This is a genomic window from Kineococcus rubinsiae, from assembly GCF_011839805.1.
GTDB lineage: Bacteria > Actinomycetota > Actinomycetes > Actinomycetales > Kineococcaceae > Kineococcus > Kineococcus rubinsiae.
The window spans coordinates 1-57242 of the sequence record NZ_VWPY01000029.1 but is presented as its reverse complement, the minus strand read 5'-3'; the positions used below and the strand labels follow the sequence as shown (position 1 = coordinate 57242).

The following is a 57242-nucleotide window of genomic DNA, read 5'->3' as shown; positions in this document are numbered from 1 at the left end:
CGCGGCTGGCGGTCGACCTCGCCCGCCACGGCACGCCCGCGGCGGCCGGCGCGGGGGACCAGGACGTCCCGGCGGCCGCGGCCGTCGACCCGACGGCGGCCGCGCTCGCGGTCGCCGCGTGGACGTGGTGGTCGGCGGGGGACGGCGTGCGGGCCGGGGCGTGCGCCGTCGAGGCGCTGCGCCGCGACCCGGGCCAGGGGCTCGCCTCCCTCGTGGGTCGGGCCCTGCAGCACGGCCTGCCGCCGGCCTGGCAGCAGGCCGCGGCACCGGCGCCCGCCGGGTCCGGCCCGGACCGGCCGGGGACGCGTGCGGGCGGGACACCGGGGTGAGGTGCCCGGTGAGGTGTCCGGGTGAGGTGCGGTCCCGCGTCTAGTACGGTCGCCGCGGCTGGCGCCGTCCTCGTGCGAGCGACGACGGCCTCGTCGGTGGCAGGTCGTCGCCGAGTGCCGCTCCGGGGAGGACGTGGAATGGGAATCGTCGTCGGGTACGTGGCCAATCCCGAGGGTCGCTCGGCCCTGCAGTCGGCGGGAGCCGCGGCCGTCCGCCTGGGCGTGAAGCTCGTCGTGGTGCACAGCCGCCGCTTCGGCAAGGAGGTCGACGCCGACGAGGGCAAGCTCCTCGAGGCGGTCCACGACTCCGTGCGCGAGCAGCTCTCCGCCGCCGGCCTGGGGCACGAGCTCCGCGAGGTCCCCGACTCCGAGGACCCGGCCGAGGACCTGATCACGGCGGCCGAGGAGACGCAGGCGTCCCTCATCGTCATCGGGCTCCGCCGCCGCACGCCCGTGGGCAAGCTCATCCTCGGCGCGAGCGCCCAGCGGATCCTGCTCGACGCACCCTGCCCGGTGCTCGCGGTCAAGCCCGAGGACTGAGCGGGCGGGCCCGGGCCGGCGGGTCGCCCGGCCCGGTCCGGGCGGTCGGGACTGACCGGCGGTCCCGGAGCGTTGCCGGGAGGGTCCAGGGCTCCCGCGCGCACGCTGCGCGGAGGCTCCGGAGCGCCGCCCCGGGGTCCTTCCGGGGCGGTGGCGGCACCGAAGACGGCTCCGGCGTGCCAGAATGGTCGTTCGTCGTCCTCAGCGGGCATGCACTCGAGTCCGCCGGTGTTGACCTTGTCGGCTGCTGCCCTCGCAGCCTCGTTCCGCCCCTCGACGAAAGGCAGTCCGTGTCGTCGGTACCGACCTCCCGGCCGCTCCCCGCAGAGTTCGCTCAGCCCTCCTTCCAGCAGCTCTTGCAGCACGGCACCACCCACGGCTTCGTCGACGCCCACGCCGTGCGCACCGCCTGCGAAGACGCCCAGCTCCCCGTGCAGCGCATGAAGGCCGTGCTGCGGGCCCTCGACGACGCCGGCGTCAGCGTCAAGGTGGAGGAGGCCGCGCCCAAGCGCGCCGTCGCCGCCGCCTCGACCCGCCGCGCGACCTCGACCGCCACGGCCACCAAGACGGCCCGCCCGGCCGCCAAGCGCGCCGCTGCCGCCGCGCCCGCGACGGACGCCGACGGTGCCCCCGCCCCCGTGAAGGCCGCCAAGGCCCCCGCGAAGAAGGCCGCCGCCAAGACCGCAGCCGCCAAGGCCGCCAAGCCCACCGGTGACGAGCCGGCCGAGGACGAGGTCAAGGACGACGCCGACGTCGCCGACGACGCCTCGGGCGACGACGCGGCCACGGAGGAGAACGGCACACAGACCAAGCGCACGGGCGGTTACGTCCTGCGCGACGACGACGACGACGCCCCCGCGCAGCAGGTCGCGACCGCCGGCGCCACCGCCGACCCGGTCAAGGACTACCTCAAGCAGATCGGCAAGGTCGCCCTCCTCAACGCCGAGCAGGAGGTCGAGCTCGCCAAGCGCATCGAGGCCGGTCTGTTCGCCGAGGAGAAGCTGCACTCCGGCGACAAGATCGACCCGAAGTTCAAGCGCGAGCTGTGGTGGATCAGCGAGGACGGCCGCCGCGCCAAGAACCACCTGCTCGAGGCCAACCTCCGGCTCGTGGTCTCCCTGGCCAAGCGCTACACCGGTCGCGGCATGCTCTTCCTGGACCTCATTCAGGAGGGCAACCTCGGTCTGATCCGCGCGGTCGAGAAGTTCGACTACACCAAGGGCTACAAGTTCTCGACGTACGCCACCTGGTGGATCCGCCAGGCCATCACCCGCGCCATGGCCGACCAGGCCCGCACCATCCGCATCCCGGTGCACATGGTCGAGGTCATCAACAAGCTGGCGCGCGTGCAGCGGCAGATGCTCCAGGACCTGGGCCGCGAGCCCACGCCCGAGGAGCTCGCCAAGGAGCTCGACATGACCCCTGAGAAGGTCGTCGAGGTGCAGAAGTACGGGCGCGAGCCCATCTCCCTGCACACCCCCCTGGGTGAGGACGGCGACTCCGAGTTCGGCGACCTCATCGAGGACTCCGAAGCGGTCGTCCCGGCCGACGCCGTGAGCTTCACGCTCCTGCAGGAGCAGCTGCACTCCGTCCTGGACACGCTGTCCGAGCGGGAGGCCGGCGTGGTCTCCATGCGCTTCGGCCTCACCGACGGCCAGCCCAAGACGCTCGACGAGATCGGCAAGGTCTACGGGGTCACGCGCGAGCGGATCCGGCAGATCGAGTCCAAGACGATGTCGAAGCTGCGGCACCCGTCGCGCTCGCAGGTCCTGCGCGACTACCTGGACTGACCCTCCGCGACGACGCGGACACCACGACGGCCCGGCTGGGACTCCAGCCGGGCCGTCGTGCGTCCGGGCGCCTAGCCCTGCCGGCGGTGACCACACCCGTCGGCCCCGTCCCGTCCCACGTGCCGGTCGCCGCGTCTTCGCCTGCACGGCAACGGGGTCCTCCGGGTCGCAGCGGCCTCCGCGCGGTGGTAGACCACCGGAGCAGAGCCGGGGGAGCCGGACGCACCGTCGACGGAGCACCGATGCCACGCACGAGGTCTGAGACCGCCCAGCAGTCCCGCACGTCCCGGGCGGAGGTGGGCTCGTGAGCACGACGTCGGGTCCGCCCGCACCGGTGAGCGTGCGCAGCACCGTCCCCTCCCGCATCGACCGCCTGCCGTGGACGCAGTTCCACTGGCTGGTCGTCGTCGGCCTGGGGGTCTCCTGGATCCTCGACGGCCTGGAGATCCAGATCGTCTCCCTCAACGGCCCCGCCCTGCAGCACGAGGGCGGGCTGGGCCTGAGCACGGGGGAGGTCGGCGCCCTGGCCTCGTTCTACCTCGCGGGCCAGGTCGTGGGAGCCCTGTTCTTCGGGCGCATGACGGACAAGGTGGGCCGCAAGAAGCTGTTCATCCTCACCCTGCTCATCTACCTGATCGGCAGCGGCCTGGGCGGGCTCGCCTGGGACTTCTGGTCGCTGGCGATCTTCCGCTTCATCGCCGGCACGGGCATCGGCGGGGAGTACACCGCCATCAACTCCGCGATCGACGAGCTCATCCCCTCCCACTACCGGGGGCGCGTGGACATCGCCGTCAACGGCACCTACTGGGGTGGCGCGCTCATCGGCAACCTCGCGGGGCTCTACCTGTACTCGGAGTCGGTGCCGGTCGAGTGGGGCTGGCGGATCGGTTTCTTCATCGGGCCGCTGCTGGGCCTCGTCGTCATCTTCCTGCGCCGCCACATCCCCGAGAGCCCGCGGTGGCTCGTCACCCACGGCCACGCCGAGGAGGCGGAACGGACGATCGACGAGATCGAGGAGCGGGTCCGGCACTCCGGCGCCCACCTCGAGCCGGTGCCGGACAGCAAGGCGCTGGAGATCAAGGAGGTGCCGCCGCTGGGGTTCCGCCAGCTGACGAAGGTCTTCTTCGGCACCTACCCGAAGCGGTCCTTCCTGGGCTTCACGATGATGGTGACCCAGTCGTTCCTCTACAACGCCATCTTCTTCACGTACGCCCTCGTGCTGTCGACGTTCTACGGCATCGACCAGGGCAGCATCCCCTGGTACTTCATCCCCTTCGCCTTCGGCAACCTGCTGGGGCCGCTGGTCCTGGGCCCGCTGTTCGACGCGGTCGGGCGGCGCAAGATGATCTTCGCGACCTACGGCGGTTCGGGCTTCCTGCTGCTGATCACGGCGTTCCTCTTCAACGCCCAGGTCCTCAGCGCGGTCACGCAGACGATCCTCTGGTGCGTCATCTTCTTCTTCGCCTCCGCGGGGGCCTCGGCGGCCTACCTCACGGTCAGCGAGATCTTCCCGCTGGAGCTGCGCGGGCAGGCGATCTCGTACTTCTTCGCCATCTCGCAGGGGGTCGGCGGTGTCCTCGCGCCGTTCATCTTCGGCAAGCTCATCGGGGACCCGGACGAGCTCGCGAAGCTCGCGACCCCGCCGCCGACGGGCCCGCTGATGTGGGGCTACATCTTCGGCGCGGTCATGATGATGGCCGGGGGGATCATCGCCCGGGTCATCGGCGTGGACGCCGAGCGCAAGTCGCTGGAGGACATCGCGACCCCCCTGTCGGCGGCGAAGGTGCCCGCCGGCGGCATCACGCCCGGGGAGTCGTCGTGAGCGTCGAGCCCGGCGCGGGCGACGAGGCGGACGCGGTGGCGGCCCGGCCGCTGGTGGTCGTCGGGGTCAGCGCCCGGACGGGTTCGCCCACCGCGCTGCGGTGGGCGGTGGAGGAGGCCGCGCACCGCGGGGGCCACGTGCGCGCGGTCCTCGCGTGGCGCCCGCCGCGCGCGCCCGGCGTGTCCAGCGGCCGCCCGCCCGCGGTCCCGACGACGGCGCCGGAGGACCCGCAGCGCGTGGCGGAGGAGCGGGTGCGCAGCGTGGTCGAGGAAGCGCTGGGGCCCGAGCACGCGGTCGAGTGCGTGGCGGTGCAGGGAGCGCCGCGCGCGGTGCTGCTGCGGCAGTCGCAGGGGGCCACGGTCCTCGTCCTGGACTCCCCGCGGTCCTCGAAGCTGTCCACGCCGGGCGCCAAGCTGCTCGCGCCGCAGCTGGTCTTCGCCTCGGCCTGTCCGGTCGTCGTCATGCCGCCGCCCGTGGAGGAGGGCCTGTCGAAGGCCCGCCGCGCGACCCAGCGCCTCGGGCGGGCGGCCGCCGCGGCCGCCGCGAGCGCGGGCCGCCCCGGGCTCCCGCCGCGGTTGCGCCCCGACGGCGACTGACCGCACGACCCGGTCTGCCGTTCCTCGTCCCGTCCGCCCACCGGCGATCTATGGTTGAGCGCTGAACTGGCGACGGACAACACGACGAGGTGACGATCCGCATGACGGGAACTCTGAGCACGACCGCCCCGGTGACGACGGGGCTCTACATCGGCGGGCAGGCGCGCACCACCGACGACGTGCTCGACGTCGTCGACCCGGCGCGCCCGGGCGTCGTCGTGGGCCACGCGGCGGCGGCCTCGCAGGCGGACGTCGCGGACGCCGTCGCGGCGGCGCGCGCGGCGTTCCCCGCGTGGTCGGCGCTGTCGGCGGCCGAGCGCGCGCAGCAGATGGCGGCCGCGGTCGAGGGCCTGGCCGACGAGCGGGACGAGGACGCCCGCGTCCTGTCGCTGGAGAACGGCAAGGTGCGCCACGAGTCGTGGGTCGACGCGCTGGTCTTCGAGATCCGCTGGCACCTCGCCCTCTCCCTCGCGGACGAGGTCGAGGCGACGACGGTGCTGCCGCCGGCGCCGGGCATCCCGGTCCGCACCACGGTGGCCCACCAGCCCATCGGCGTGGTGACGGTGATCGTGCCGTTCAACTGGCCCATCGCGATCCTCGCCGCCTCGCTGCCGCACGCGCTGCTGGCCGGCAACACCGCGATCGTGAAGCCGCCGCCCTCGACGCCCCTGGCGACCACCCGGCTGGTGCAGCGGGTCGCGGAGAAGCTGCCGCCGGGCGTGCTCAACGTGGTCACCGGCCGCGACGCCGAGATGGCCGGTCTCATCGACAACGCCGACGTCGCCAAGGTGTGCTTCACGGGCAGCGTGAACGGCGGCAAGAAGATCATGGAGATGGCCTCGCGCAGCCTCACGCGCGTCACCCTCGAGCTGGGGGGCAACGACCCGGCGATCATCCGCGCGGACGCCGTGCTGGACGACGAGCACCTGGACCGGCTGTACGCCGCGGTCTACGACACCACCGGCCAGATCTGCATGAACGCCAAGCGGCTGTACGTGCACCGCTCGCGCCTGGACGAGGTCGTCGCGGGGCTGAGCGCCCGGCTGGAGGGGGTGGTCCTCGGCCACGGCCTGGACGAGGGCACGACCATGGGCCCGCTGCACCAGCCCGCCCAGAAGGCCTTCGTCGCCGAGCTGGTGGCCGAGGCCAAGGCCTCCGGCGCGACGGTGCTGGAGTTCGGGGAGCTCCCCGGCGGCGAGCTCGCCGACGGCAACTTCCTGCGCCCGGCCGTCGTGGTCGACCCGGACCACTCGCTGCGCCTGGTCACCGAGGAGCAGTTCGGCCCCGTGATCCCCGTCATCCCCTACGACGAGGACGCCGAGGCGGTGCGGCTGTCCAACGACACGTGGGCGGGGCTGTGCGCCTCGGTCTGGACCGCGGACGCCGACGAGGCCACCCGGCTCGGGTCGCAGCTGCAGTGCGGCTACGTCTGGGTCAACGACCACGGTGCGACGCGCCTGGACCTGCGGGCGCCCTTCGGCGGGATGAAGAGCTCGGGCATGGGCCGGGAGCAGGGCATCGAGGGTGTCCGGGCCTTCCAGGACACCCGCTCGATCGCCCACGCGGCGGACGAGACCGAGCAGGAGGGCGCCGCCGGCTGAGGGTGAGGTCGGGACCGGGACCAGGGTCGACCCCGGTCCCGGCCCGCCCGGTCGGGAGGACCCGGCCCGGGAACAGGGTCAGCGCAGCAGGGTCAGCGCTGCGCGTCAGCGCAGCGGGGTCAGCGCAGCGCGAGCGCGGCGACGACCCAGGTCCCCGAGGCGAGGACGGCGGCGCCGCCCTCGATGAGCACCCCGAGGCCGACGGACGTGAGGGCGACGACGGTCGAGGACCAGGCGCGCCGGGCGGGAGTGCGGGGGGCGGTGGACCCGTCGGCGGGAGCGGCGGCGACGCTGGGCGGGGTCCGGCCGGCCTGCACGAGCTCCGCGAGGAAGACGCCGAGCACGAAGCCGAGCGGGGCGCCGACGACCGGGACGACGAAGAAGCCGACGACGCCGAGGACGGCGCCGAGCAGCAGGGTCGTGCGGCGGATGCCGGCGCGGGTCATGCGGCGGCCGGGGACGAGGTACATGGTCACCTGACCCGCCGCGAGGACGACGGTGATGGCGGCGAAGACCGCCCAGGCGACGCCGCCCGTGGAGAAGGCCCAGGCCGCGGTGGCGACGGCGATGAGGACGGTGCCCGGCAGGACCGGGACGACGATCCCCACGAGGCCGACGGCGACGGCCAGGGCGACGACGAAGAGCCCGGCGTCACCCAAGGGGTGTCACCGGGCTCTCGCAGGACGTGCGCGTGCGGTGGACGACGTCAGCGCGCGTCGGAGGACGACGTGGTGGCTGCGGCTTCCAGCTTGCGGGTCTCGTCGTGGATGTCGCGGGCGACCTCACGCAGGGCGTTCTTGTGCTCGCGGCCGTGGTGGCCGCAGAACAAGAGCTCGCCGCCCGAGGGGAGCGTCACCCGCAGGTAGGCCTGGGCTCCGCAGCGGTCGCAGCGGTCCTCGGCAGTCATGGGGTCGTTGGCGAGTGCTGTGGTCACTCCGAGACTCCTTCCGGTACTGCTCCGAGCTCGTGGGAGCTTCTGCTCCCGCTCTCACTCTCTCCCAACCGACGCCGGGGCGCGCGCGTTCCCACGCCGTCGGCGCAGTGCGTTCGCTCACGGCGGACCCCCTCCTCATCGGCAGGAGCAGGCCGGAGCCGAGCCCGGGAGGCGCCCGGTGTGCGTCGGCGCGGGTCCCGGGACCCGGCGCGGTTAGCCTTCCAGGCGTGACACCGCCTGACTCCACCCCGACGCCCCGCCTCGCCGCGGAGGGGTCCGAGGGGTACACCGCCGCCCACCTGCTCGTCCTGGAGGGCCTCGAGGCCGTCCGCAAGCGGCCCGGCATGTACATCGGCTCCACCGACTCCCGCGGCCTCATGCACTGCCTCTGGGAGATCATCGACAACGCCGTCGACGAGGCCCTGGGCGGGCACTGCACCCGCATCGACGTCCTGCTGCGCGCGGACGGCTCGGTCGAGGTCCGCGACGACGGCCGCGGCATCCCCGTCGACCAGGAGCGGCGCACGGGCCTCTCGGGCGTGGAGGTGGTCTTCACGCACCTGCACGCGGGCGGCAAGTTCGGCGGCGGCTCCTACTCCGCCTCCGGCGGCCTGCACGGCGTCGGCGCGAGCGTCGTCAACGCGCTGTCCTCGCGCCTGGACGTCGAGGTCGACCGCGGCGGCAAGACGTGGGCCACGAGCTTCCGCCGCGGCACGCCGGGCCGCTTCGCGGGCGAGGGCGAGGACGCCGGCTTCGCCCCGACGGTGGGCCTGGAGGTCGTCGGGCGCGCCAAGCGCGGCGTCACGGGCACCCGCGTCCGCTACTGGGCGGACCGGCAGATCTTCCTCAAGGAGGCGACGTTCTCCTACGCCGACCTCGTCGACCGGGCGCGGCAGACGTCCTTCCTCGTCCCCGGGCTGCGCATCGCCCTGCGCGACGAGCGGGGCGTGCCCGGAACCCCGGGCGCGGACGGGCCGCACGAGGAGGTCTTCCACCACGACGGCGGCATCGGCGAGTACGCCGAGTTCCTGGCCCCGGACCCGGCCGTGACGGGGGTGTGGCGGCTGCAGGGCAGCGACACCTTCCGCGAGACCGTGCCGGTGCTCGACGAGGCCGGGCACATGTCCCCGACGGAGGTCGAGCGCGAGGTCCTCGTGGACATCGCCGTGCGCTGGGGCACGGGCTACGACACCGTCGTGCGCTCCTTCGTCAACATCATCGCCACGCCCAAGGGCGGCACCCACCTCGCGGGCTTCGACGCCGCGCTGCTGAAGGTCTTCAAGAAGCAGGTCGAGCTGAACGCCCGGCGCCTGAAGGCCGGGGGCAAGGACGACAAGCTCGAGCGCGACGACGTGCAGGCCGGCCTGACCGCGGTCGTCACGGTCCGCCTCGCCGAGCCGCAGTTCGAGGGCCAGACCAAGGAGGTCCTCGGCACGGCGGCCGTGCGGGCGATCGTGGCCCGCGTCGTGGAGCGCGAGCTCACCGAGCTGCTGACCTCGACGAAGCGCGACGAGAAGCAGCAGGCGGCCCTGCTGCTGGAGAAGGTCGTCTCGGAGATGAAGAACCGCGTCTCCGCGCGCCAGCACAAGGAGACGCAGCGCCGCAAGAACGCGCTCGAGACGTCCTCGCTGCCGGCCAAGCTCAAGGACTGCCGCTCCGACGACGTGTCGCGCTCGGAGCTGTTCCTCGTCGAGGGCGACTCGGCGCTGGGCACGGCCATGCGGGCCCGCAACTCCGAGCACCAGGCGCTGCTGCCGCTGCGCGGGAAGATCCTCAACGTCCAGAAGGCGTCCGTGGCGGACATGCTGAAGAACGCCGAGTGCGCCTCGATCATCCAGGTCGTCGGCGCCGGGTCCGGGCGCAGCTTCGACCTCTCGGCCGCGCGCTACGGCAAGATCATCCTGATGACCGACGCCGACGTCGACGGCGCGCACATCCGCACGCTGCTGCTGACGCTGTTCTTCCGGTACATGCGCCCGCTGGTCGACGCCGGCCGCGTCTTCGCGGCCGTGCCGCCGCTGCACCGCGTCGAGGTCGTCGGCGCCGGGCGCGCGAAGAACGAGGTCGTCTACACCTACTCCGATCCCGAGCTGCGCCGCCTGCTGGGCGACCTGAGCAAGCGCAACCGCCGCTACAAGGAGCCCATCCAGCGCTACAAGGGGCTGGGGGAGATGGACGAGGACCAGCTCGCGCTGACGACCATGGACCCCGCGCACCGCACGCTGCGCCGCGTCACGGTGGCCGACGCCGAGGTGGCCGAGCGCGTCTTCGAGCTGCTCATGGGCAACGACGTCGCACCGCGCAAGGACTTCATCATCGCCGGCGCGGCGGGGCTGGACGCGAACCGGATCGACGCCTGAGGCACGCGTTCCCGGCGGGTCGCGGCGCGGCGCGCGGCGCGGGTGCGGAGCGCACAGCCGGGCGTTGTACGGTTCGCGACGAGCGGGCCGACGCGCCCCCGGACGGACCCCTCGGTGGGACGTTCCCCCCGGCCCCGCCGGGGGGTCTCTCCGGGGGCGTGCGCGGCCGCTCGCCCGACGAGCGCGGAAGCGGAGTCCATGAGCAGGGTCGTCGTCACCGCCGCCGGCGGCGTGCGGGGGCGTGAGCCCGTCGACGGGGTCGTCGCCTTCCGCGGGATCCCCTACGCCGCACCGCCCGTGGGGCCGCTGCGCCTGCAGCCGCCCGCCCCGGTGACCCCGTGGTCCGGCGTGCGCGACGCGCGGCAGCCCTCACCCGTGGCCCCGCAGGAGCGCTCGAGCTCCACCGGCTGGACCCCCGCCTCGGGTGACGACTACCTGACCCTCGACGTCTTCGCGCCGGCCGACTTCCCCCGCGCCGCACCGGTGCTGGTGTGGATCCACGGCGGCTCCTGGACCTCCGGGGCCGGCTCCCTGCCGATGTACGAGCCGCGGGCCTGGGTGCGGCGCGGCCTGGTCGTCGTCAGCATCAACTACCGCCTGGGCTTCGAGGGCTTCGGCGCCGTCGAGGGAGCCGTGGACAACCGCGGCCTGCGCGACCAGGTCGCCGCGCTGCGGTGGGTCGCGGAGAACGTCGCGGCCTTCGGGGGCGACCCGGCCCGCGTCACGGTCGCGGGGGAGTCCGCGGGCGCCGGGTCCGTCGCGGCCCTGCTGTGCGCGCCGTCCGCGCGCGGGCTGTTCTCCCGGGCGATCGCCCAGAGCATCCCGGGCGAGACCTTCACCGTCGGGCACGCCCGCGCGATCGGCGCCCGGGTGGCCCGCGCCGCCCGGGTGCCCGCCACGCTCGCCGGGTTCGCGGGCCTGGCGCCCGTGCGGCTGCTGGAGGCCACGCGCTCGGTCGTCGCGGAGTTCCACGCCGACCCCTCCAGCGGCATGCGCTCGATCGTCGACACGCTCTTCAACCCCGTGGTGGACGGCGACTTCCTGCCCGTCGTGCCGTTCGAGGGCCCGGGCGCCGGCGGGGACCCGTCGGTCGCCCTGCTCGTCAACCACAACAGCGACGAGTGGAACCTGTTCTCGGGGGGCCGCCTGGCCGAGCGGCCGCGCGGCACGGCGGACCTGCCGCGCTGGGCGCGGGCCGGCCGCCTGGACGACGCGCAGTTCGCCCGCTTCGCCGCGACCCTGCCCGGGGCCGGGCCGCTGCGGCTCACCGACGCGCTGCTCACCGACAGCGTGTTCGCGGAACCCTCGCGCCGCTTCGCCCGCGCGCACGCCGACGCCGGCGGGAGCACGCACCGGTCGCTGTTCACGTGGCGCAGCCCGGCGCTCGCGGGCCGCCTCGGCGCCGCGCACGCCGTGGACCTGCCGTTCGTGTTCGGCAACCCGCAGGGCCTGGAGCTGCTGCTGCACGCCGTCCCCGTGCTCCCGCTGCTGCGCCGCGTCCCCGGCCTGGGCCCGCGGGTCCCGGGCGTCTGGCCCACCCCGGCGTCGGCCGCCCTGTCGCGGCGGATGGTCGACGCGTGGGTCGCCTTCGCGACGACGGGCGAGCCCGGGTGGCCGGCGCTCGCGCCGGACGCGACACCGGTGAAGGTGTGGGGTTCGGCCGACGACCTCGTCGAGGAGGGCCCGGACCCGCGCCGCGACCTGTGGCGCGAGGTCCGGTTCGCAGCGACCGGCGGCTGAGCCCGCCTCAGAGGCGTGCGTGCTGGCCCGGCCCGAACGGCAGGTCGAGGAAGAACCACAGCGACAGCATGAGGACCCACGCGATCCAGAAGCAGATCGTGAAGGGCAGGAACCGCGAGATGAGCGTCCCCAGCCCCGCCTGCGGCTCGTAGCGGCGCAGCATGGCCAGGACGATGACGATGTAGGGGTTCAGCGGCGTGAGGATCTGCGTCGCGGAGTCGCCGACGCGGAACGCGGCCTGGGTGAAGGCGGGTTCGTAGCCCAGCAGCGCGAACAGCGGGACGAAGACGGCGCCCATGATGGTCCACATCGAGGACCCGGACGTGATGAACAGGTTCAGCAGCGACGCCAGCAGGATGAACCCGACGACGGCCTCGAACCCCGTGAGGTGCAGCGACTGCAGCCCGTCGGCGCCCGCGACCGCCATCCAGGTGCCGACGCGGCTCCACGTGAACAGGGCGATGAACTGCCCCAGCACGAAGGCCAGCACGATGAACGGCGCCATGTCCCGCACCGCCTCGCCCATCGCGGCGGGGACGTCGACGACCCGCCGCAGCGACCCCGTCGAGCGGCCGTAGGCCAGCGCCGGGACGGTGAGCAGCGCGACGACGAGGAAGACGACGGAGTCGAGCAGCGGTGACTCGGGCAGGTAGCCGCCGCTCTCGTTGCGCATCGGCGACCCGGGCACGAGCGTCAGAACCAGCAGGACGGCGGCGGTGACCGCGGCGGCCAGCCCGGCCTGCCGCAGGCCGCGGCGCGCGGTGGCGTCCACGGTCAGGTCGTCGACGTCCTCGACCGTGCCGATCCCGCCGGAGTCCTCGACCTGGGTGTCGGGGACCCCGAGGCGGCGCAGCCGCGGTTCCAGCACGCGCGTGATGAGCAGCCCGCAGACCACGGTCAGCACGGCCGAGCAGGCGATGTTGTAGTACCAGTTCGACACGGGCGTCACGGGGGTTCCCGCGTCCGGCAGCGACGCCGCGACGGAGCTGGTGATGCCGGAGAACAGGGCGTCCAGGCTCGTGACGACGAACGACGTCGAGTACGCGGCCCCGGCCGCGGCGAACGCGCCGAGCAGCCCCGCGACGGGGTGGCGGCCGGCGGCCTTGAACACCATGGCGGCCAGCGGCGGGATGACGATCATCACGGAGTCGGCCATGACGTGGCCCACCATGCAGACCGCGGCGACCGCGTAGGGCAGCGCCCACGACGGCGCCCCCGCGAACGCCACCTTGATGAGGGCGGCGAACAGGCCGCTGCGCTGGGCGAGGCCGACGGCCAGCAGGATCACGACGACGGTGCCCAGCGGCGGGAACGAGACGAAGTTGTCGACGAGGTTCGTCGTCAGCCACCGCACGCCCTCGACGGTGAACAGTCCCCGCACCGCCTGCACCTGACCCGAACCGGGGACCTCCACCTCGACGGAGGCCGCGGCCATGGCCGTGGAGGCGACGGCCAGGACCGAGAACAGGCCGAGGAACAGCACGAAGGGTTCGGGGATCCGGTTCCCCGCGCGCTCGACCCCGCCGAGGAGCCGGTCGACGCGCGTGGGCCGGGCCGTCGCCGGCGCGCTCACGCGAGGAACTCCGCGACGTCGAGCACCCCGCCGGCGGCCTCGAACTCGGCCCGCACCGCGGCGAGCAGGTCGGCGTCGGCGAGGACGTCCAGGGCCGTGAGCGCCAGCCCGACCGCGCCGTCGAGCACCCCCGCGTCGCCCGCGGGGGAACCCGCGGCGGTGGCGAAGCCCGTCGTGTGCATGGAGGCGTCCGGGCCCGCGATCGCGATCATCGGGTGGATGGACGGGACGCGGACGCTGACGTTGCCGAGGTCGGTGGACCCGGACAGCGACTCCGGCACCACGCCCGGGGGCAGCGACGTCCGCCCCCGGCGCTGCTGGTGCCGCGTCCAGCGGGCCGCCATCTCGAGGTTCGCGCGGATCGGCAGGTACGCCGGCTGCGCGTCCCACTCCAGCTCGTACCCGCAGCCGGTCATGGCGGCCGCCGCGACGAGGACCGCCTCGACCCGCGTGCAGAGGTCCTGCAGCGTCCCCGGGTCGGCCGAGCGCACGTAGTACTCCGACACGGCCCGCTCGGGCACGACGTTGGGCCGCTGCCCGCCGTCGACGACGATGCCGTGCACGCGGTCCGACGGCGGCACGTGCTGGCGCAGCATCGCGATGCCCTGGTACCCGGCGACCACCGCGTCGAGGGCGTTGCGGCCCATGAACGGCTGCGCGGAGGCGTGCGCGGCGACGCCCGTGTACGTGGCCCGCACCTGGCGGCGGCCGAGGAACGGCTGCACGGCCACGTCGTAGCTGAACGGGTGCAGCATCACCACGGCGTCGACGCCGTCGAGCGCGCCCTCGCGGGCCATCAGCTCCTTGCCGCCGCCGCCCTCCTCGGCGGGCGTGCCCAGCAGCAGCGCCGTGCCCGTCACCTCGCCGGACTCCAGCGCGGCCTTGAGCCCGAGGAACGCGCCGACCGCGGAGGAGGCGATGACGTTGTGCCCGCAGCCGTGCCCGATGCCCGGGAGCGCGTCGTACTCGGCGAGGACCGCGACGGTGGGTCCCTCGCCCGCGCTGACCGACGCGCGCAGCGACGTCTCGAGGCCGTGCACGCCGATCTCGGCGTCGACGCCGTGGCGGGCGAGGAGGTCCGCGATCGCCCGGACGGACCGGTGCTCCGCGAACCCCTCCTCGGGGTGGGCGTGCAGGTCGTGGCTGAGGGCCAGCAGGTCGTCGCCGGCGGCCTCGACGGCCTTCTCGGTCGCGTCCAGCAGGCCTTCCGGGGCGCCGACCGCGGTGCTGGGCAGGGGTGCCGCGGTGGCCGCGGCGCGTTCGGTGGCGGCGCGCACGGACGCCAGGTAGGTGGTGTCGGGCGGCACGGGCGAGGAGCGGGGAGCGGCCATGCCGACTAGGACTACCGCGTCGGCGCGAGCCGCGGCTACCCCCCGAGCGGGGCGGGACGGCATCCGCAACACGCTGTTCACACGGGGGTGTCGACTCTCACAGCGGGGTGGGTGGCGGGCGGGGAGGGTGCGGGAGACGGTGGTCCGGTGATCACCTCCAGCGTCACCACCGCCCCGCAGGACACGACGGCCGAGTACGACGTCGTGGTCGTGGGTGGCGGCCCCGCGGGGACGTCGGCCGCGGTGCGGGCCGCGGAGCTCGGTGCGCGCACCGCCCTCGTGGAGGGCACCCGCACGGGCGGCACCTGCGTGAACACCGGCTGCGTGCCGACCCGGGTGCTGGCCAAGACGGCGCGGCTGGTGCGCGAGGTCCGCACGGCCGCGGAGTACGGGATCGCGGTGCCGCAGCAGAGCGTGGACTGGCTCGCGACGGTCGCCCGGGTGCGCGCGACCGTGGAGCGGGTGCAGGCCGCGAAGGCGGACCCGCAGCGGCTCGCGGACGCGGGCGTCGACCTCCTGCTGGAGGGCCGGGCGCGCTTCGTCGACCCGCACGTCCTGGAGCTCGCGGGGACGGGCCGGCGGATCCGGGGCGAGAACGTCGTGCTGTGCGTCGGCGGCCGCTCGCGGCGGCTGCCGCTGCCCGGCGCCGAGCTGGCCACCTACCCCGAGACGGTGCTGGACCTGCCCGCCGTGCCGCGGCGCCTCGCCGTCGTCGGCGCGGGCAACACCGGCGCGCAGCTCGTGACCGTGTTCCGCGCCCTGGGCAGCGAGGTGCAGCTCCTGGACCTCGCGCCGCGGGTGCTGCCGACCGCCGACGCCGACGTCTCGGCGGCCGTGCGCGCCGCGTTCGAGGAGCAGGGCGTCCGGGTCGACACGGGCATCGAGGCGGTGCACTCCCTCGAGCGGCGCGCCGACGGGGCGATCGACCTCACGTGGTCGCAGGACGGCACGCGCCGCCGGGAGGCGTTCGACGCCGTCGTCATGAGCGTCGGCTGGCCCGCGTCGCTGGACGGGCTCGGGCTGGAGGCCGCGGGGATCGAGGTCCGCCGTTCCGCCATCGCGGTCGACGAGCACCTGCGCACGTCCGTCCCGCACGTGTTCGCGGCGGGGGACGCCAACGGGCAGGCCATGCTCGTGCAGGCCGCGCACGCCGAGGCGGAGGCCGCGGCCACCAACGCCGTCCTGGGCGCGACCCGCCGCACGCCGCACCTGCTGCTGCCGTCGGGGGGTTTCACCGATCCCGACTACGCGGGCGTGGGCCTCACCGAGGACGAGGCGCGGGCGCGGGACCCGCACTGCCTCGTGGTCACCGTGCCGTTCGCGGAGATGGAGCGCGCCATCATCGACGACCGCACCCGGGGTTTCCTCAAGCTCATCGCCGACCGCCGCCGCGACGTCCTGCTCGGCGCGCACGCCGTGGGCGAGGAGGCCGTCGAGATCGTGCAGGCCGTCACGACCGCGATGGCCGCCGGGGTCGACGTCGCGACGCTCGCGCGGGTCGAGTTCGCCTACCCCACCTACAGCGCCGTCATCGGCGAGGCCGCGCGCCGGCTCCTGCGCACCGCGGTCGTACCCGCCTGACCCTGGGCCGCGGGCGCGAGGACGGGTTCGGTGAGGACGTCCACCACAGGAACCCCGGCCGGGCGGTGGCGGTCAGCCAGCGCCTCACGGCCAGAGGTGCAGCGGCCCCCGGTGGAAGTGCACGCACAGCAGCTCGATCCCGCGCTCGGCGCCGTGGCAGCCGGTGACCCGGGCCCCGGACAGGGTGCGGTCGGCGCCCAGCAGGGCCGCCCCGACGGCTGCGGCGTGCCCGGAGCGGGCGAAGTGGCCCCACCGCGCCGACAGGGCGCCGCCTGCGTCGAGGAGCTCCAGGTCGCACGACGTCTCCGGGCCGGTGTCGGCGAGGTGGGAGCGGACGTCGGGCAGCGCCTCCGGGCGCACGACGAGGCTCTCCACGAGCCCGGCGCCGTCGCGCAGCTGCAACCGCGGCCGGCTCGTCGTCTCGTCGACCAGGCGCACCTCGAGCAGCGCCGAGACCGCGCGCCGCTGGGCCGCCCGGACGGGTGTGGTGCCGGTGGGGTTCCTGCTCACCGCGGTGCCTCCGGAGCTCGGCGTGACCTCGGCGCGTCGGACGGGCGCGTCGGGGACGACGCTCCTCGCGCGTCCTGGCAGCGCGCTGGGAACGCCCTGCCGAGGCGGTGCGAACCCGTCGGCCGGCGGCGCGTCGCGTCTCGTGCCGGCCGTGCGTGACGGCGGTGCGCGTGGGCGGGGCGTGTGGGCGGGGCGTCGGTGGGGGCTGCCACGATGACCGGGTGCTCCTCGCCGACGTCGTCGCCGCCTCCTCCGCCGTCGCGACGACCCGCGCCCGGACGGCCAAGGCCACCGCGATCGCGGGCCTCCTGCGCGCGGCCGCGGCGGAGGAGGTCGAACCCGTCACGGCCTGGCTCGCCGGGGAACCCCGGCAGGGTCGCCTCGGGGTGGGCTGGCGCAGCCTGTCCGGGCTGACGCGGGCGGACGGTGCGGCCGAGCCGGAGCCGTCGCTCACCGTCACCGCCGTCGACGACGCCCTCACGGCGCTCGCGGGCACGAGCGGCGCCGGGTCCGCGGCCCGGCGCGAGGCGGCGCTGACCGCCCTGTTCGGGGCGGCGACCGGCGACGAGCAGCGCTTCCTCGTCCGCCTGCTGACGGGGGAGCTGCGCCAGGGGGCGCTGGAGGGCGTCGTCCTCGAGGCCGTCGCGGCCGCCGCCGACGTCCCGGCCCCCGCGGTGCGCCGCGCGTTCATGCTGACCGGCAGCCTGCCGGGGACCGCGACGACCGCCCTGACCGGGGGAGTCGAGGCGCTGGAGGCGGCGCGCCTGCTCCTCGGCCGGCCCGTGCGGCCCATGCTCGCGAGCCCCGGCAGCTCCCTCGACGCGGCGCTCGCCGACCTGGGCGCCGACGTCACCGTCGAGTTCAAGCTCGACGGCGCGCGGATCCAGGTGCACCGCGACGGCGACGAGGTGCGCGTCTGGACGCGCACGCTGCGCGAGGTCACCGACGGCGTGCCCGAGCTCGCCGACCGCGTGCGCGCCCTGCCCTGCCGCACGGTCGTGCTGGACGGCGAGACGCTGGCGCTGGACGACGACGGCCGCCCCCGCGCGTTCCAGGACACCATGAGCCGCTTCGGCAGCGACGGCCCGCAGGGCGGCGAGGACGCGGCCGTCCTGCTCAGCCCGTTCTTCTTCGACGTCCTGCACCTCGACGGGGCCGACCTGCTCGACGAACCCCTGCACGTGCGCCTCGACGCCCTCGCGGGGCTGCTGGCCGCCGACGAGCACGCGGCGCTGCGGATGCCCGGCGTCCGCAACCCCGCCCCCGAGCGCGCGGCGCAGGTCCTCGACGACGCGCTCACCGCGGGCCACGAGGGCGTCGTCGTCAAGGCGCTCGACGCGCCCTACGCGGCCGGCCGCCGCGGCAAGGCGTGGCAGAAGGTGAAACCCGTCCACACCCTGGACCTCGTCGTCCTCGGCGCGGAGTGGGGGTACGGCCGGCGTTCCGGGTCGCTGTCGAACATCCACCTCGGCGCTCGCGACCCCGACGGCGGCGAGCCCGTCATGGTCGGCAAGACGTTCAAGGGCATGACCGACGAGCTGCTGGCCTGGCAGACGCGGACGTTCCCGGAGCTCGCGCGCGAGGAACCGCCGTGGGGGGTGCTGCTGCGACCCGAGCTGGTCGTCGAGATCGCCGTCGACGGGGCCCAGCGCAGCACCCGGTACCCGGGCGGGCTGGCGCTGCGCTTCGCCCGGGTCCTGCGCTACCGCCCGGACAAGACGGCCGCCGAGGCCGACACCCTCGACGCCGTCCGGGACCTGCTGGCCTGACCGCGATCGCGCCGGTCCGGCGATCGCTCAGGCGAGGACGCCCTCGACGGGTTCCGCCGCGGGCACGCCCGGGAGCTCCCGGACGCGCACGTGGACCTCACCGTCGACGACCCGGGTGTCGAAGACCGGCTGGGGCGAGGACGCCGGCCCGTGCACGACGTCGCCGTCGGTGAGGGAGAACACGCTCTGGTGCCACGGGCACACGATGCACGGACGCCCGCCCTCCTCGACGACCTCGCCCTCGTGCAGCGGCGCGGCCAGGTGCGAGCACACGTCGGCGAGGGCGAACACGTCGTCGCCGCGCCGGACCACCAGGACACCCGTGTCGCCGACCTTCGCCCCGACCGGCTCGCCGGAGACGAGCTCCGCGAACCGCCCCACCGGGTACCACCCGCGCGGGGTGACGTGGGGGACCGCCTCGGCGTGGTTGGCGCCCGCCGCCCAGCGGTAGGACAGGTGCCCGCCGAGCGCGGCCCCGCCCCCGGCCAGGCTCATGCCGAGCAGGTCGAGTCCCCGCGCCGCCAGGGTGCGTCCGCGCCCGCGGGCCACGACGGAGAGGGCGAAGACGGCGCTCGAGACGCCGTTCGCGGCGGCGTGGACGAGGGCGATGCGGCGCTGCTCCTCGTGCAGGTCGGCGTAGTCGGCCCAGCCGGCCGCGACGGCGGGCACCGCTCCCGCCAGTCCGGTGATGACCAGCGCGCCCGACGCCCGGTCGAGCCCCTCGTCGTGGCCCGGCACGAGCGTCGCGAGCACGTCGAGGACGACGGCGCAGGTCCAGGCCCCCACGGGGACCTGGACGAGCACCGGGTGCAGCGGGTGCCCGATGACCGTGCCGTGCAGCACGTCCTTCACCGGCTGCGGCAGGACGGTCTTGACGACCTCGGAGGCGCGCGAGGCGACGCCGTCCAGCCAGGTCCAGCTGACGGGGGCGTCGAGGATTCGGGTGAGCAGCGGCATGACGGCCTCCGGAGCGCGGCGGGGATGCGGAGCCAGGGAGCGTCCGACCAGGACGACGCTAGGACCCGTCGCGGTGGTGGGCGAGCCGAGCACCCCGGCGACGTGCCGTCGACGTCGCCCCGGTCAGGGGGCGACGACGCCCGCGTACAGCTCCGGGCGGCGGTCGGCGAACGCGTCGGCCAGGGACGTGTACGACTTGTCCCGCGAGCGCGTGAGGTCGAGGTCCGCAGCCGCGCTCGCCTCGCCGGGTCCTGCGGCCGCGACCACCCAGCCGTCGGCGTCGACGATCGCCGTCCCCTCCGTCCACTCCTGACCGCGCTCCACCCCCGACCGGTCGCAGCAGGCGATGGCCACCCGGTTCAGCCGCGCGGTCCCCATGGCGATGACGACCTCGGCGGCGTGCTCACCCGCGGGCCGGGGGAACAGCGGCCAGTTGGTCGGGACGGCGATGAGGTCCGCCCCGGCGAGCGCGGCGGTGCGGGTCCACTCGGGGAACTCGAGGTCGTAGCAGACGATCACCGCGATCCGCCCGTGCACCGTCTCCACCACCGGGGGCACCGCGGTCCCCGCGGTGAACACGAGCTTCTCCCGGTCCCACAGGTGGACCTTGCGGTAGACCGCCAGGACCCCGGTGGCGTCGACGACCGCGGCGCTGTTGTGCAGCCGCCCGTCCTCGCCCCGCTCGCAGAAACCCCCCACGACGACGGCGCCGCTGCTGCCGACGGCGGTGGCCCAGTCCGCGAACACGGGGTGCGCGGCGGTGATCGCCACGGTGGCGGCCTCCTCGGGTGACGCGAACACGTACCCCGAGGTGACCAGCTCGGGCAGCACCACGACGTCGGCCCCGCCCGCGACGGCGACCTCGACGGCGGCCGTGGACGCGGCCCGGTTGGCGTCGAGGTCGAGCAGGCGCGGCGCCAGCTGGGCGCAGACGACCCGCGTCACTGCGGGCCCCCGGCGGTGGTGGGCGCCGGCTCGCCGGCGTCGAGGCGGGCGGTGGCCTCGGCGTCGGCCTGCGCCAGGCGGCTGCGCACCGACGCGGCCAGGCCGGGGGAGAGGGCCACGACGGCCAGGCCGACGAGCAGCCACCCGGCCACGACCAGCGGGAACCAGCTGTACGGGGCGTCGAGGCCCACCGCGTTGCGGTAGATCGTGTACAGCACCAGCGCCAGGGCGAGCACCGGCACCGCGACCTGCCACAGGGGCGCTCGCCGGGTACCGACGGTGTTGCGGGAGAACAGGAAGCGGATCGCGCCGAGGGTGGCGAGCACGTAGGCGACGAGCAGGGCGATCGTGCCGACGGTGAGGGCGTAGAACGTGGCGTCGAGGACGTCGTCGACGACGAGGCGCTGCCCGGCGATGATGAGCAGGACCAGCACCAGCGACACCGTGAGAGCGGTCACGGGCGCCCCGCCCGCCGAGGCCCGGGCCACCCCGCGGGTGCTCCCGGAGTCGCGGCCGAGCGCGAAGAGGATGCGGGCGGCGGCGGACACGGTCCCGAGGAGGATCGCGAACAGGCTCAGCGCCGCGGCGAGGTTCAGCAGCACCGCGAGCCACGATCCGACGTACGCGGAGGCGAGGTCGCCGTACGGGGACTCCGAGGAGCTGAACGCCGCGACGCCCGCCGCGTCGGTGCCGAACCCGAGCGACTGCGCGGCGATCGTCACCAGGTAGAACACCCCGACGACGGCGATGGCGATCTTCAGGGCCCGCGGGATCTCGCGCCGCGGGTTGCGGGTCTCCTCGCCGAGGGTGGCCGCGCCCTCGAAGCCGGCGAAGGCCAGGAACCCGAAGACCGCGGCGGCCGCGATGACGTTGACGTTCGTGCCGGCGGGCAGGGCCAGGAAGTCGACGCTGAGGTGCCGGCCGCCGGGGGCGGTGCCGACGGCGAGCCGCACGAGGATGACCACCGAGAGCACGGTGACGAGGACGGCGCCGACGAGCTCGGCCGTCAGCAGGGACCGGGTGATGACGCGGACCTCGCGTCGCCCGAGCGCGAGGACGACCGCGAGGGCGACGACGGCGACGACGGCCCAGTCGGGGGTGGCGTCGAGGCCGAGGCCGCGCAGCAGTTTGCCGACGAAGAGGCCGATCTCGATGCCGGACCCGGCGCCGATCGCGACGTAGGCCCCGAACAGGGCCCACCCGGCGACGAAACCGGCGCGCGGGCCGAGGGTGAGGCCGACCAGGGCGTACACGGACCCGGTGTGGGAGATGTACCGGGAGAGGCGGACGAACCCGTAGGCCACGAGGGAGACCGCGACCAGGGCGAAGATGAACGCCCACGCCGCCCCCGCGCCGAGGATGCCGGCCGCGCCGGCGCCGAGCAGGGCCATGACGCCCACCGGACCGATGAGGCCGACGGAGAAGGCGGCGGCGTCGGCGACCTTGAGCTCGCGCCTGAGGCCTGGGGCGGGTGCGGTGCTGCGCGGCGAGGTGCTCATGTCACTCCAGGGGGCGAGGGTGCGGAACGGGCGGCGTCGGAGGAGTTCCGGGGAATCCGCTCCGCGATGGGCGCGGGACCGGTCTGCGCGGGTCTGTCCGGTGCAGGGGGTTCGTCCGGTGCGGGGTTCGTCGGTGCGGGGTTCGTCGGTGCGGGGGCTGGGTCAGGCGCTCGCGGTGCGCAGGCTGGCGGTGGCTGCGTGCGCGGCCATCCCCTCCGAGTCCGAGATGACCTGCACGGCCGGGGCGAGGGCGGACGTGGCCTCGCGGGCGATCCGCTGGTAGGTGAGGGGCTTGAGGTAGCGGGACACCGACAACCCCGCGCTGTGCTTGGCTCCGCCGGCGGTGGGCAGGGTGTGGTTGGTGCCGGCCATCCCCTTGTCGGAGTAGGCGACCGTCGACCACGGCCCGAGGAAGATCGAGCCGTAGTTGGTGAGCCGGTCGTGGTACCAGCGGTCGTCGACGGTCTGGACCTCCAGGTGCTCGGGGGCCAGGTCGTCCATGAGGGCGGCCGCGGTCTCCCGGTCCTGCGCGACGGTGATGCTGCCGAAGTCGCGCCAGGCCGGTCCGGCGACGTCGCGGGTGGCGAGCGTGCCCAGCTGGCGCTCGACCTCGGCGAGGACCGCGGTGCCCAGCTGCTCCGACGTCGTGACCAGCGCGGCGGGGGAGTTCGTGCCGTGCTCGGCCTGGCCGAGCAGGTCGGCCGCGACCACGACGGGGTCGGCGCTCTCGTCGGCGATCACCGCGACCTCCGAGGGACCGGCGAGCAGGTCGATCGCCACGGTCCCGAACAGCTGCCGCTTCGCCTCGGCGACGTAGGCGTTCCCGGCGCCGACCAGCATGTCCACCGGGGCGTCGCCGACGAGCCCGAAGGCCATCGCCGCCAGGGCCTGCACCCCGCCCAGGACGAACACCCGGTCCACTCCCGAGACGTGCGCGGCGTACAGGACGGCGGCGTTGGCGTGCCCGCCCGGCTGCGGGGGGGTGCACGCCACCACCGACGGGACGCCGGCGACGTCGGCGACCCCGACCGTCATGAAGGCGCTCGCGGTGAGCGGGAAGCGTCCGGCGGGCAGGTACGCGCCGACCCGGCCGACGGGGACGTAGCGCTGTCCGGTGACGAGGCCGGGGACCAGCTCGACCTCGAAGTCGACGAGGTGCTCGCGCTGGGCCGCCGCGAAGGCGCGGGTGCGCTGGGACCCGAGGTCGATGGCGGCCCGCAGGTCCGGCGGCAGGGCGTCGCCGCTGGCGGCGATCTGCTCCCGGGTCAGCTCGACGTCGCGTCCGTCGTGGTGGTCGAGGTCGCGGGCGTGGCGCAGGACCGCGTCCATGCCGCCGGACTCGATCTCGCCGAGCATCCGGGAGACCAGGGCGGCGACGGCGGGATCGCGCTGAGCGGCGGGGGCGTCGACGGCGGGGGCCTTGAGCACCCGGAAGCGGCCGTCGAGACGGCGCAGGAGAGCAGCGGTGTGGCGCATGCGGCGACCGTAGGAGCGGGGGTGTCACAGGACAAGGGGCGTACATCCTTCTCCTCCCACAGGACATCCCTGTGGGAGCGTGGAGCATGACGCTGACCCAGCTGCGCGCGTTCCTCGCGGCCGCCACTACGGCTTCCTTCACCGCGGCGGCGCGCGAGCTGCAGCTGTCCCAGCCGTCGGTCTCCGAGCTGGTGCGCCGGCTGGAGGAGGAGTCGGGGACGGCGCTGTTCGTCCGCGGAGGGCGTCGGCTCCTGCTCACCGAGGCCGGGAAGGAGCTGCGGCCGTTCGCCGAGCAGTCGGTGGCCGCCGCTGACGGTGGCGCCGCCGCGATGCGCTCCCTGAGCTCGCTCGGCGGCGGCGTCGCCAGCTTCGGGCTCCTGCGCAACGCCGACTACTACCTGCTCTCCGACCTGGTCGAGCGCTTCCACGAGCGCTACCCGCAGGTGCGGGCGCGGCTCATCGGGCAGAACAGCGTGGAGGTCGCGGCGGCCGTCGCCGGCGGCGAGCTGGAGGCGGGCCTCGTGGTGCTGCCCGTCGACGACGCCGGCCTCGACGTCACCCCGCTGATGCGCGACGAGGTGGTGTACGCCAGCGCCGATCCCACGCACCTGCAGCGTCCGGTCACCACCGAGGACCTGGCGGCGGCACGGCTCATCGTCTACGACGCCCACTACGGCTGGCAGGACCCCACCCGCCGTCAAGTCGCCGAGCGCGCCCGGTTGGCGGGGGTGCGGGTCGAGGGGCTGATCGAGGTCGAGCACGTCGAGGCGGCGCTCAAGCTCGTGGCGCGCGGCATCGGTGACACCTTCGTCTGCCGGGCGGTGGCGGGCAGCCCGGGGTTCCCGCCCGAACTGGGCGTCGTCGAGTTCGCGGAACCCCTCTACGACACGGTCGCGCTGGTGATGCGCAGCGGGAGCGTGCTGTCGCCCGCGACGCGGGAGATCGCCCGGCTCGCAACGGAGATGCTGCTCGGAACCGGGTGAGGGGAGTCGGGCCGCCGGGGCGGCACCGCGACCGTGCGGGCGGCCGGCGCGGGGCCGCCCGCGGCGGCGGCTCAGGGGACGAGGAGCTCCAGGTCCGCCAGCAGGCTCGGGTGCCGGGGCACCCAGCCGAGCGCCTCGCGCGTGACGGCGCTCGAGGCGGGCTGGTCCATCGCGAAGATCGGGCCGAACGGGCCGAAGCTCTCCTCGGGCTCGGGGCGCACCGGCAGCCCGAGCCGCCGCCCGATCACGGCCGCGATGTCGCGCACCGCGTCCCCCTCGTCGGCCACGGCGTGCCAGGCCGTGCCGGCCGGTGCCCCCTCCAGGGCGAGGCGGAAGAGGACGGCGGCGTCCTGGGCGTGCACCGCCGGCCAGCGCTGGGTCCCGTCGCCCGGGTAGCCCGAGACGCCCGACTGGCGCGCGATGCCCGTGAGCATCCCCGCGAAGCCGCCCTGCCCCTGGTCGTGGACGGTGCGGGGCAGGCGCACGGCCGTGGCGCGCACGCCGCGGTCGGCCAGGGCGAGGATCGCCGTGACCGTGAGGGCGCGGCCGCCGACCGGCCCGCCGGTGGGCAGCGGGTCGGCCTCGGTCGACGGCCGCCCGGGGATCCACGGGGTGCCCGAGACGGTGACCAGCGGCTTGCCGGTGCCGACGAGCGCCTCGCCGAGGACGGTGAGGGCGGCCGTCTCCTCCGCGACCCCGGCGGCGACGGACTCGGGGCTGCCGTAGTCGCGGCTGAAGGCCAGGTGGATCACCCCGTCGGCCGCGGAGGCCCCGGCCCGCAGGACGTCCAGGTCGGCCAGGGAGCCCCGCAGCGGCTGGGCGCCGACGGCGGTGAGGGCCTCGACCGTCGCCTCGGAGCGCGCGAGGGCGAGGACGGTGTGGCCGTGGGCCAGCAGCTCGGTGGTGACTGCCGAGCCGATCGTGCCGGTGCCGCCCGTGACGAAGACGTGCATGGGGTTCCTCCAACGTGGAGCAGTGGCGGGACTCTTGTCCCGTCACTGGACCGTACACCCTGATGGGACAGATGTCCCGTCGCGATGGGACGCCAGTCCCGTGACCTAGGCTGGGCCTCATGTCGCGTTGGGAACCGGGAGCCCGCGAGCGGCTCGTCGTCGCCGCCGTCGACCTCTTCACGGAACAGGGCTACGACGCCACGACGGTCACCCAGATCGCCGAGCGCGCCGGGGTCACCAAGAGCACGTTCTTCCGGCACTTCCCCGACAAGCGGGAACTGCTGGTGGCGGGGCAGGAGACGCTGAGCCTGCTGCTCGCCGAGGGGATCGCCGCAGCACGGCAGGACGCGAGTCCGCTGGAGGCCGTGGCGGCCGGCCTGGAACGGGCCTCCGAGGCGATGGGCCCGCAGAACCGCGAGCTCGGGCCGCGGCTGAAGGCGGCCGTCGCCGCGAGCACCGAGCTGCAGGAGCGCGACGCGCTGAAGAGCGTGGGCCTGGCCGCCGCGATGACCGAGGCGCTGCTGGCTCGGGAGGTTCCCGACGTGCGCGCCCACCTGGCGGCCGAGGTGGGCGTCATGGCGTTCAAGCGCGGCTACGCCGACTGGGCGGAGGCCGAACTCGACCTCGCCGGCGCGCTGTGGCCGCACGTCTCGCGGGCGTTCGACGACCTCCGTGCGGCGAGCGCCTCGCTGAGCTGAGCGGTCCGCGCGTCCACCGGTGCAGCCGTGCGGGACTGCTGCGAACGGGTGACGGCGCCGCGCGGGGCCCGCGCTCGGGGACAGCCTGGGACCGTGGAACCACCTCTGGTCGGCCCGGACGTCGCCGGCTCGCGGGCGCACGGCGAGCGGGGTGCCGAACGTGGTGACGACGCGCGGGCGCCGGTGGTGCTGGGCGCCGGCGGCCTCCGGCGCGGCCTCGCCTCGGCCGTGCTGTTCCTGGTGCTGGCCGTCGCCGGTTGGTGGCTCAGCCCGGGGGACGGGTTCTCCCTCCTCTACGTCAGCGGCCAGCTGGTCCTGGCCGCTGGCTGTGTCCTGCACGTGGTGGTCCGTCACCGGCTCGACACCGTCCGGCTGGAGGAGGAGGTGGTCGTGGTCGTGACCAGGCAGGGCGAGACGGTCTACGCGTGGGCTGACGTCCTCGAGGTGTCCTGGCAGGGGTCGACGTGGCCGTACACGGGCAGCGGACCCGTGCTGCGGCTGCGCGGCGGGCCCTTCGACGAACCCGGCCCGAACGCGCCCGGGCGGATCGCCCGACTGCCCGTGTTCGGCGCCGCTGCGTCGGGGCGGGCCACCGCGGCGCTCGCGGACGTCTGCGCGGCGCGCGGAGTGCCCTACACGCCGAAGCTCATGGAGCTGATCGGCACGGGCAAGCGGATGCCGCGGCTGCCCGGCGAACCCCGCGATTCCCGCAGGAGTTGACGGCGGGTTCCCGTTCCGCCCGCCGTGAAGGGATGCCACCGGCAACGCCCGAGCCGGTCATCCCGGCAGGAGTTCCTGCGGTCCGCTCCCGCCCGCGCGCAGGCGTGCCCCGAGTTCCCGGGTGAGGCGCCGGTCGGCGGGGAAGGTGTTGCGGACCCAGGGTTGCGGGACGGGGTTGCCCGGCCACCTCGGGTCGCGGGTGATCCAGCGGGCTTCGGCGGTGCGGTCGGGGCGGAGGCGGACTTCGAGGTGGTGGGCGTGCCAGGCGCGGTGGTGAGTCGGGCAGAGCAGGACCATCCGGTCCAGGTCGCTGCGGCCGCCGTCCTCCCAGGCGGGGAGGTGGTGCGCCTCGCACGCCCAGGGGGCGGTGGTGCAGCCGGGGGCGGCGCAGCCGCCGTCGCGCACGGCCAGCGCCCGGCGCTGCTGGGTGGTGGCCAGGCGGGTGGAACGTCCGAGGTCGAGGACCGCGCCGGCGGAGCTCGTGAGCACCTTCTGCAGCACCGCGCCGCAGACGAGGTAGCCCAGGGTCGCGGTGGAGACGGGTCCGTGGCCGTCGACGGTGGCGGTGGTCTGCGCATCGCGGTGCTCGACGGCGGCCTGGACGTCCGCGACCGTCGCGACGACGGAGACCCGCGCGGTCTCCGCGACGGCGGGGTCGCTGGCGGCCGCGCCGCGCTGCAGGAGGGTGACGAAGGCGTCGGCGTCGCGCTGGCGCTTCGAGCGGGGGTCGCGGATGAGTTCGCCGTCCGCCTCGACCTGCACGGGCAGCGGGGTGGAGGCGGCGTTCACGGCCTGCTTCACGATGACGGTGGCCGTTTCGTCGAGGTCGACGGTGATGCGGCACATCCCGTCGATGAGGGCCCCGAAGACCAACCCTCGGCGGGTGGCGGCGTCGGGGTCGCGGAAGGTGCGGTCCTCGTGGTCGGGGTCGATGGTGAGGACCAGCTCACGAGCCAGCTGCCCGGCCACACCGGGGCAGTGTCGGGCGGCGTTGCGGGTCAGGTGCGCGTCCAGCAGCTCCGCGCTGCGGTGCTCGGTGACCTCACCGGTCACCGGGTCGGTCAGCGTGGTGGTGCCCCGGCGGATGGTCGTCGGGATGCGGGAGAGCGCGGTGACGGCGACGTCGACGTGGGCGCGGGAGGCCTCGCCGGCGGCAAGGGCGTCACCGAGGTGCTGCAACGCGCCGCGGTCGCCGTCGACGCCCCCGATGACCCCGTCCCAGATGACGGAGGGGTCGGTGACCTTCGCGGCTTCCACGTCACGCCGGGCCTGACCCCTCGGTAGGCGGTTGGGGGCGCAGGCCAGGAACGTGGCCGTGTCCGACGCCGAGGAACCGGCCTCACCGAGGACGCGGACCAGGTGCAGGTAGGCGGCGTCGGCCTGGTGCCGCAGCCGCAGGAACGCCGTCACGGCTTCCCGGGCGGAGGTCATGGAGAAGCTGGCCGCCTTGGCGTCCGCGACCTCCGACAGTGCCGCCCCGAGGGCCGCGAACGGCTGCTCCAGGGGGTGCACATCGGTCCAGGTCACGCCTGCAGTCTAGTCGAACAGACGTTCGATAAATAGACCAACCCATTGTGCTGCAACGGTTTCAGCACGGAGCGTCAAGTTCGCCTCCGGTCGACGCCGCGGTCCCCCCGGACGCAGCGAGGGTTTCTCTCCGGGTCGGGTCAGGGGTCGCTCAGGGTTCGTCCCCGATGTGGGGGTGGTGCGCCGCGGGCAGTGTTGCCTCATCGGATCCGCAGCGTGCGGACCGCTGGAAGAAGGAGAACCACCGTGAACGTCATCCAGGCCAACTTCGCCCGCCAGGGACTCACCCGCCCGCAGGACGGCCGCCTCCTCGGCGGGGTCTGCGCCGGTGTGGCGCAGCGCTTCGAGATGGACCCGTGGGCCGTGCGCGCGCTGTTCGTGGCCACCCTGGTGGTCATCCCCGGCAGCCAGTTCCTCGTCTACCCGCTGCTGTGGGTCCTCATGCCGGAGACCGGCGCCGCGACGGCCGGTTCCGGCGCCCAGGCCCCCGTGGTCTGAGGCCCGTCGTCCACGCGCGGACCGGGCAGGCGGCCCCGAGGTCAGGTGAGGTGGCCGCCGGACACGCGGTCCGGGGCCGGCCAGGCCGAAGCTCCAGGTGCGGGTCGGAGCCGGGGTCGACGAGACGACGGAGGTGTGCGGGACGCCGAGCCCGGCCAGGGGCGCCTGCCCGTCGCGCAGCCTCGCCTCGTCGGGGGCCACCAGCGCCAGGTGGTCGCAGCACCTCGACAGGAACCGCGGCGCGCGGAATGCTGTCCGCGCGTCGAGGGGAGACGGTCGTGTCGGCAGCAGCCCGTGGGGCGGAGTCCCGCCAGGAGTTCCTGATGCGCTACTTCGAGGCCCTGGGAGCCGGTGGGGAGTTCGAGCAGTTCTTCACGGAGGACGTGACCTGGACCAACGTCGAGAGCGGTGAGCGGTTCGAGGGGCGCTCGGCGGTGCGGGAGTACCTCCTCGCGCTGCACGGCAGCATGTTCGACGCCCGGCCCCACGGAGGTCAGTTGAGCGTCACCGACGAGCACGCCTACCTCGAGGGCGAGTTCCGGGGGACCTCGGTCGACGTGCGCGTGCCCTTCTGCGTGGTCTACGACTTCGGCGGGGAGGGCATCTCGGCCATGCGCCTCTACCTGTCCTTCGCCGCGCTCGAACCCCTCCGGCCGCGGACCTGATCCCGGTCGCCGGAGCGCCGCTGGCGGGAGGGGTGAGGGGCTGGACAGCAGTCCGGGCACGGAGGACCATCGGCGTCCTCTGGTGAGGGAGGTGCGGCCGTGAAGACGCTGAGGTGTCGCCTGGGTCGCCACCGGTGGACCACCGAGTTCACCGAGGACCGCAAGCCGTACCGGGTCTGCGCCCGGTGCCGGAACGAGGACTGGCTCGAGCCCAGCCGGCCGAACATCACCGACATGACCCGGACCGAAAAGTTCATCAACCTCGGTGCGCGTCTGGGTCCGCCCGGCTGAGCGCGGTGGAGTTCCGGGTCCTGACCGAACCGCAGGAGGGCGCCACCTACGGCGACCTGCTCGCGCTGGCCCGGGTGAGCGAGGCCGCCGGCTACGACGGCTTCTCCCGGTCCGACCACCTGATGGCCATCGTGAGTTCCGGTCTGCCCGGTCCGACCGAGGCGTGGACCACGCTGGCCGGTCTGGCGCGCGACACCACGCGCCTCCGGCTGGGCACCCTCGTCTCCCCGGTGACGTTCCGCCTGCCCGGCCCGCTGGCGGTGCAGGTCGCGCAGGTCCACGAGATGTCCGGCGGGCGCGTGGAGCTCGGCCTGGGGGCCGGGTGGTACGCCGGCGAGCACACCGCCTGGGGCATCCCGTTCCCCGGCGTCCGCGAGCGCTTCGACCGGCTGGAGGAGCAGCTCGCGATCATCACCGGCCTGTGGGCGACCCCGGCCGACCGGACGTTCAGCTTCTCCGGACGCCACCACGCGCTCCGGGACTGCCCGGGCCTGGCGCACCCGGTGCTACCGCCACCACCGATCGTCGTGGGGGGCGGTGGTCGCCGGCGGACCCCGCAGCTGGCCGCCCGCTACGCGGGGGAGTTCAACGTGAACTTCGCCTCAGTCGAGGAGACCGGCGCCCAGTTCGCCCGGGTGCGCGACGCCTGCGTGGCGATCGGCCGGCCGGTGGGGGAGATCGCCTTCTCCACGGCCCAGACGGTGTGCGTAGGTCGCGACGCGGCCGAGGTGGCGCGCCGGGCCGCGGCCGTCCCGCCGCTGCCCTACCCGTGGCGCGAACGCGGCCTGGTCGGCTCCCCGGCCGAGGTGGTCGACCGGCTGGGGAGGTGGGCGCAGGTGGGGGTGGACCGCGTCTACCTGCAGGTCGTCGACCTCGGCGACCTCGACCAGCTCGAGCTGTTCGCCGCCGACGTCGTCCCGCAGACCCGCTGAGCGCCCGCCTACAGCAGCGGCGGCCCGGCGACCGCGCCCAGCGGCTTGTCCAGCGCCGTGCCGGAGCCGTCGCGCCGGCCCGGGACCTCGGGCAGGGCCACGGCCGTGCCGGTGGGCGTGGCGCCCTCGGCGGGGCCGTGGCCGGCCCACGCCAGCAGCAGGGTGTCCTCCCCGCGGGCGAAGCGGTGGCAGCGCACCCCGCCCGTCCCGCGGCCCTTGGCCGGGTACTCCGACAGCGGCGTGACCTTGGCCGAGCCGAGCTGGGTGCCGGGCAGGGCACCGGAGTCGCCCGCGACCGTGACGACGACGGCCTCGTCGTCCGCGGGGTCGGTGGCGCTCAGCGACACGACGCGGGCGCCGGGGGAGAGGCGGATCCCGGCCATGCCCGCGGCCCCGCGACCCTGCGGCCGCACGAGCGCGGCCGGGAAGCGCAGCAGCTGCGCGTCGGAGGAGACGAGGACGAGGTCCTCCTCGCCCGTGCGCAGCGCGACGGCGCCGACCACCTCGTCCTTCGTGCGGGCCGTGAGGTCCTTCAGGGCGATGACCTCGACCTCGTCGCGGTTGCCGAGGGGTTCCGGCACGACGCGCTTGACGACGCCCGTCGCCGTGGCCAGGGCGAACCCCGGGTCGTCGGGGTCCTCCACGCCCGCCACGGGCAGCGGCACGATCGTCAGGACGCGCTCGTTCTTGGCCAGCGTCACGAACTCGCGGACCGCGACCCCGCCGCCCAGGGCGGGGCGGCCGTTCGTCGAAGGCAGGACCGGCAGCTCCAGGACGGGGACGCGCACGAGGCGCCCGGCCGACGTCAGCACCCCGACGAACCCGCGGGCCGTGGCGGGGGCCGTGGCCGTGACGAGGTCGTGGCGGGTGCGGCGGCCCTCCGTGCCCAGCGGTTCCGTGCCGCCCGTGCGGGCCAGCAGCCCCGACGACGACATCAGCACCGTGCACGGGTCGTCGGCGACCTCCAGCGCGGCGGCCGCGCTGCCCACGGCGCTCGCCCCCGAGGGCCCGCCGGCCGCGAGCAGGACCGTGCGGCGCGGGGTGCCGTGCTCGGCCGCGACGTCGGCGAGCTCGTCGGAGACGATCGTGCGCAGCCGGCCCTCGTCGGAGAGGATCGCGCGCAGCTCCGCGATGTCGGCGTTCAGCTCGGCCTGCTCGCGCTCGAGCTCCAGGCGGGAGAACCGGGTGAGCTGACGCAGCTGCATGTCGAGGATGTAGCGCGCCTGCGTCTCGGACAGGTCGAACACCGCGATGAGCCGCTCGCGCGCCGCGGCCGCGTCGTCGGAGGACCGCACGATCGCGATGACCTCGTCGATGTCGACGATCGCGATGAGCAGCCCGTCGACCAGGTGCAGCCGCTCCTCCTTGCGCCGCAACCGGTACGCGGTGCGGCGGCGGACCACGTCGAGGCGGTGCGCGACGAAGACCTCGAGCAGTTCCTTCAGCCCCAGCGTGCGCGGCTGCCCGTCCACGAGCGCCACGTTGTTGATGCCGAACGACTCCTCCAAGGGCGTCAGCCGGTACAGCTGCTCCAGCACCGCCTCCGGCACGAACCCGTTCTTCACCTCGATCACCAGGTGCAGGCCGCGGTTGCGGTCGGAGAGGTCGACGACGTCGGCGATGCCCTGCAAGCGCTTCGCGGTGACGTTGTCCTTGATCTTCTCCGTCAGCCGCTCGGGGCCGACGCCGTAGGGGAGTTCGGTGACGACGATCCCCTTGCGGCGCGGGGTGATGCTCTCGATCGTCGTCGTCGCCCGCGTGCGGAACGTCCCGCGGCCGCTCTCGTAGGCGTCGCGGATGCCCTCCAGGCCGATGATGCGCCCGCCCGTGGGCAGGTCCGGACCGGGGACGAACCGCATGAGCGCGGGCAGGTCCGCGGCGGGGTTCCTGATCAGGTGCCGCGCCGCGGCCACGACCTCGCCGAGGTTGTGCGGCGGCATGTTCGTGGCCATCCCGACGGCGATGCCCGCAGCCCCGTTAACGAGGAGGTTCGGGAAGGCCGCCGGGAGCACACCGGGCTCGGTGAGGCGGTCGTCGTAGTTCGGGACGAAGTCGACGACGTCCTCGTCCAGGCCCGTCGTCATGAGCAGGGCGGCGGGCGCGGGCCGCGCCTCGGTGTAGCGCTGCGCGGCGGGGCCCGCGTCGAGGGAGCCGAAGTTGCCGTGACCGTCCACGAGCGGCACCCGCATCGTGAACGCCTGCGCCTGGCGCACGAGGGCGTCGTAGATCGCGACGTCGCCGTGGGGGTGGAGCTTGCCCATGACCTCGCCCACGACGCGCGCGGACTTCACGTGACCGCGGTCGGGGCGCAACCCCATGTCCTGCATCATGTACAGGATCCGGCGCTGCACCGGCTTGAGGCCGTCGCGGGCGTCGGGCAGGGCCCGGGAGTAGATGACGGAGTAGGCGTACTCGAGGAACGCCTCCTGCATCTCCTGCTCGACGCCGATGTCCACGATCCGCTCGGGGACGTCGGGCGCGGGCGGGGGAGGAGTCGAGCGGGCCATGCCCGCCAGTCTGCCGTGGCGGCGGGCCTCAGCCGTCCCAGGGCTCGCCGAAGCGGCCGTCGTGCGCGACGTCGGCGAGGGTGCGCCGCACCGTCCGCGACGGGCGCGAGGCCTCGTCCGGGGCCCGGTGGCCCAGGCTGACCGCCGCCACGAAGCGCCGGCCCGCGGGCACACCGAAGGCCGCGCGCAGCCCGTCGTGGGCCGCGGCCGGCACCCCGAACAGGCAGGCGCCGAGGCCCTCGTCGACGGCCGCGAGCAGCAGCAGCAGCGCCGCCATGCCCGTGTCGACGTCCCACCACGGCGTGTCCCAGCTCGCCGCGTCCCGGTCCGGGCCCGGCTTGTCCTTCTCGGCGTAGCGGGCGGCGTAGGCGCCCGGGTCGGCCAGGCAGAGCACGAGCACGGGCGCCGCGCGCATGCCCGTCAGCCACGCGTCCGCGGGGCCGGGGCGGTCGCGCGTCGTCTCGGCCCAGAAGAGCTCGCGCTGGGCGGGGGTGCGCAGCACCAGCAGGTCGCGGCCCGCGCTGGCGCCCGCGGACGGGGCCCGCAGCGCCGCGGCGAGCACGCGCTGCAGCGCCTCGGGCTCCACCGGGCGGCCGGCGTCGTAGCGGCGCACCATCCGTCGGCGGCGCAGGACCTCGTGCAGTTCCACGCGGGCCATCCTCGCGCCGCGGCCTGCCGTCGGGACCGCGGGTGTGCGCACTAGGGTCGGAGCATGGTCCCGCTGCCGTCGGTGGGCTATCCCACGCGGTGGGAAGCCGACGTCGCCCTCCGCGACGGGGGGACGGCGCACGTGCGCCCGATCACCCCCTCCGACATGGACGCCGTCGCCGACTTCCACTCCCGGCAGTCCGAGGAGTCGCGCTACCTGCGCTTCTTCGCCCCCATGCCGCGGCTGTCGCAGCGCGACCTCACGCGCTTCACCACCGTGGACCACGTCGACCGGGTGGCCCTGGTCGCCACCGTCGGCAGCGACATCGTCGGCATCGCCCGCTACGACGCGGCCCCCCCGCGGGCCGGCCGGCCCCGCTCGGCCGAGGTGGCCTTCAACATCTCCGACGCCCACCAGGGCCGCGGCCTGGGCTCCGTCCTGCTGGAGCACCTGGCCGCCGCGGCCCGCGAGCGCGGTGTGCGGCGCTTCACGGCCGACGTCCTGCCGCAGAACGCCAAGATGATCGGCGTCTTCCGCGAGGCCGGCTTCGAGGTGCGCCACGGCTACTCCGACGGCGTCCTGGAGGTGTCCTTCGACATCGACCCGACCGAGCGCTCGATGGACGTCATGCGGGCCCGCGAGCAGCGCGCCGAGGCGCGCAGCATGGTGGCGCTGCTCTCGCCGTCCTCGGTGGTCGTCGTGGGCGCCAGCCGCACCGTGGGCTCCGTGGGGCACCGGCTGCTCGCCGACCTGGTCTCGGGCGGCTTCCGGGGCGAGGTGCACGCCGTCAACGTCGACGCGGGCGCCGACGGCACCGCGGACGTCCTGCTGGGCGTCCCCGTCGTGCGCTCGGTCCGCGACCTGCCCGGCCCGGTCGACCTGGCCGTCGTGGCCGTGCCGCCCGCCGCGGTCGTCGAGGCCGTGCGCGACTGCGCGGCCCAGGGCGTGCGCGGGCTCGTCGTCGTCTCCAGCGGCTTCGCCGAGACGGGCGCGGAGGGCCTGGCCCGCCAGCGCGAGATGGTCCGCATCGCCCGCGCCAACGGCATGCGCGTGGTGGGGCCGAACTCCTTCGGCGTCATCAACACCGACCCCGCCGTGCGCCTGAACGCCTCCCTGCACCAGGAGATGCCGCCCGCCGGCCGCTTCGGGCTGTTCAGCCAGTCCGGCGCCCTCGCCGTCACGGTGCTGACCTCGGTGCAGCGGCGCGGGCTGGGGCTGTCGTCGTTCGTCTCGGCCGGCAACCGCGCCGACGTCTCCGGCAACGACTGCATGCAGTACTGGATGGACGACGACGCCACGGCCGTCGTCGGGCTCTACCTGGAGAGCGTCGGCAACCCCCGCAAGTTCAGCCGGGTCGCCCGCGCGCTGTCGCGCCGCAAGCCCGTCGTCGTCGTGAAGTCCGGGGCCTCGGGCTTCGGCGTCCCGCCCGGGCACGCCGTGCGCGCGTCGCGGGTGCCGTTCGAGGCCGTCGACAGCATGCTCCGCCAGGCCGGCGTCATCCGCGTCGAGAACGTCCACCAGCTCTTCGACGTCTCCCAGGTCGCGGTGCAGCAGCCGCTGCCCGCCGGGTCGCGCGTCGCGATCGTCGGCAACTCCGACGCCCTGGGCACCCTCGCGGCCGACGCGTGCGTCAGCTGGCACCTGCAGGTCGTCCACGGGCCCACCGCCGTGCACCCCGAGGCGGGTGTGGAGGAGTTCACAGCCGCGCTGGCCGAGGCCTACGCCGACCCCGACGTCGACGCGGTCGTGGCGAGCTGGATGCCGCCGACCGCCACGCTGGACGCGGCCGCCGCGGTCGCCGAGGCCGTGGCGCGCACCGCCGGGGCCGGCGGGAAGACGACCGTGACGTGCTTCCTCGGCGCCCGCAGCATCACCTCGGCCACCTCCGTCGAGACGAGCGCGACGCCCGGGGGCGCGGAGCGGGCGCCGCGCACCACGGTCGTGCCGAGCTTCCCGACGCCCGAGGACGCCGTGCGGGCGCTGGCCGCCGTCGTCCGCTACGCCGAGTGGCGCCGCCGCGACGCGGGCCACCTCGCGGCCCCCGCGGGCATGGACCTGCCCGGGGCCCGCGCCGTGGTCGAGGAGGCGCTGGCCGAGCACCCCGACGGCGTCTGCCTCAGCGGCCCCGCGACGGCCCGCCTGCTCGCGGCCGCGGGCATCCCCCTGCTGCCGCGCGCCGAGGTGACCGAGGTCGAGGAGGCCGTCGCCGCGGCCGAGCGGCTCGGCTGGCCCGTCGCGCTGAAGACCGTGGGCGAGGAGCTCGCCGGCCGGCAGGACCTGCGCGGCGTGCGCCTGGGCCTCGCCACGCCCGACGCGCTGCGCTCGGCCATGCTCGAGATGCGCGAGGCGCTGGGCGCCAACGCGTGCACCCTCGCGGTGCAGACCATGGTCGGCCTGGGCGTCGCGTGCCAGGTCCGCAGCACCGAGGACCCGCTGTTCGGGCCCGTCGTCAGCTTCGGCGTCGAGGGCGACCCCATCGACCTCATGGGCGACATCGGCTACCGCATCCCGCCCCTGACCGAGGTCGACGTCGCCGACCTGGTCCGCTCGGTCAAGGCCGCGCCCAAGCTGTTCGGCCACCGCGGGGCGCCGCCGCTGGACGTGGACGCGCTCGAGGACGTCGTGGCCCGGGTCGCCGTGCTCGCCGACGCCGTCCCCGAGGTCGCCGAGCTGCGGCTGGCGCCCGTGCTGGTCGCCGAGCGCGGCGCGACCGTCCTCGACGCCGTGGTCCAGCTCGCTGCCTCCCAGAGCCGCACGGACCCGGACCGCCGCACCCTGCCCAGCTGACCGCCCCCAGCGGAACGTGGCCGCGGGCGCCGCGGTGCCGAGGAGTCCGCGGGTGCGGGAGGATGGGCAGATGCGCGAGCGCACCTCCCCCCGGCGCACCCCCGCCGGGCACGACACCAGCCCGGAGACCGACGGCACCGTGGACACCCCGCAGGACCTGCCCCCGCTGCTGCTCACCGACCTCGAGCGCGCCGGGTACTACCCGCAGCTCGTCGCGGACTGCCTGCGCACGGTGATGGCGGGGGAGGGCGTCCAGGCCCACCTCGTGCACCCCGAGACGACGTTCGACGCCAACGAGGTCCGCCGCCACGTCACGGTCCTCGTCACCACGCCCACGCGCCTCGTCGTCGCCCACGCCGACGACCACGGCCCCGACGAGGGCGCCACCGAGCCGTACGCCGTCTGCTCCACGGAGTCCGTGGCGCTGCACCGCGTCCACTCCGTCGTCGTCTCGCAGGTCGTCGCGCGCCCCGCGGACCACCGCCCCGGCACCCTGCCGGGCGAGGTCAGCCTGACCCTGGGCTGGGGCGCCCTGCACCGCGTCGACCTCGAGCCCGCCTCGTGCGCCGACCCCGACTGCGAGGCCGACCACGGCTACACCGGCTCCCTGACCGGGGACGACCTGACCGTGCGCATCGCCGGTGCCGCCGAGGGCACGGACGCCGTCGCGGCCGCCCTGGAGTTCGCGCGGGCGCTGTCCGCCGTCACGACGCGCTGAGCGCGCGCCCCGCATGACTCCCGACGCGTCCCCGCCCCCCGACGTGGCCGGTGAGTTCCCGGCCCCGCCCTACGGCGTCGACAGCCTCGCCGACGTCCTGCCCGCCGCCGCCCGCGCGCTGGGCGTCGCGCACTTCGCCGACCCCGGGACGTCCACGCTGGACCTGCCCGCCGCCGACCGCGTGTGCGTGCTGCTGGTCGACGGCATGGGCGACGAGGCGCTCGCGGGCCGCTCGGGGCACGCGCCGACCATGCGCCGCTGGCGCGCCGACGGGCGCCACCGCCGCATCACCGCGGGCTTCCCGACGACGACGGCCACGAGCATGGGGCTGCTGGGCACGGGCCTGCCGCCCGGCGGCCACGGCCTCGTCGGCTACGAGGTCCTCGACCCGGACCGCGACGCGCTGCTCAACGAGCTCGCCTGGGACCCGGCCGTCGACCCCCGCCGCTGGCAGCCGCACACCACGGTGTTCCAGCACGCGGTCGCGGCCGGCGTCGAGGTCGTCCGCGTCGCGCCGCCGCACTTCAACGGTTCCGGGCTGACCGAGGCCGCGCTGCGCGGGGGCCGGTTCTCGGGGACCCCCGACCGCCTCGACGCGCGCGTCGACGCTGCCGTGACGGCCGTGCGCTCCAGCCGCCGCAGCCTCACCTACGTCTACTGGGGCGCGCTGGACAAGACCGGCCACGCCGACGGGGTGGGTTCCTGGCAGTGGGGCGAGGAGCTCGGGCGCGTGGACGCGGCCGTCGGGGAACTCTCCCGGCGCCTGCCGCGGGGAACCCTCCTGCTCGTCACGGCCGACCACGGCATGGTCGACGTCCCGCTCACCGGGCGCACCGACCTCGCCGCGGAACCCGAACTGCGCGCGGGCGTGCGTCACGCCGGCGGGGAACCCCGCGTGCTGCAGCTCTACTGCGAACCCGGTGCGGCGCAGCAGGTCGCGGCGACGTGGCGGGCGCGCCTCGGCCACTCCGCGCACGTCGTGCTGCGGGCCGGGGCCATCGAGCAGGGCTGGTTCGGACCCGTCGAGGCGCGCGTCGCCGACCGCATCGGCGACGTCCTCGTCGTCATGCGGGAACTCACGGCCGTCGTGGACTCGGCGCGCATGCGGCCCGAGGCGCTGCGGCTGCTGGGCCAGCACGGGGCCCTCACCGACGCCGAGCGCCACGTCCCCCTGTTCAGCGTCCTGCTCTGAGCGCCGCCCGGCGCGGGTTCCGGTCGGCCGGTCCGCCCGGCAGCTCGTAGGCTCCCCGCCATGGCCCGGTACTTCGACGTCCACCCCCGCGACCCGCAGCCGCGCAGCATCGCGCAGGTCGTGCGGATGCTGCGCGAGGACGCGCTCATCGCCTACCCCACGGACTCCTGCTACGCCCTCGGCTGCCGCCTGGACAGCCCCGACGGGGCCGAGCGCATCCGCCGGCTGCGCCGCCTCGACGACAAGCACCACTTCACGCTGGTGTGCGCGGAGTTCGCGCAGCTGGGGCAGTTCGTGCACCTGGACAACGCCGCGTTCCGCGCCATCAAGGCCGCGACGCCGAACCCGTACACGTTCATCCTCCCGGCCACCAAGGAGGTCCCGAAGCGGCTGGCGCACGGGAAGCTGAAGACGGTCGGCGTCCGCATCCCCGACCACCCCGTGGTGCGGGCGCTGCTGCGCGAGCTCGGGGAGCCGCTGCTGTCGAGCACCCTGCTGCTGCCGGAGCACGAGGAGGCCATGACCGACGGCTGGCAGATCAAGGAGGAGCTCGACCACCAGGTGGACGCCGTCCTGGACGCGGGGGACTGCGGCACCGTGCCGACGACCGTCGTCGACTGGTCCGAGGGCTACCCCGAGGTCGTGCGCGTCGGCGCGGGGGACCCGTCGCGCTTCGAGTGAGGCGTCCACCCGTCCGCCGACCCACGGCCACCGATCGGGCGCGACTCGCCGCGAACGCGCCCGAGGTGGCCCCGGAGGTGGTGTGATCACCCCTGGTGCTCCAGCAGCGGGCACCCGGGACCGGCACGCACGCCGGGACCGGCTCCGGCCGGTGCACGAGGAGCAGTGGCACGTGGGTGGACCGCAGGCGGGACGGGCGAGCGCGGACCCGGCCTTCGACCTCTTCACCCGGCTCGTGCGGGCCGCGCTCGGGGTGCCCGTCGCGCTCGTCACGCTCGTCGACGACGACGAGCAGGTCCTGCCGGGGTCCAGCGGCCTGGCCCAGCCGTGGCAGAGCATGCGGGCCACGCCCCTCACCCACTCGGTGTGCCGCCACGTCGTGGAGACCGGGCAGGCGCTCGTCGTGCAGGACACGCGCGAGGAGCCGCTGCTCGCGGGCCACCTCGCCGTCGCGGACCTGAGCGTCATCGCCTACGCCGGGATGCCCCTGCGCGACGGCTCCGGGCGCGTCGTCGGGTCCCTCTGCGCCATCGACACCGCACCGCGCGACTGGTCGCTGGCGGAGCTCTCCCTGCTCGCCGACCTCGCCGAGGCCTGCTCGCGCCAGCTCGTGGTCGCGGGGTCCGGGGCCGTGGTGGAGGTCCAGGCCACCGAGGTCCCGGGCGCAGGTGTCCCGGCCACTGAGGTCCCGGCCGCAGAGGTCCCGACTGCGAGGTCCGCCGAGCGCGACCGCCGCCGCGACCGCCTGCTGCTGAGCCTCTCCGAGGCGGTCGCCGCCGCGGAGGACGTCGAGTCCCTCGTGCGGACCGTCTCCGCCGTCGCGGCCGTCGAGCTGGGCGCCGGCGCGGTGTGCGTGCTCGCGCCCGACGCGGGCCGCCGGCTGCGGCTGCTCGGCCCCGCCGCGGGCGCCGGTGCGGCCTCGCCCCCGGCCGACGTCCTGGCCCGCGCGATGCGCACCGGCCGCTTCACCTTCGTCGAGGGCACGTCGGGTGCCCCGGGTGCGGGGGACCCGGCCGCGTCGGCCGTCCTGCCGCTGGTCGCCGGCGGGGGCCCCACGAGCGCCGCGGTGGGCGTCCTAGCGCTCAGCTGGCCCGCGCCGCGGCGCTTCTCCGACGAGGACCGCTCCGTCATGGTCGCGCTGGCCCGCTACGCCGCGCAGTCGCTGCAGCGCCTGCAGCTGCTCGCCGAGCGGCGCGAGGTGGCCCGGGTCCTGCAGGACGCGATGCTCACCCGGCTGCCGCAGCCGGACCACCTGGAGCTGCGGGCGCGCTACGTGCCCGCCGTGCGGGGCGAGCAGGTCGGCGGCGACTGGTACGACGCCGTCGTCCTGCCCGGCGGCTCGCTCAGCCTCGCGATCGGCGACGTCACCGGCCACGACGTGCACGCGGCCGCCTACATGGGCCAGCTGCGCAACGTGCTGCGCACCCTGGCCCTCGACGACGGCGCGGACCCCGCGGAGGTCGTGCAGCGCCTGGACCAGGCGATCCCGGCCCTGCGCATCGACACGCTGGCCACCGCCGTGTTCGGCCGGATCGAGCAGGACGGCGAGGAGCGCCGCGAGGGCCTGCGGCGCTTCCACCACGCGAACGCGGGGCACCTCCCGCCGCTGCTGCTGCACCCCGACGGGCACGCCGAGCTGCTGTCCCACCGCCCCGAGCTGCTCCTGGGCCTGGCCGCGGAGACCCCGCGGACCAGCCACACCCACGACCTGCCGCCCGGCTCGACGCTGCTGCTGTTCACCGACGGCCTCATCGAGCGCCGCGACCGGCCGCTCAGCCGCGGCCTGGACGAGCTCCTCGCGGCGGCCGGCCGGCACCGGGAGCTGCCGCTCGCGGAGTTCCTCGACGCCCTGGTCACCGAGCTCGTCGGCGACCGGCCGCTGGACGACTGCGCGCTCATCGCCGTGCGCCTGCACCCCGAGGAGGCTCCCCGCCCCGCGGAGGCGGGCCCGGAGCACCTCGGCGGCGGAGCGCTGCTGCCCGGCCCCTCGCAGGTGGCGGGCGGGGTCCTGCCGCCGCACCCCGCCGAGGGCTGAGCGGCCCCGCTCAGCCGTCGAGGTCGGCGAGCCGCCGGGCGAGGAGGTCGCTCAGGTCGATCGCCTCGCCGTCGCGCGCGCCGCGACCGACCTGCAGCGGCGGGTCGGCGGGCTCGAGGCGGACCCCGCGCAGCAGCCCGGCGAGCGAGCGGGGCACCCCGAGGAGGTAGAACGCGCCGTCGACGTCGACGCCGAGGGAGCCGTCGCGGCGCAGGTACCAGCCGGTGAGGCCCGTGCGGTAGCGGCGGCCCTGGGCCGAGGCCAGCAGCGGCTCGGGCTCGATCCCGCGCCGGCGCACCTCGGCGACGAAGCCGTCGAGCAGCTCCCGGGCCTGCGCGACGTCGCGCCGGCGGGCCCGGTCGGCCGCCGCCGCGTGGGCGTCCGCGGCCTCGCGGCGACGGCGGCGCCAGACCTCGCCGTCCGCGTCCGCGCTCACGTCGGGTCCTCGCTCACGCCGGGTCCTCGCCCACGCCGGTACCGCTAGTCCTTCTTGGTGCCGAACATGATCTCGTCCCAGCTCGGGACGCTCGGCCGCTTGCCCGCGGCGGGGGTCCCGCCCGGGCGGCGGGCGGAGCGGTTCCGCTTGCGGGGCGCGGGCTTCGGCGCGTCCGTCGGGGCCTCCTCCGGGGCGTCCTGGACCGGCCCCGGGACCTCCGCGGCGGCCTCCCGGACGCCGTGGTCCGCGTCCGCGACCACGTCGTCCGGCACCTCGCCGGGGGCGTCCTCGACGCCGGACGCGGCCGGCTCGACCGAGGACGCGGCCGGCTCGGCCGGAAGCGCGGGCACGCTCGCGGGGGCGGGCAGGACGGTCGTGTCGGGGTGCTCGTGCGGTGCCGAGGCGGCCGGGTGGGCCGGCGGCGGGTCGGCGAGCAGCGCGTCCACGCGCAGCGTCCCGACCTCCCCGCCGTCCGCGTCCTCGTCGTCCTCGGGGACGGGCACGGGACCGCGCACGCCGCGCTGCGCGTCCAGGGCGTCCAGCAGGTCGTCGGTGCGGTCCGCGGCGGAGCGGACCCCGCCGTCGGCCTCGACGTCGTAGACCCGCTCGCCCACCGGGCGGGCGCTGTCGCCGACGATGCTGACCAGGCGCCGCGAGGGCAGGGGGCCGGGCTCGGCCGGCTCCTCCTCGGACAGCCAGCGCGCCTCGTCGTCGGAGGCCGAGAGCCCCTTGGAGGAGGGGTCGAAGGCCCAGCGCGCGAGGCGGCCGCGACCGCCGGCCACGAACTCCACCTGCACGGTCCACGCGCCGTCCTCCTCGCGCCACGCGTCCCAGCGCGCGCCCTCGGGGTCCACGGCGCGCGCGGTCAGCCGCGAGACGACGAGCTCCTCCAGCGAGCCGGCACCGGCACCGCGGCCATAGGGGGCGCGGCGGGCCATCCCCGAGACGTGGGCGCGCTCGGCGAGGACGGGGCCCTCGTAGCGGCGCACGTGCTCCAGCGTCAGGCCGCCGGCCTCGGCGACCTCCTCGGCGGACTCGCCGGCGCGGATGCGGGCCTGGATGTCGCGGGGCCGCAGCTGCGCCGACATCTGGATCTGCAGCTGGCCCAGCCGGGCCCGGTCGCGGCGCACGGCCGCGCGCAGCGCCTCGTCCACCCGCAGGCGGTAGCGCGTGCCGTCCCCGGCGGCCAGCACCACGTGCTCACCGTCGTCGTGCACCCCGACGAGCCTCAGGTCCTGCATGGCGAGCGCCCTCCCAGCGGTGTCGTCGCACTCGCCCGGTCGGCGGCGCGGAGTCGGCCCAGCGGGCACCTTCCCACGCGCTCCACTCTGCCACCTCGCCGCGACGCGCTCCCCGCGGAGCGCGGTGTCGCCGTTCTCACGTCGCGCGGCGCGACCCAGGCGCGCCGGGTGCCCGCCGCTGGGGGAGGATGCGCAGGTGAGCGACGCGAGCCCGTACGACGCCCTGCTGCTGCTGTCCTTCGGTGGTCCGGAGGGACCCGACGACGTCATGCCGTTCCTGGAGAACGTGACGCGCGGCCGGGGCATCCCGCGCGAGCGGCTCGCCTCCGTGGCCGAGCACTACCTGCACTTCGGTGGCAAGAGCCCCATCAACGACCAGAACCGCGCCCTGCTGCAGGCGCTGCGGACCGAGATGGACGGCCGGGGGCTCGGCGAGCTGCCGCTGCTGTGGGGCAACCGCAACTGGGACCCCTTCCTGACCGACACGCTGCGCGCCGCCCACGAGGCCGGCGCTCGCCGCGTCCTGACCGTCTTCACCAGCGCCTACTCCTCCTACTCCGGCTGCCGGCAGTACCGCGAGGACCTCGCCAAGTCGCTCGCGGAGCTCGCCGAGGAGGGCCGCTTCCTCGAGGTCGACAAGGTCCGGCACTACTACAACCACCCGGCCTTCACCGCGGTGAACGCCGAGGCGGTCGCCGCGGCCCTGCTGGAGCTGCCGGAGGAGCTGCGCGCGGGCGCGCGCACGGTGTTCGTGACGCACTCGATCCCCGACGCCATGAACGACGTCTCGGGCGCCGACGGCGGCGCCTACGTGCGCCAGCACCTGTCGGTGGCCCGCGAGGTCGCCCGCCAGGTCTCCGCGAGCACCGGCACCGAGCAGGCCTGGGACCTCGCCTACTGCTCCCGCTCGGGCCCGCCGACGCAGCCCTGGCTCGAGCCCGACGTCAACGACCACCTCCGGGCGCTGCACGCCGAGGGCGTCCCCGCGGTCGTCGTCGCCCCCATCGGCTTCGTCTCCGACCACATGGAGGTGAAGTTCGACCTCGACACCGAGGCCGCCGAGACCGCGACGGAGATCGGGCTGCCGTTCGCCCGGGCCGCCACCGTCGGCACCGCCGAGCCCTTCGTGCGCGGCCTCGTCGACCTGGTCGAGGAGCGGGCCGCGATGGCGCGCGGCGAGCAGGTCGAGCGCCCCGTGTCCGGCGACCTGCCGCCCTCGCACGTCGTCTGCCCGGTCGGGTGCTGCCGCAACCTGCGCGCCGACCTGGCGGCGGCGACGGGTGAGGACTACCGCCCCCCGGTGCAGGTGTGACGGCGGACGCGGCCGCCGCGGCGCCGGTGGCGCCCGACGGCACCGCCCTGCGGGAGCTGCTGGCGCTCGCCGAGCGCACGGCCCGCGAGGCCGGCGCGCTCATCCACGACGGCCGCCCCAGCCGCGTCGAGGTCGCCGCGACCAAGAGCAGCCCCACGGACGTCGTCACGGCCATGGACACCGCGTCGGAGGCGCTGATCCTCGAGCGGCTCACCGCGGCCCGCCCGCAGGACGGCTTCCTCGGCGAGGAGACCGGCCACCGCGCGGGCACCAGCGGCCTCACGTGGGTCGTCGACCCCATCGACGGCACCGTGAACTACCTCTACGGCATCCGCGCCTACGCCGTGAGCATCGCCCTGGTCCTCGACCCGGTGCGCGGTGCCTCCGAGCCGGACCCGGCGAGCTGGCAGCCCCTGGTGGGCTGCGTGCACGACCCGGCGGGGGCGGAGACCTGGACGGCCGTGCGCGGCGGCGGGGCCCACCTCGACGGGCGGGCGCTGCACGCCGAGGACGGGCCCGAGCTCGCGGGCGCGCTGGTGGCGACCGGCTTCGGCTACGACGCGGCCCGCCGCGCCGAGCAGGCGGCGGTCGTGGCGCGGCTGCTGCCGCGCGTGCGCGACCTGCGGCGCATCGGGACGGCGTCGCTCGACCTGTGCGCGGTCGCCGCGGGTCGGGTGGACGCCTACTACGAGCGCGGGCTGAAGCCCTGGGACTTCGCGGCGGCCCTGCTGGTGGCCACCGAGGCCGGCGCGGTCGTCACCGGGTTCACCGGCGGGGCCCCGGGCGGCGAGGGGCTGCTGGCCGCGGGCCCGGCCCTGCACCCCGAGGTGCTGGCCGCGCTCGCGTCCTGACGCCCGAGGGGGCTCAGGCCTCCTGCGGGGCGCGCGGCTCGGTGAGGTCGACGACCACGGGGCGGGCCGCCGACGGGGCGCGGCGCTGCTCGAGGTAGGCCGCGGTGTCGGGGAGCAGGACGTCGTGCGCCTCGGCGAGGCGCAGCAGGCCCTCCAGCTCGGACAGGAGGGCGTCGGCGAGGTCCTCCTCGCCCTCCTCGACGGCCGAGTCGGCCTGGGTGCGGGTCCGCAGGACCCGTTCGCTGAGCTGGGCCACGAAGGCGGGCGGGGCGGTGGTGCTGCGGTTCTCGCTGCGGACGTCGGGCGACGTCTCGAGCACGGTCTCCGACCGGGGCACGGACACGGGGCACCTCCTCGGACAGCGGCGCTCTCGAACCTGCTCCGCTGGTCGCGGGCGGTTCCTCGGCGCGTGGACGAGGGGAGACTACGGCCCGCCGGGGCCGCGACCAACTCACCCGGTGTCGCTGTGGACGAGCGGCACCCGGACGGTCCAGCGCGTCCCGGCCGCCGCCGCGCGCCGCGCCCCGGTTCGTGCTCTCCGCGCCGGTAGGGCACGATGCGTGCTCCTTGGACGCGCGGTCGAACGGCTCGTGGCGCCCCGGGCATGGAACCGGAGTCTCCAGCGTTGCTCCGGCGCACCGGTTCGGCTGAGGACCAGCCGGACGGACGACGACACCAGATCTCGGAGTGTGAGGCAGGGTCATGGCGACCGACTACGACGCACCGCGCAAGACGGACGACGAGCTGAACGAGGACTCCCTGGAGGAGCTCAAGGCGCGTCGCACGGACAAGAGCTCCGGCGCGGTCGACGAGGACGAGACGGAGGCGGCCGAGGGCTTCGAGCTGCCCGGGGCGGACCTCTCCAACGAGGAGCTCTCCGTCCGCGTGCTGCCCCGTCAGCAGGACGAGTTCACGTGCACCAGCTGCTTCCTGGTCGTGCACCGCAGCCAGCTGCGGGAGTCGGCGAGCGGGCAGATGATCTGCACCGACTGCGCCGCCTGAGGCGCCCGGCCGGCACGTCCGGCCGCGAGCACGACGAGGCCGTCACCTGCGCGTCAGGTGGCGGCCTTCGTCGTCTCCGCCGCGGCGCGCAGGGCGGCGGCCAGGCGCTCCGGGTGGCGCGTGGAGACCATCCAGTACGGCGTGGGGTCGTGCGGGTCGGTCAGGTGGATGCGCACGGCCGAGGGGACCCACGAGCGGATGGCCAGGTGGGCCCGGGCGTCCAGCTGCGGGCCCAGCGCCGCGCGCCGCTCCGCCGCGGGGACGGGGTCGACGGCACCGATGACGGCCACGGGCAGCCGCGCGCGCCCGACCTGGAAGACGCCGTCGGCGAGGCGGGTGCGCCAGCTCAGGCTGGCCAGGCACGCGAGGGTCACGACGGCGGCCACGACGGCCCCCACCGCCGCGGCGCGGTAGCCGAAGACGGGGAGCGGGACGAGCCACCCGGCGACGACCAGCGGCACGCAGGAGAACCACGTCGTCACCGCGGGCCACCAGCGTTCGGTTCCGTCCCAGGCGGGTGCGCCGTCCATGGGGCCAGCGTCTCACGCCGCTCCGGGCCCGGGCGGCGGCGGCTGTTCCCCGGACCCCGGCGGTAGTGTCCGTGTCCGTGACCCTCCGCACCGCTGCCGGAGCCCCGGAGCTCGAGGTCCCCGCGGTCCTCGGCGCCGGAGCGGACCTGCCGGCCTACGCCCACCCCGGTGACGCGGGCGCCGACCTGACGACGCGCGTCGACGTCACCCTCGGGCCGGGGGAGCGGGCGACCGTGCCGACGGGGGTCTCGATCGCGCTCCCCGACGGCTGCGCGGCCTTCGTGGTCCCGCGCTCCGGGCTCGCGGCCCGCCTCGGGCTCACGGTCCTGAACTCCCCGGGCACCGTCGACGCGGGCTACCGCGGCGAGGTGCGCGTCACCCTGCTCAACACCGACCGCAGCGCGGCCGTGGAGCTGCGCGCGGGCGACCGCATCGCGCAGCTCGTCGTCCAGCGCGTCGAGCGCGTGCGGTTCGTGCCCGTCGAGGACCTCGAGGAGTCCGTGCGCGGCACCGGTGGCCACGGCAGCACCGGCGGCGCCGGCGCCCTCGCGGGCGGCCCGCCTCCCACCTCCTCCACCACGCCTCCCACCTCGTCCACCACTCCTCCTGGGGGCCCGCAGTGAGCCTGTTCCGACGCCGCAAGAGCGCCGACGACGACACGACGCCGGAGACCGCGGTCCCCGCGGACGGCGCCGACGAGACCACCGACGCCCCGGCTGCGTCCGCGACCACCGACGACGCGCCCGCGGAGGTCGCCCCCGCGGCGCCCGTGGCCGTCGACCGGTCCGCTGGTCCCTTCGACGCCTCCGAGGTCGAGCTCCCCGACGGCCGGCTGGCCCTCGGCGCGCTGCGCCTCGCGGGCCGCGAGGGCATGGAGCTGCGCTTCGAGGTCGAGGAGGGCACCCAGCGGGTCATCGCCGTGACCGTCGGCATCGACGGCTCGACCGTGCAGCTGCAGGTCTTCGCCGCGCCGCGCACCTTCGGCGTCTGGGACGAGATCCGCGGCGAGATCGCCACGGCCGTCGCGGCGCAGGGCGGGACGGCCGACGAGGTGCCGGGCACCTTCGGCGCCGAGCTGCTGTGCCGGCTGCCCGTGCGCACCGAGGACGGCCGCACGGCCCACCAGCCGACCCGGTTCGCGGGCGTCGACGGTCCCCGGTGGTTCCTGCGCGCCGTCTTCGCGGGTCACGCGGCCCACGACGCCGCGGCCGCCGCCCCCCTGGAGGAGGTCGTGCGCGGCGTCGTCGTCGTGCGCGGCGAGGACGCCATGGCGCCGCGCGAGCTCCTGCCCCTGGCGCTGCCCGAGATGGCGCAGGCGCCGCAGGAGGCGCCCGCGGACGCCGCCGAGGGCGCCGGCCGCGACGACCTGGACCCCTTCGAGCGGGGCCCGGAGATCACCGAGGTCCGCTGAGCGGGTGGGCATCTCCGGGCCGCGCCCCACGGGGCGCCCGGGCGGCCTAGGCTGGACCCCGTGACGAAGTCTGGCGTCCTGAGCACACCGCTGTGGCGACGCGCGTTGGCGCGCTTCACCGCCTCGGAGTCCGACCTCGCGGCTGAGGAGGCGCAGGAGGAGGCCGTCCGCCAGGGCGCCCTGCCCTGCGACGCGGTCGCCTCGCGGACCAAGGCCTGCGTGTGCGGCACCCTCCGGTCGGTCACGCTGCGCCCGCGCGGCGGGGTCCCGGCGCTGGAGGCGGAGCTGTTCGACGGCTCCGGCAGCGTCTCGCTCGTGTGGCTCGGCCGGCGGCGCATCGCGGGCATCGAGGCCGGTCGCCGCGTGAAGGCCCGCGGGTTCGTGGCCGACGACGACGGCCAGCGGATCATCTTCAACCCGATCTACGAGCTGATCGCGCCGGACGGCGCGTGACGCTCGAGGACCCCGCCGCCGGCCTGCAGCCGGCGTCGCCCGCCCTCCCGGCCGCCCCCGGCCAGCCCGTGCCCACCACGGTCGAGGAGGTCGTCCGGCAGCGCCTGTCGCTCGCCCTCGGCGGCTGGCGCGGGCTTCTGGACTCCGCCGCGCCCGCCCTGGCCTTCCTCATCACCTGGATCGCCACGTCCGACCTGTGGGCCTCGGTGGGCGCGTCGGGCGCCGTCCTGCTCGTCGCCCTCGTCGTCCGGGTCGCGCGGCGCGAGACGCTGCAGCACGCGCTCGGCGGCATCGTCGCGACCGCGGTCGCCGCGTTCATCGCCTCCCGCACGGGCCGCGCCGAGGACGTGTTCCTCCCCGGGATCCTGCTCAACGGGGCCCTCGCGGTCGTGTTCGCGGCCTCCATGCTGGCGCGCTGGCCCGTGGTGGGCTTCCTCGTCGGCGCGGTCACCGAGGACCCGACGGGCTGGCGGCGCGACCGCGGGGTGGTGCACCTGTGCCAGCGCCTCACCGGCCTGCTGCTGGCGGGGTACGTCATCCGCGTCGCGGTGCAGCTGCCCCTCTACCTCAGCGGGAGCACGACCTGGCTGGCGGCGAGCAAGCTCGTGCTCGGCTGGCCGCTGCTCGTGCTGGGCGTCGCCGTGGCGAGCCTGGTCCTGCTGCGCGGCCGCACGCCGCTGCAGGACTCCTCGCTGCAGCGCTCCCCGCAGCAGCCGGACGACGCGGGCGCCCGGGACGCCTGAGCGTCCCGGGCCCCGCGCCGGTCAGGCCTTGCCGAGCAGCGTCCGCAGGGCGGCCTCGGCGTCGGGGGAGCTGAGGAACATCAGGTGGTCCCCGGCCTCGAGCTGGTCGTCCGGGCTGGGCGCGATCGGCCGGTCGTCGCGCACGATCGCCACCAGCACGGTGTCGCCGGGCAGCTCCACCTCGCCCACGGTGCGGCCCAGCACGGGGCTGGACTCCTCGAGGGTGAACTCGGCCATCCAGGTCTGACCCTGCTGGAAGGTGAACAGCCGCACCAGCTCCCCGACGCTGACGGCCTCCTCGACCAGCGCCGTCATGAGCCGTGGCGTCGAGACGGCGACGTCGACGCCCCACGCCTCGTCGAACAGCCACTCGTTCTTGGGGTTGTTGACGCGCGCGACGGTGCGGGGGACCCCGTACTCCGTCTTGGCCAGCAGCGACACGACGAGGTTCGCCTTGTCGTCGCCCGTCGCGGCCACGACGACGTCGCAGTCGGCGAGCTCGGCCTCGTCGAGGCTGGAGATCTCGCAGGCGTCCGCGAGCAGCCACTGGGCGTCGGGGACGCTGGAGATCTTCATGGCCGCGGGCGAGCGGTCGACGAGCAGGACGCGGTGGCCGTTGCCCAGCAGCTCGCGGGCGATGGAGCGCCCGACGATGCCGGCGCCGGCGATGACGACGCGCATCAGGCGTCACCCGCCGGGGCCGCGGCCAGCACGGCGATGGCCCGCTGGGAGCGCTCGTCCTCGACGACGACGTGCACGAGGTCACCCTCCTGGTGGACCGTCCCCTTGGTGGGGACGATGCCCGTCCCCAGCCGGGTGATGTAGGCGATCCGGCCGCCGGTGGCGGCCTCGAGCTCCCTCAGCGGGCGCCCCACCCACTCGGGGTGCACGGGGGCCTCGAGCAGGACGACCTTGCCGCTGGCGTCGCGGAACTGCGACAGCGCGCCCTCGGGCACCAGGCGCCGCAGCACCTGGTCGGCCGTCCAGCGCACGGTGGCGATCGTGGGGATGCCGAGGCGCTCGTAGACCTCGGCGCGGCCCGGGTCGTAGATGCGGGCCACGACGGTCTGCACGCCGAACTTCTCGCGCGCGACGCGCGCGGCGATGATGTTGGAGTTGTCGCCCGAGGAGACGGCCGCGAAGGCGTCCGCCTCGTGGATGCCCGCCTCGACCAGCGTGTCGTGGTCGAAGCCGACGCCCGTCACGCGGCGCCCCTCGAAGCCGGGGCCGAGCCGGCGGAAGGCGTCGGCGTCCTGGTCGACCACCGCCACGCTGTGCCCGCGCTGCTCCACGGTGAGGGCCAGGGTCGAGCCGACCCGCCCGCAACCCATGATCACGAAGTGCACGTCCGCTCCGGTCCTGTCGCCGTCCCGTCCCCTCCCGCGCTGGCGGCGGGAGGCGGACCGTTCGCGGCGACGCTACCGCTCCCGCCCCCGGGGCCGCGGGACGACCACCCGTGCGGTGTGGGCCCCCGGACCGCTGCGCGGACGTAGCATTGCCAGACGTGCCCTCCCTGACAGACGCGGCCAAGCGGCTGCTGGTCGGACGTCCCTTCCGCAGCGAGAAGCTGTCCGAGACGCTCCTGCCGAAGCGCATCGCTCTGCCCGTCTTCGCCTCCGACGCCCTGAGCTCGGTCGCGTACGCGCCCGACGAGATCTTCCTGACCCTCTCGATCGCCGGGATCGCGGCCTACGCCTTCTCGCCGTGGATCACCCTGGCGGTCGTGGCGGTCATGCTCGTCGTGGTCACGTCCTACCGCCAGAACGTGCACGCCTACCCCTCGGGCGGCGGAGACTACGAGGTCGCCACCGTCAACCTGGGGCCCAACGCGGGGCTCACGGTCGGCAGTGCGCTGCTCGTGGACTACGTCCTGACGGTCGCGGTGTCGATCTCCTCCGGCGCCCAGTACGCGGCGGCCGCCATCCCGGCCCTGCGCGGGCACGAGGCGGTCTTCGCCGCGGCGCTCGTGGTACTGCTCATGACGGTCAACCTGCGGGGGCTGAAGGAGAGCGGCGCGGCCTTCGCCATCCCGACCTACATCTTCATGGCCTCGATCCTCGGCATGGCGCTGTGGGGCTTCGGCCGCTACTTCTTCGGGGACCTCCCGCAGGCGCCCAGCGCGGACCTGACGCTGTCCGGGGAGCGGGACTTCACGGGCGGCTTCACGAGCATCGCCGGGGCGTTCCTCATCCTGCGGGCCTTCTCCTCCGGCGCCGCGGCCCTGACCGGCGTCGAGGCGATCAGCAACGGCGTGCCGGCGTTCCAGAAGCCCAAGAGCAAGAACGCGGCCACGACGCTGCTGCTGCTCGGTCTGGTCGCCGTGACGATGCTGTTCAGCGTCATCACCCTGGCCAACCTCACCCACGTGCGGTTCGCGGAGGACCCGGCGACGCAGCTCCTGCGCGGCGGGGCGCCGGTGGGCGACAGCTACGTGCAGGACCCGATCATCGGCCAGCTCGCGGCGTCGATCTTCGACCACTTCCCGATCGCGTTCTACGTCGTGACCGCCGCCACCGGCGTCATCCTGGTGCTGGCCGCGAACACCGCGTTCAACGGCTTCCCCGTGCTGGCCTCGATCCTGGCGCGCGACGGGTTCCTGCCCAAGCAGCTGCACACGCGCGGGGACCGGCTGGCGTTCTCCAACGGGATCATCGCCCTCGCGGGCACCGCGGTCGTCCTGATCCTCGCCTTCGACGCCGAGGTCACCCGCCTCATCCAGCTCTACATCGTCGGCGTCTTCGTGTCCTTCGTCATGAGCCAGACCGGGATGATCCGGCACTGGACGCGGCACCTGCGCGACGAGACCGACCGCGGCACGCGGCAGCGCATGAAGCGCTCGCGCGTCATCAACTCCGTCGGCCTGGGCATGACGGCCCTCGTGCTGGTCATCGTCCTGCTGACCAAGTTCACCCAGGGCGCGTGGATCGCGATCCTCGCCATGGCCGTCGTGTTCGTGAACATGAAGCTCATCCGGCGCCACTACCGCCGCGTCAGCGCCGAGCTGGAGATCCCCGAGGAGCGCAGCGCGAAGGCCCTGCCGACCGGGGTGCGGGGCGTGGTGCTGGTCTCCAAGCTGCACAAGCCGACCCTGCGGGCACTGGCGTACGCGCGGGCCGCGCGGCCCACCGAGCTGCAGGCCGTCACGGTGGCCGTGGAGCCCGAGGAGACCGCGGCGCTGCAGACGCGCTGGGAGGCCATGAACCTGCCCATCCCGCTGACGGTGCTGGACTCGCCGTACCGCGAGATCACCAAGCCCGTCGTGGAGCACGTGAAGTCGCTGCGCAGGCGCTACCCGCGCGACCTCGTCGTGGTCTACGTGCCCGAGTACGTCGTCGGGCACTGGTGGGAGACGCTCCTGCACAACCAGTCGGCGCTGCGGCTGAAGGCGCGGCTGCGCTACACGCCGGGGGTGATGGTCGCCAGCGTCCCGTGGCAGCTCACCAGCTCCGCGGGCCAGGAGGAGCGCATCGAGCGCGCCGCCCCGGGCCTCGTGCGCCGCGGCACCTTCGGTCCCTCGCCCACCGACCACCCCGACAACCCCGAGGACCACCGGTGACCCGTTCCGCGCAGCCCGCCGCCCGAGGCGTCACCCGCCGCCGCCAGACCCGCCCGACCCGCGACCTGGGGCCCGACGCCGCCGGCACCGAGCTGGAGGTCGAGGTCGGCCCCGTCGCGCACGGCGGGCACTGCGTCGCCCGCCACGAGGGTCGCGTGATCTTCGTGCGCCACGCCCTGCCGGGCGAGCGCGTCGTGGCCCGCGTCACCGAGGGTGCCGAGGGGGCGTCGTTCTGGCGCGCCGACGCCGTGCGCGTCCTGCGCGCGGACCCCGACCGCGTGGAGCCCGCCTGCCCGGTCGCCAAGCCCGGGATGTGCGGCGGCTGCGACTTCCAGCACGCGACCGGCCCCCGCCAGCGCGGGCTGAAGGCCGACGTCGTCGCGGAGCAGCTGCGCCGCCTCGCGGGCCTGGACCTGCGCGTCGAGGTCGAGCCCGTGCCGTTCGAGGCGGGGGGCCGCGAGGACGGGTTGCGCTGGCGCACCCGCACCCAGTTCGCCATCGACGCCGAGGGCCGCCCCGGCCTGCGCGGGCACCGCTCGCACGACGTCGTCCCGCTGGACGACTGCCCGATCAGCGCCGAGGGCGTCGTCGCCAGCGGCGTCCTCGCCGAGCACTGGGGCAACGTCGAGGCGCTGGAGGTGGCCAGCGGGTCCGACGACGGGCCGCCGCTGGTCGTCGTCCTGCCCTCCGCCGGCCGGCACCCCCGCATGCCCAAGCTGCCCGACGCCTCGATCGCCGTGCGCCGCGCCGACGGCACGCTGGAGCGCCGCTCGGGACGCACGTGGGTCGGCGAGCGCGTCGCCGTCGGCGGGGAGGAGCTCAGCTTCCGCGTCGGGGGCGCCGGCTTCTGGCAGGTCCACCGCGGCGCCGCGTCCACGCTGTCCGAGGCGGTCCTCGCGGCGCTGCAGCCGCGCGAGGGCGAGCGGGCCCTGGACCTCTACGCGGGCGCCGGCCTGTTCACGGCCGTCCTCGCGCGCGCCGTCGGGCCGGACGGGGCCGTGCTGGCCGTGGAGAGCGAGGAGCGGGCCGTGCGCGACGCGCGCCGCTCGCTGCACGGCCTGGACCACGTCGGCCTGCGGGCCGAGCGGGTCGAGGACGTCCTCGCCACCGCGACCGAGGACCTCGGCAGCGCCGACCTCGTCGTGCTGGACCCGCCGCGCTCGGGGGCCGGGCGGGCCGTCGTGGACGGCATCGCGGCGCTCGCGCCCCGCGTCGTCGCCTACGTGGCGTGCGACCCGGCGGCGCTCGCGCGCGACATCGCGTTCTTCGCCGAGCGCCGCTACGTGCTGGACGGCCTGCGGGCCTTCGACCTCTTCCCCCAGACCCACCACGTCGAGTGCGTCGCGCGCCTCGTGCCGCGCGAGGACGCGCCGGAGGCGTCCGCCTAGGACGCGGGACCGGCGGCGAGGGAGAACTCGCCGCCGTCGGGGTCCACGAGCACGACGACGGCCTCGCCGGCGCCATCCCCGTCGCGGACCGTCGCGCCGAGCGCGACGAGGCGGTCCACCTCAGCGTCGAGGTCGCCGCCGGTGACGCCGAGCTCGAACCGCCGCCCGTCCGGGCCGCTCCGCATGGCGACGGGTGGCCCGCCCCACGCGACCTTCGTGCCGCCGCGCGGGTGCTGGACCGCGGTCTCGCCGTCCTCGTCCCACACGAGCGGCCAGTCCAGCGCCGAGGCCCAGAACAGGCCGACCTCGCGGGTGCCGTCGCAGGCCAGCTCGCCGAGGGGGCCGCACCCCGCCAGGAAGGTGCTGCCGGGGCCGGTGACGCAGAACTCGTCGCCCTCGGCGTCGGCGAGCACGACGTGCGCCTCCTCGGGCCGCTGCCCGACGTCCAGGGGCGTCGCGCCGAGCCGCAGCGCCCGTTCCACCGTCCGCTCCTGGTCAGCCGGGCTGCTGCTCGTGACGTGCAGGTGGACGCGGTGCGGCCCCGTCCGCGGCCGCCCCGGGACGAAGCGCAGGGACACCTGGGTGTCCCCGCCGCGCAGCAGGACCCCGCTCGCGTCGTCCACGGGCGCGCGGTCCAGCAGGGCGCCCCAGAAGGCCGCGGCACGCCGCGGGTCACGGGCATCGAGGCGCAGGGCGAGGAGTCGGCAGGCCACCCGGGCACGGTAGGCCCGGCCCTGCCCTGCACCGGTTTTCAGGCTCGCGCCCAGAGGGCCGTCGGGTCGGCCGCGGGGCGGAACCCCGTCGCCTCGACCGCGGCCGCGACGTCGCGGAAGCCCCGCGCCAGCTCACCCGGGCTGTGGGCGTCGCTGCCGAAGGCGACCGCCCGGCCTCCGCTCTCGCGCCACCACCGGACCAGGCGCACGTCCATCGGCAGCGACGTGTTCACCTCCAGGGCTCGTCCCGAGGCGGCGAGGACCGCGAGCACGGAGCGGACCTGCTCCTCCAGCTCGGCCCACGGCAGGGGCCCGGCGTCGGCCGGCCAGTGCCGCAGCGGGTAGTCGACGTGCCCGAGGACGTCGAACGGCGCGTCGCTCGCAGCCATCGCCCCGACCTCGTCGAGGTAGGCGCGGACGACCTCGAGCGCGGGCCGCTGCGCGTACCCGGTGGCGGCCTCGACGTGGCCGCCGGGTTCCCGGAGGTCGCCGAGGGTGTGGATCGAGCCGACCACCCGGTCGAAGCCCCGACTCAGGAGGTCGCGGACCTCGTCGGGGTACCAGTGCCCTTCCGACAGCTCGATCCCGCACCGGACGAGCAGGCCGGGGAAGCGGGCCCGGCAGCGCTCGACGGACTCCCGGTAGGCGTCCACCTCGAGCGCGGCACCGAGGAAGCGCCCGTGCCCGTCGATGCTGCCGCGGACCCCGTCCGGCCAGGTCCAGCCGCCCGGCGGGGCGTTCCACGCGGTGAGGTCGACGTGCTCGGTGAAGGAGATCGCCGGCAGGCCGAGGGCGACCGCCCGCTCGCACGTCGCCTCCATGTCGCCCGCGACGGCGTCCCAGGAGAACCGCGAGTGCACGTGGTCGTCGGCGGGCAGGCCGGTGGGTTGGGGTGGCACGTGCAGCATCGTGGCGAGCACCGGCGCCCCTGTCACCCCCGCGGCCGTGGTGCACTGGCGTCGACCGCCGCGCCCGGGCGGCGGCCGGCGCAGGAGGGACCGACGTGAGCACCGAACGAGTGCAGGAGTTCCTGGACGTCCACGCGCCCGGCGTGCGGGTCGTCCACGCGGACGCGGACACCTCGACGGTCCCTGCGGCCGCGGCCGCCCTCGGGGTGGAGCCGGGGCAGATCGCCAAGACGCTCGCGCTGCGGGCGGGGGAGCGCACGCTGCTCGTCGTGGCCAGCGGGGACGCCCGGCTCGACAACGCGAAGTTCAAGGCGCGCTTCGGCAGCAAGCCGCGGATGCTGCCGGCCGCGGAGACCGAGGCGCTGACCGGCCAGCCCGTCGGCGGGGTGTCGCCCTTCGGCCACCCCAGCCCGCTGGACGTGTTCTGCGACGAGTCGCTGCGCGGCTTCGACGTCGTCTACCCCGCGGCGGGCAGCCCCGCGAGCGCGGTCCGGCTGACGCCCGCGCACCTGCTGGAGCTGGCCGGCGCCACCTGGGTCGACGTCACCCGCTGACGGAGCGACCGTGTTGCGCATCCGCCCCGCTGAATCCCGGGACCTCCCACGCCTGCAGGACGTCGAGCGGGCGGCTGGAGCCGCCTTCCGGGACCTCGGCATGGTCGCCGTCGCCGAGGACGACCCGCCGACGCTCGAGGAGCTGGACGCCTACCGGGTCCGCGGGCGGGCGTGGGTGGTCAGCGGTGAGGACGACGTGGCCGTCGGCTACCTGCTGCTGGACGTCGTCGACGGCGCGGCCCACGTCGAGCAGGTGTCGGTGGACCCGGCCTGCGCCCGTCGGGGGCTGGGCCGGGAACTGCTCGACACCGCGGCCCGCTGGGCGCTGGGGAAGGGCTTCGCGGCGATGACGCTGACCACGTTTGCGGACGTGCCGTGGAACGCGCCCTACTACGCCCGGCTGGGCTTCACCGTGGTCCCGGACGCCGAGGCCGGGCCGGAGCTGCGGGCGGTGCGCCGCCACGAACGCGACCTGGGCCTGGACGCGTGGCCTCGTGTCAGCATGCGACGCCCGCTCGGGCCCTGACGGGAACGCCCGGTGACCTCGGGTCAGGCGGCGAGGTCGAGGCGCCGGCGCAGGTCCGCCTCGATCCCCGATGCGTACGGCTCGGCGGGCAGCACGGGGTGCCCGAGCACCGGTGGCGGCGAACTTCCGTACCGATGGCCGGTCGGAGTGGTCAGCGTGGTGGTTCCGGTCTCGGGGTCTCGGGTGGAGCGGAACCCGGGGAGTTCCTTGGTGTGGTTGCACGCCTCGCACAGTCCCTGCCCGTTCGCGGCGGTGGTGAGGCCGCCGCGGGCGTGGGGTCGGACGTGGTCGAGGTGGCGGATCGGGGCATCGCAGAACGGGGTCGCGCAGCGCTGGTCGCGGGCCCGCAGGAACTCGGCCAGGCCGGCGGGGAAGACGCGCTGGCGGGACTCCAGCGCGACCAGCTGCGAGCTGTCGGGGGCGGTGAAC

Annotated in this window: 55 protein-coding genes; 33 read left to right on the top strand and 22 right to left on the bottom strand. The window is 75.5% G+C overall.

Features of this window, described 5'->3' with window-relative positions; all coding sequences use genetic code 11:
• From F1544_RS14415 to F1544_RS14390, 6 genes are all read left to right on the top strand, one after another.
• Window positions 1–329, top strand: a 329-nt coding sequence (locus tag F1544_RS14415; RefSeq protein WP_167586523.1) for a DUF4192 family protein, incomplete at its 5' end; no start/stop codon positions are given.
• A 138-nt stretch (window positions 330–467) separates the two neighbouring features.
• Entirely contained in the window at window positions 468–869 is a 402-nt protein-coding gene (locus F1544_RS14410; protein ID WP_167586521.1) for a universal stress protein, read from the top strand.
• Window positions 870–1159: 290 nt separating this feature from the next.
• Complete coding sequence (locus F1544_RS14405; protein ID WP_167586519.1) at window positions 1160–2659, top strand: RNA polymerase sigma factor; 1500 nt, start codon at window positions 1160–1162, stop codon at window positions 2657–2659.
• Window positions 2660–2963: 304 nt separating this feature from the next.
• Window positions 2964–4481 (top strand): MFS transporter, encoded by a 1518-nt coding sequence (locus F1544_RS14400; protein ID WP_208971889.1) that lies wholly within the window; start codon window positions 2964–2966, stop codon window positions 4479–4481.
• The gene (locus F1544_RS14395; protein WP_167586517.1) at window positions 4478–5077 is read left to right on the top strand and encodes a universal stress protein; all 600 of its coding nucleotides are present in this window, start codon (window positions 4478–4480) and stop codon (window positions 5075–5077) included. The genes F1544_RS14400 and F1544_RS14395 overlap by 4 nt, the downstream gene beginning before the upstream one ends.
• Window positions 5078–5178: 101 nt before the next feature.
• Window positions 5179–6678 (top strand): aldehyde dehydrogenase family protein, encoded by a 1500-nt coding sequence (locus F1544_RS14390; protein ID WP_167586515.1) that lies wholly within the window; start codon window positions 5179–5181, stop codon window positions 6676–6678.
• Between the two features lie 119 nt (window positions 6679–6797).
• Here F1544_RS14390 and F1544_RS14385 read toward each other — a convergent pair whose 3' ends face one another.
• Entirely contained in the window at window positions 6798–7337 is a 540-nt protein-coding gene (locus F1544_RS14385; protein ID WP_167586513.1) for a DUF456 domain-containing protein, read from the bottom strand.
• Between the two features lie 47 nt (window positions 7338–7384).
• Entirely contained in the window at window positions 7385–7612 is a 228-nt protein-coding gene (locus F1544_RS14380; RefSeq protein ID WP_308470085.1) for a DUF7455 domain-containing protein, read from the bottom strand.
• 227 nt (window positions 7613–7839) lie between these two features.
• On the opposite strand from F1544_RS14380, the gene F1544_RS14375 reads away from it, so the two are divergent.
• Both F1544_RS14375 and F1544_RS14370 read left to right on the top strand, forming a co-directional pair.
• Window positions 7840–9972, top strand: coding sequence for a DNA gyrase/topoisomerase IV subunit B (locus tag F1544_RS14375; RefSeq protein ID WP_167586511.1), 2133 nt, complete (start codon window positions 7840–7842; stop codon window positions 9970–9972).
• A gap of 198 nt (window positions 9973–10170) precedes the next feature.
• Window positions 10171–11712, top strand: coding sequence for a carboxylesterase/lipase family protein (locus tag F1544_RS14370; RefSeq protein ID WP_167586509.1), 1542 nt, complete (start codon window positions 10171–10173; stop codon window positions 11710–11712).
• A 7-nt stretch (window positions 11713–11719) separates the two neighbouring features.
• On the opposite strand, the gene F1544_RS14365 is transcribed toward F1544_RS14370, so the two are convergent.
• Complete coding sequence (locus tag F1544_RS14365; protein ID WP_167586507.1) at window positions 11720–13285, bottom strand: AbgT family transporter; 1566 nt, start codon at window positions 13283–13285, stop codon at window positions 11720–11722.
• Window positions 13282–14616, bottom strand: coding sequence for a M20 family metallopeptidase (locus F1544_RS14360; protein WP_167586505.1), 1335 nt, complete (start codon window positions 14614–14616; stop codon window positions 13282–13284). The genes F1544_RS14365 and F1544_RS14360 overlap by 4 nt, the downstream gene beginning before the upstream one ends.
• 147 nt (window positions 14617–14763) lie before the next feature.
• Here F1544_RS14360 and F1544_RS26415 point away from each other — a divergent pair, with 147 nt between their 5' ends.
• Window positions 14764–16197 (top strand): dihydrolipoyl dehydrogenase family protein, encoded by a 1434-nt coding sequence (locus tag F1544_RS26415; RefSeq protein ID WP_308470084.1) that lies wholly within the window; start codon window positions 14764–14766, stop codon window positions 16195–16197.
• An 84-nt stretch (window positions 16198–16281) separates the two neighbouring features.
• Here F1544_RS26415 and F1544_RS14350 read toward each other — a convergent pair whose 3' ends face one another.
• Window positions 16282–16707 (bottom strand): hypothetical protein, encoded by a 426-nt coding sequence (locus tag F1544_RS14350; protein WP_167586503.1) that lies wholly within the window; start codon window positions 16705–16707, stop codon window positions 16282–16284.
• A gap of 221 nt (window positions 16708–16928) precedes the next feature.
• On the opposite strand from F1544_RS14350, the gene F1544_RS14345 reads away from it, so the two are divergent.
• Window positions 16929–18476, top strand: coding sequence for an ATP-dependent DNA ligase (locus F1544_RS14345; RefSeq protein ID WP_167586501.1), 1548 nt, complete (start codon window positions 16929–16931; stop codon window positions 18474–18476).
• A gap of 27 nt (window positions 18477–18503) precedes the next feature.
• Here the strand turns inward: F1544_RS14345 and F1544_RS14340 are convergent, their stop codons facing one another.
• From F1544_RS14340 to hisD, 4 genes are all read right to left on the bottom strand, one after another.
• Window positions 18504–19433, bottom strand: coding sequence for a Rieske (2Fe-2S) protein (locus F1544_RS14340; RefSeq protein ID WP_167586499.1), 930 nt, complete (start codon window positions 19431–19433; stop codon window positions 18504–18506).
• 123 nt (window positions 19434–19556) lie between these two features.
• Window positions 19557–20378, bottom strand: a complete 822-nt coding sequence (locus tag F1544_RS14335; RefSeq protein WP_167586497.1) for a nitrilase-related carbon-nitrogen hydrolase — start codon at window positions 20376–20378, stop codon at window positions 19557–19559.
• A complete protein-coding gene (locus F1544_RS14330; RefSeq protein WP_167586495.1) occupies window positions 20375–21877 on the bottom strand; it encodes an APC family permease in 1503 nt (500 codons plus the stop codon). The genes F1544_RS14335 and F1544_RS14330 overlap by 4 nt, the downstream gene beginning before the upstream one ends.
• Before the next feature lie 162 nt (window positions 21878–22039).
• Complete coding sequence (gene hisD / locus F1544_RS14325) at window positions 22040–23353, bottom strand: histidinol dehydrogenase (RefSeq protein ID WP_167586493.1); 1314 nt, start codon at window positions 23351–23353, stop codon at window positions 22040–22042.
• A gap of 86 nt (window positions 23354–23439) precedes the next feature.
• Between hisD and F1544_RS14320 the strand changes: the two genes are divergently transcribed.
• The gene (locus tag F1544_RS14320; protein ID WP_167586491.1) at window positions 23440–24336 is read left to right on the top strand and encodes a LysR family transcriptional regulator; all 897 of its coding nucleotides are present in this window, start codon (window positions 23440–23442) and stop codon (window positions 24334–24336) included.
• 71 nt (window positions 24337–24407) lie between these two features.
• On the opposite strand, the gene F1544_RS14315 is transcribed toward F1544_RS14320, so the two are convergent.
• The gene (locus tag F1544_RS14315; RefSeq protein WP_167586489.1) at window positions 24408–25289 is read right to left on the bottom strand and encodes an SDR family oxidoreductase; all 882 of its coding nucleotides are present in this window, start codon (window positions 25287–25289) and stop codon (window positions 24408–24410) included.
• Between the two features lie 119 nt (window positions 25290–25408).
• On the opposite strand from F1544_RS14315, the gene F1544_RS14310 reads away from it, so the two are divergent.
• Together F1544_RS14310 and F1544_RS14305 are read left to right on the top strand one after the other, a co-directional pair.
• A complete protein-coding gene (locus tag F1544_RS14310) occupies window positions 25409–25987 on the top strand; it encodes a TetR/AcrR family transcriptional regulator (RefSeq protein ID WP_167586487.1) in 579 nt (192 codons plus the stop codon).
• Window positions 25988–26080: 93 nt separating this feature from the next.
• Window positions 26081–26707, top strand: coding sequence for a hypothetical protein (locus tag F1544_RS14305; RefSeq protein ID WP_167586485.1), 627 nt, complete (start codon window positions 26081–26083; stop codon window positions 26705–26707).
• Between the two features lie 57 nt (window positions 26708–26764).
• Here F1544_RS14305 and F1544_RS14300 read toward each other — a convergent pair whose 3' ends face one another.
• The gene (locus tag F1544_RS14300; protein ID WP_167586483.1) at window positions 26765–28234 is read right to left on the bottom strand and encodes an HNH endonuclease signature motif containing protein; all 1470 of its coding nucleotides are present in this window, start codon (window positions 28232–28234) and stop codon (window positions 26765–26767) included.
• Between the two features lie 246 nt (window positions 28235–28480).
• Here F1544_RS14300 and F1544_RS26410 point away from each other — a divergent pair, with 246 nt between their 5' ends.
• The 4 genes from F1544_RS26410 (at window position 28481) to F1544_RS14280 (ending at window position 30620) form a co-directional block, all read left to right on the top strand.
• Window positions 28481–28732 (top strand): PspC domain-containing protein, encoded by a 252-nt coding sequence (locus tag F1544_RS26410; RefSeq protein WP_167586481.1) that lies wholly within the window; start codon window positions 28481–28483, stop codon window positions 28730–28732.
• Window positions 28733–29010: 278 nt separating this feature from the next.
• Window positions 29011–29397 carry a nuclear transport factor 2 family protein gene (locus F1544_RS14290; protein WP_167586479.1) on the top strand — a complete coding sequence of 129 codons (387 nt, stop codon included), beginning with the start codon at window positions 29011–29013 and terminating at the stop codon, window positions 29395–29397.
• Window positions 29398–29496: 99 nt separating this feature from the next.
• Window positions 29497–29688, top strand: coding sequence for a hypothetical protein (locus F1544_RS14285; protein ID WP_167586477.1), 192 nt, complete (start codon window positions 29497–29499; stop codon window positions 29686–29688).
• A gap of 5 nt (window positions 29689–29693) precedes the next feature.
• Window positions 29694–30620, top strand: a complete 927-nt coding sequence (locus tag F1544_RS14280; RefSeq protein ID WP_167586475.1) for a TIGR03560 family F420-dependent LLM class oxidoreductase — start codon at window positions 29694–29696, stop codon at window positions 30618–30620.
• An 8-nt stretch (window positions 30621–30628) separates the two neighbouring features.
• Here the strand turns inward: F1544_RS14280 and F1544_RS14275 are convergent, their stop codons facing one another.
• Complete coding sequence (locus tag F1544_RS14275; protein ID WP_167586473.1) at window positions 30629–33127, bottom strand: DNA gyrase/topoisomerase IV subunit A; 2499 nt, start codon at window positions 33125–33127, stop codon at window positions 30629–30631.
• Between the two features lie 28 nt (window positions 33128–33155).
• Window positions 33156–33785 (bottom strand): nitroreductase family protein, encoded by a 630-nt coding sequence (locus F1544_RS14270; protein WP_373368083.1) that lies wholly within the window; start codon window positions 33783–33785, stop codon window positions 33156–33158.
• 54 nt (window positions 33786–33839) lie between these two features.
• Between F1544_RS14270 and F1544_RS14265 the strand changes: the two genes are divergently transcribed.
• The 5 genes from F1544_RS14265 to F1544_RS26405 all read left to right on the top strand — a co-directional run bounded on the left by F1544_RS14265 (window position 33840) and on the right by F1544_RS26405 (window position 41189).
• A complete protein-coding gene (locus F1544_RS14265) occupies window positions 33840–36563 on the top strand; it encodes a bifunctional acetate--CoA ligase family protein/GNAT family N-acetyltransferase (RefSeq protein ID WP_167586471.1) in 2724 nt (907 codons plus the stop codon).
• A gap of 70 nt (window positions 36564–36633) precedes the next feature.
• A complete protein-coding gene (locus F1544_RS14260) occupies window positions 36634–37281 on the top strand; it encodes a DUF5998 family protein (protein WP_208971888.1) in 648 nt (215 codons plus the stop codon).
• 13 nt (window positions 37282–37294) lie between these two features.
• Window positions 37295–38473: an alkaline phosphatase family protein gene (locus F1544_RS14255; protein ID WP_167586469.1), complete on the top strand. Its 1179-nt coding sequence runs from the start codon at window positions 37295–37297 to the stop codon at window positions 38471–38473.
• A 60-nt stretch (window positions 38474–38533) separates the two neighbouring features.
• A complete protein-coding gene (locus F1544_RS14250; protein ID WP_167586467.1) occupies window positions 38534–39154 on the top strand; it encodes an L-threonylcarbamoyladenylate synthase in 621 nt (206 codons plus the stop codon).
• 172 nt (window positions 39155–39326) lie between these two features.
• Window positions 39327–41189: a GAF domain-containing SpoIIE family protein phosphatase gene (locus F1544_RS26405; protein WP_167586465.1), complete on the top strand. Its 1863-nt coding sequence runs from the start codon at window positions 39327–39329 to the stop codon at window positions 41187–41189.
• Window positions 41190–41199: 10 nt separating this feature from the next.
• On the opposite strand, the gene F1544_RS14240 is transcribed toward F1544_RS26405, so the two are convergent.
• On the bottom strand, window positions 41200–41625 hold the full coding sequence (locus F1544_RS14240) for a hypothetical protein (RefSeq protein ID WP_167586463.1): 426 nt from the start codon (window positions 41623–41625) through the stop codon (window positions 41200–41202).
• Window positions 41626–41669: 44 nt separating this feature from the next.
• Window positions 41670–42866, bottom strand: coding sequence for a septation protein SepH (gene sepH, locus F1544_RS14235; protein WP_167586461.1), 1197 nt, complete (start codon window positions 42864–42866; stop codon window positions 41670–41672).
• Window positions 42867–43062: 196 nt separating this feature from the next.
• Here sepH and F1544_RS14230 point away from each other — a divergent pair, with 196 nt between their 5' ends.
• Both F1544_RS14230 and F1544_RS14225 read left to right on the top strand, forming a co-directional pair.
• Window positions 43063–44178, top strand: coding sequence for a ferrochelatase (locus F1544_RS14230; protein WP_167586459.1), 1116 nt, complete (start codon window positions 43063–43065; stop codon window positions 44176–44178).
• A complete protein-coding gene (locus F1544_RS14225; protein WP_308470082.1) occupies window positions 44175–45029 on the top strand; it encodes an inositol monophosphatase family protein in 855 nt (284 codons plus the stop codon). Before F1544_RS14230 ends, F1544_RS14225 begins: the two co-directional genes overlap by 4 nt.
• A gap of 13 nt (window positions 45030–45042) precedes the next feature.
• On the opposite strand, the gene F1544_RS14220 is transcribed toward F1544_RS14225, so the two are convergent.
• Window positions 45043–45372, bottom strand: coding sequence for a hypothetical protein (locus F1544_RS14220; protein ID WP_167586457.1), 330 nt, complete (start codon window positions 45370–45372; stop codon window positions 45043–45045).
• A 359-nt stretch (window positions 45373–45731) separates the two neighbouring features.
• Here F1544_RS14220 and F1544_RS14215 point away from each other — a divergent pair, with 359 nt between their 5' ends.
• Window positions 45732–46031, top strand: coding sequence for a DUF4193 domain-containing protein (locus F1544_RS14215; RefSeq protein WP_167586455.1), 300 nt, complete (start codon window positions 45732–45734; stop codon window positions 46029–46031).
• 53 nt (window positions 46032–46084) lie between these two features.
• On the opposite strand, the gene F1544_RS14210 is transcribed toward F1544_RS14215, so the two are convergent.
• Window positions 46085–46561, bottom strand: coding sequence for a DUF3093 domain-containing protein (locus tag F1544_RS14210; RefSeq protein ID WP_167586453.1), 477 nt, complete (start codon window positions 46559–46561; stop codon window positions 46085–46087).
• 77 nt (window positions 46562–46638) lie between these two features.
• On the opposite strand from F1544_RS14210, the gene dut reads away from it, so the two are divergent.
• The 4 genes from dut to F1544_RS14190 are packed head-to-tail and all read left to right on the top strand — an operon-like array spanning window position 46639 to window position 49168.
• Window positions 46639–47184: a dUTP diphosphatase gene (gene dut, locus F1544_RS14205; protein WP_167586451.1), complete on the top strand. Its 546-nt coding sequence runs from the start codon at window positions 46639–46641 to the stop codon at window positions 47182–47184.
• Entirely contained in the window at window positions 47181–47972 is a 792-nt protein-coding gene (locus F1544_RS14200; protein WP_167586449.1) for a DUF3710 domain-containing protein, read from the top strand. Before dut ends, F1544_RS14200 begins: the two co-directional genes overlap by 4 nt.
• A 60-nt stretch (window positions 47973–48032) precedes the next feature.
• Window positions 48033–48425 carry an OB-fold nucleic acid binding domain-containing protein gene (locus tag F1544_RS14195; RefSeq protein ID WP_308470081.1) on the top strand — a complete coding sequence of 131 codons (393 nt, stop codon included), beginning with the start codon at window positions 48033–48035 and terminating at the stop codon, window positions 48423–48425.
• Window positions 48422–49168 (top strand): DUF3159 domain-containing protein, encoded by a 747-nt coding sequence (locus F1544_RS14190; RefSeq protein ID WP_308470080.1) that lies wholly within the window; start codon window positions 48422–48424, stop codon window positions 49166–49168. The genes F1544_RS14195 and F1544_RS14190 overlap by 4 nt, the downstream gene beginning before the upstream one ends.
• A 21-nt stretch (window positions 49169–49189) precedes the next feature.
• Here F1544_RS14190 and F1544_RS14185 read toward each other — a convergent pair whose 3' ends face one another.
• Both F1544_RS14185 and F1544_RS14180 read right to left on the bottom strand, forming a co-directional pair.
• On the bottom strand, window positions 49190–49849 hold the full coding sequence (locus F1544_RS14185; RefSeq protein ID WP_167586447.1) for a potassium channel family protein: 660 nt from the start codon (window positions 49847–49849) through the stop codon (window positions 49190–49192).
• Complete coding sequence (locus F1544_RS14180; protein WP_167586445.1) at window positions 49849–50514, bottom strand: potassium channel family protein; 666 nt, start codon at window positions 50512–50514, stop codon at window positions 49849–49851. Before F1544_RS14180 ends, F1544_RS14185 begins: the two co-directional genes overlap by 1 nt.
• A 158-nt stretch (window positions 50515–50672) precedes the next feature.
• Here F1544_RS14180 and F1544_RS23580 point away from each other — a divergent pair, with 158 nt between their 5' ends.
• Together F1544_RS23580 and F1544_RS23575 are read left to right on the top strand one after the other, a co-directional pair.
• A complete protein-coding gene (locus F1544_RS23580; RefSeq protein WP_308470079.1) occupies window positions 50673–52724 on the top strand; it encodes an APC family permease in 2052 nt (683 codons plus the stop codon).
• On the top strand, window positions 52721–54112 hold the full coding sequence (locus F1544_RS23575; protein WP_308470078.1) for a class I SAM-dependent RNA methyltransferase: 1392 nt from the start codon (window positions 52721–52723) through the stop codon (window positions 54110–54112). The genes F1544_RS23580 and F1544_RS23575 overlap by 4 nt, the downstream gene beginning before the upstream one ends.
• Here F1544_RS23575 and F1544_RS14170 read toward each other — a convergent pair.
• Together F1544_RS14170 and F1544_RS14165 are read right to left on the bottom strand one after the other, a co-directional pair.
• Window positions 54109–54825, bottom strand: coding sequence for a VOC family protein (locus tag F1544_RS14170; protein WP_167586444.1), 717 nt, complete (start codon window positions 54823–54825; stop codon window positions 54109–54111). The two genes, F1544_RS23575 and F1544_RS14170, sit on opposite strands and share 4 nt — an antisense overlap.
• 38 nt (window positions 54826–54863) lie before the next feature.
• Window positions 54864–55724 (bottom strand): PHP domain-containing protein, encoded by an 861-nt coding sequence (locus F1544_RS14165; RefSeq protein ID WP_208971886.1) that lies wholly within the window; start codon window positions 55722–55724, stop codon window positions 54864–54866.
• A gap of 104 nt (window positions 55725–55828) precedes the next feature.
• Between F1544_RS14165 and F1544_RS14160 the strand changes: the two genes are divergently transcribed.
• Complete coding sequence (locus tag F1544_RS14160; RefSeq protein ID WP_167586442.1) at window positions 55829–56287, top strand: YbaK/EbsC family protein; 459 nt, start codon at window positions 55829–55831, stop codon at window positions 56285–56287.
• 10 nt (window positions 56288–56297) lie between these two features.
• Window positions 56298–56813 carry a GNAT family N-acetyltransferase gene (locus F1544_RS14155; protein ID WP_308470077.1) on the top strand — a complete coding sequence of 172 codons (516 nt, stop codon included), beginning with the start codon at window positions 56298–56300 and terminating at the stop codon, window positions 56811–56813.
• Window positions 56814–56836: 23 nt separating this feature from the next.
• Here F1544_RS14155 and F1544_RS14150 read toward each other — a convergent pair.
• Window positions 56837–57242, bottom strand: a 406-nt coding sequence (locus F1544_RS14150) for an HNH endonuclease (protein WP_167586440.1), incomplete at its 5' end; no start/stop codon positions are given.

Excerpts from the sequence above, each read along its gene's own strand:
- F1544_RS14410 (WP_167586521.1), top strand. The coding sequence starts at position 468 with ATGGGAATCGTCGTCGGGTACGTGGCCAATCCCGAGGGTCGCTCGGCC.
- F1544_RS14390 (WP_167586515.1), top strand. The coding sequence starts at position 5,179 with ATGACGGGAACTCTGAGCACGACCGCCCCGGTGACGACGGGGCTCTAC.
- F1544_RS14370 (WP_167586509.1), top strand. The coding sequence starts at position 10,171 with ATGAGCAGGGTCGTCGTCACCGCCGCCGGCGGCGTGCGGGGGCGTGAG.
- F1544_RS14360 (WP_167586505.1), bottom strand. The coding sequence starts at position 14,616 with ATGGCCGCTCCCCGCTCCTCGCCCGTGCCGCCCGACACCACCTACCTG.
- F1544_RS14340 (WP_167586499.1), bottom strand. The coding sequence starts at position 19,433 with ATGCCGCTGCTCACCCGAATCCTCGACGCCCCCGTCAGCTGGACCTGG.
- F1544_RS14330 (WP_167586495.1), bottom strand. The coding sequence starts at position 21,877 with ATGAGCACCTCGCCGCGCAGCACCGCACCCGCCCCAGGCCTCAGGCGC.
- hisD (WP_167586493.1), bottom strand. The coding sequence starts at position 23,353 with ATGCGCCACACCGCTGCTCTCCTGCGCCGTCTCGACGGCCGCTTCCGG.
- F1544_RS14320 (WP_167586491.1), top strand. The coding sequence starts at position 23,440 with ATGACGCTGACCCAGCTGCGCGCGTTCCTCGCGGCCGCCACTACGGCT.
- F1544_RS14315 (WP_167586489.1), bottom strand. The coding sequence starts at position 25,289 with ATGCACGTCTTCGTCACGGGCGGCACCGGCACGATCGGCTCGGCAGTC.
- F1544_RS14310 (WP_167586487.1), top strand. The coding sequence starts at position 25,409 with ATGTCGCGTTGGGAACCGGGAGCCCGCGAGCGGCTCGTCGTCGCCGCC.
- F1544_RS14275 (WP_167586473.1), bottom strand. The coding sequence starts at position 33,127 with ATGGCCCGCTCGACTCCTCCCCCGCCCGCGCCCGACGTCCCCGAGCGG.
- F1544_RS14270 (WP_373368083.1), bottom strand. The coding sequence starts at position 33,785 with ATGGCCCGCGTGGAACTGCACGAGGTCCTGCGCCGCCGACGGATGGTG.
- F1544_RS14265 (WP_167586471.1), top strand. The coding sequence starts at position 33,840 with ATGGTCCCGCTGCCGTCGGTGGGCTATCCCACGCGGTGGGAAGCCGAC.
- F1544_RS14260 (WP_208971888.1), top strand. The coding sequence starts at position 36,634 with ATGCGCGAGCGCACCTCCCCCCGGCGCACCCCCGCCGGGCACGACACC.
- F1544_RS14255 (WP_167586469.1), top strand. The coding sequence starts at position 37,295 with ATGACTCCCGACGCGTCCCCGCCCCCCGACGTGGCCGGTGAGTTCCCG.
- F1544_RS14250 (WP_167586467.1), top strand. The coding sequence starts at position 38,534 with ATGGCCCGGTACTTCGACGTCCACCCCCGCGACCCGCAGCCGCGCAGC.
- sepH (WP_167586461.1), bottom strand. The coding sequence starts at position 42,866 with ATGCAGGACCTGAGGCTCGTCGGGGTGCACGACGACGGTGAGCACGTG.
- F1544_RS14215 (WP_167586455.1), top strand. The coding sequence starts at position 45,732 with ATGGCGACCGACTACGACGCACCGCGCAAGACGGACGACGAGCTGAAC.
- F1544_RS14210 (WP_167586453.1), bottom strand. The coding sequence starts at position 46,561 with ATGGACGGCGCACCCGCCTGGGACGGAACCGAACGCTGGTGGCCCGCG.
- F1544_RS14185 (WP_167586447.1), bottom strand. The coding sequence starts at position 49,849 with ATGCGCGTCGTCATCGCCGGCGCCGGCATCGTCGGGCGCTCCATCGCC.